Below are 54,550 nucleotides of genomic sequence, written 5' to 3'. Positions count from 1 at the left end.
TTGATTTGTTGGTCGAGTTGCAGCAGCGGCTTCTGCGCGTTGAGCACGTCGAGCTGCGTGGCAAGGCCGGCTTGCCGGCGTTGCTGCGTCAAGCGCGCACTCTTGTCTGCCGCCGCGCGTGATGCTTTCGCACTGGCGATCTCCGAATCCAATGCGCGTGCGGTTTGCACAGCATCGACAATGTCACGCATGGCGGTCAACACCGCTTGGTCGTAGCCCGCCACGGCGAGATCGAAATCGGCATCGCTACCGCGCAACTGATTGCGCAAACGGCCGCCGTCGAGAATCGGCAAGCTGATTGCCGGACCGCCGTAAACCAACAAAGCGTCTGAACCGAACAGATCCTTCAAGTTGCCGGCAGCGACGCCGAGCATCGCCGAAAGATTCAAGCTCGGATAAAAATCGGCTTTGCTCGCGTCGATGCCACGGCTCGCGGCCTCAACACGCCAACGGGCGGCGACCACATCCGGACGTCGCGACACCAATTCGCTCGGCAAGGTCGACGGAATGGCAATCGCCGGCGTGTTCAAGTTCGGCCGTTCAATGGACAAACCATAATCCGGGCCTTGACCGGCCAACATCGCCAAGGTGGTCTTCAACGCCACGATTTGTTGCTCGGCAGCCTTTTGTTGTTGGTGTGCGGCTTCTTCGGCGGAAATGATTTGCGACAACACGATCTGGTTGTCGATGCCGGCTTTCACACGTTGCGCGGCCAACACCCGCAGACCGGCGTTGCGCTTCGCATCCTGCGCGGCAACATCACGCATTTCGTAGGCTTGATCCAAACCCACATAGGTTTGCGTGATGTTTTGAATCAGACTCGCGCGTGCGGCTTGCACATCCACTTCCTGTGCACGCGCCTGGCCGATAGCGGCGTCGTACTTCGCATGCTTGCCTCCCCAGATGTCCGGTGCCCAGCTGAAGTTCAACGACAAAATCGTTGAATGCATCAACTTGCCGCCAATAGGGGCGGGTGCCAGGGTTTCGGGCAATTGGATGTGGGACTCTTGTGCCGAAGCGCCAAGGGTCGGGTAAATGCCGGCTTCAGCCAAACCCGCTTGTGCAAAGGCTTTGCGCACGCGCGCATTGGCCGCGGCGACAGACGGCGCGTCGGCCAAACCGTCTTTGATCAAGCGATCGAGTTGGGGATCGCCCAAACCGTTCCACCACGAAGCACCCGGCCAAGCCACGTTAGAAAGCTTGGTGTTTCCCAGTGCGCGCTCACTATGCAGGCGGTCGGCACTGCGCATCGTGCCTTCCGGCGCGATGCCGTGGGTACTTGCGCAGGCGGCCAAACTCAAGGCTGCCAGCGCCGGCAGCAACTTGCGCGTTGTTTGCGAAATCATTGAATGTCCTTGTTCAAATTGTTTCTGACATGGGAAAGCAGACGCACCAACTCTTCGCGTTCTGACAGATTCAAACCTTCCATCGCCTGCATGCGGATTTGTTCGCCGATGCGTTCGGTGAGTGCCCGTGCGTTCTGGCCTTCCTCGGTCAGCTCGACCTTGAGTGCGCGACGGTCTTCCGGATCGGCAAGACGTCGCACCAAACCGCGCGTTTCCAATTGATCCAGCAAACGGGTCATCGCGCCCGGGTGGATTTCCACAGCACGCGCGAGCTCACCGGCACTGCTCGCGCCTTGGGAAAGGCGCTTCAGCGTGATGTATTGACTGAAGGTGAAATCCAGCCCCTCGGCGCTCAAAGCACGCGACATGGCCGCCCACATAGCGTCACGCGTCTGCTTGAACAGCACGCCGATAGAAGAGGTTCGAAGGTTGTCTTGGCATTCCATGGGCGCAAATTCTCGCTGCCTGCGCAATAGTTGTCAAGGCAACTATTGTGACGGCAATTTTACACCTGAAGCTTCCATTCAGGTTCAGACGCGATTGAGAATAAGTTCCCGGACGAATTGGGTGCCGAAGAAAGCGAGCAAGAGCAGGATCATCGCCGCCAGCGTCCATCTGACCGCCCGCGCGCCGCGCCAACCGTAGCGCCAGCGGCCGATCAGCAGAATGCCGAACACCAGCCACGACAACACCGACAGCACGGTTTTGTGGACGATGTGCTGGGCGAACAGGTCATGCACAAACACCACGCCAGTGACCAAGGTGGCGGTCAAGAGCACGTAGCCGACCAAAATGGCTTGGAAAAGCAGTCGCTCGAGATCGGTCAACGGCGGCAAGACGCGCGTCCAGGTTTGCACGCGATGACGCCGCAACGCGCGCTCTTGGAACCACAGCAATAGGGCGATGAGTGTGGCAACCGCCAAGGTGACATAGGCCGAAATCGCACACCAGGCATGCAATTGCAGTTGCCAATCCATTTGCGTGGGGTGACCGTGGCCTTGTGCCGCATAACGCAAAGCGAGCAAGCCGGCGAGCGGATACATCAAGATGCCGGCGGCCGCCAATTTGCCGCGCAGCGACAGTGCCGTGGTCAACGCAGCAATTCCCAAGGCCGTCAACGACAGGGTCGAATAAAACCGCAGGTCGACACCGCGGATGCTGCGCCAAGCTTCCGCATGGATTTCCCCGTGGAAGACCATGGCCAAAATCACGATGGGCAACCACCAACGATTGCCGTCACCTGCCGGTCTCGCCAACGATCGGCCGAGGACGCCGGTGGCAATGCAATAGAGCAGCAATGAAAGATAGGCCATGATCATCGGCAAAGTGTCGCATGAACGGGGCGTCAGACGGCGACACCGTTATACTGGCGCATTGCGTTTTTGACGCGTCCCACCCGCGTAGTCCCCATGTTTGAATCCCTTTCCGAACGCCTGTCCGGCACCATCAACCGCATTCGCGGTCGCGGCCGGTTGACCGAATCCAACATCACCGAAGCGCTGCGTGAAGTGCGGATCGCCTTGCTTGAGGCCGACGTCGCCTTGCCGGTTGTGCAAGCCCTGATCCAGCGCGTCAAAGTGCGGGCGGTCGGGCAGGAAGTGATGAAGTCGCTGACGCCGGGCCAAGCTTTGATCAAGGTTGTGCGCGACGAGCTTACCAATGTCATGGGCGCACAAGCCTCGGACTTGAATTTGAATGTGCCGGCGCCTGCGGTGATCTTGATGGCCGGTTTGCAGGGTGCCGGTAAAACCACCACCGTCGGCAAACTTGCCAAGCATCTGAAAGAAAAGCGCAAGAAGAAGGTGATGGTGGTGAGTGCCGACGTGTATCGTCCGGCCGCCATCGAGCAGTTGAAAACACTGGCCGGTCAAACCGGTGCTTTGTTCTTCCCGTCCGAATCCACACAAAAGCCGGTGGACATCGTCCGTGCGGCCATTGACGACGCGAAGAAATCTTTCGCCGATGTGTTGATTGTCGATACCGCCGGTCGCTTGGCCATCGATGCCGAGATGATGGCGGAAATCAAGGCACTTCATGCCGCAGTGACGCCGGTCGAAACCTTGTTCGTGGTCGATTCGATGACCGGTCAAGACGCGGCGGTCACCGCCAAGGCCTTCAGTGATGCCTTGCCGTTGACGGGTGTCGTGCTGACCAAAACCGACGGTGACGCGCGCGGTGGTGCCGCGTTGTCGGTGCGCTACATCACCGGCAAGCCGATCAAGTTCATGGGTATCGGTGAAAAGCCCGATGGCCTCGACGTCTTCCATCCCGATCGCGTGGCAAGCCGGATTCTCGACATGGGCGACGTGTTGTCGCTGGTCGAGCAGGTCGAAGCCAACGTCGACCGCGAAAAGGCGGAAAAACTCGCTGAAAAAGTCTCGAAGGGCAAGAAGTTCGATTTGAACGACATGCGTGATCAGCTCGAACAAATGCAAAACATGGGCGGTCTGGCCGGCTTGATGGACAAGTTGCCGGGCATGGGGCAGATCCCCGATTCGGTAAAGAGCCAAGTCACCGGGAAGGAAGTGCCGCGCATGATTGCGATCATCAATTCGATGACCAAGAAAGAGCGTCGCAACCCGGATCTATTGAACGGTTCGCGCCGTGCACGCATCGCCAAAGGTTCGGGTATGCAACCGGCCGATATCAACCGTCTCATGAAGCAATACCAGCAGATGGAAAAAATGATGGGCAAGCTCGGTCGCGGCGGCGGCAAAGGTATGATGCGCGGCTTGAAAGGCATGATGGGTGGTGGCATGGGCGGCATGCCGTTCCGTTGAGCACAGCCATGAGCGCGCACTACGTTTCTACGCATGACACGCGTGCGCTCGCGATCAACAACTACGGACACTTCACCAGTTTCCAAGTGCGCGGCAAGCGCGTGCGCGGCCTCGATCTGCACATGGATCGGCTGCGTGCGGCACAGGCCGAGATTTTCGGCACTGCGCTCGACGAGATTCGCGTGCGCGATGCGATTCATGCCGCGATGGATGCGGAAGGTCTGGTCGATGCCTCTGTGCGCGTCACTTGCTACGACGAGCATTTCGATTTGGCCCGACCGCTTGACGCGCGCGGACAGGATGTCTTGGTGACTGTCTCGCCTGCGCGCGCGTCCGTCAGCACGCCGGTGCGACTGAAGTCTGTACCGTTTTTGCGGCAGAACGCCGAACTGAAACATTGCGGCATGTTTTCGCAATACATGGCGCGTCGGGCCGCGCAAATGCAGGGCTATGACGACGCGATTTTTGTCGACACGATGATGAATGTCAGCGAAGGGCCGACCTGGAGCTTCGTGTGTTTCGACGGCGATACGTTGTTCTGGCCGGTGACGCTCGCACTCGATAGCGTGACCGCACAGCTCATCAGCACCTCCGAAGTGATGGAGGGCAAGAAACAAGAATTCGGCACGCTGGCGTTGCCGACCTTGGGTGCGTATTTGTCCGCGTTCGCGATCAACTCGAGCGGGATCCGACCGATCGCCAGCATCGACAGCTATCCCTTCGACGAAGGCCTGGAAGCGCTGGAATTGCTGCAATTGGCCGTTGAAAGCCAGCCCCTGCAGCCGATTTGAAAGTCGGGCTAGCCGCCGGCTTCCCACAAGTCATTGAATGTATTACAATTGCCGGCTTACCCTGCCATCCCGGCAGCTGGGCAACTCAGAGAAAAGCACCATGGTCAAGATCCGTCTTACCCGCGGCGGCGCTAAGAAGCGTCCGTTCTACCACATCATCGTTACCGACAGCCGCAGCGCCCGCGACGGCCGCAACATTGAGCGCGTCGGTTACTTCAACCCGGTCGCACAAGGCCAGGAAAAGCGCGTTGAAATGAACCTCGAGCGCGTCAAGTATTGGGTCGCCAACGGCGCACAGTTCACCGACAAGGTCGGCAACCTGTACAAAGAAGCGCTGAAGACCCAGGCGCCGGCCGCTTGATTGCGCGGCTGCGCAGGGCGTAGCCATGGCCGTTGATTCGCAAAACCCGGAGCGCCGTATCTTGCTTGGCAAGATTCACGGCGCTTTTGGCGTTAGAGGGGAGTTGCGCGTGGAATCTTTCACCGACCCCGAAACCGCACTGCTGAAATATTCGCCGCTCACGCTGGTCGATGCGATGGGGCGCGAACGCGTGCTCGGAACGTTGCGCGGCAAACCGGCCGGCAAAGGCCTGACCGTTTCCATGGAGGGCGTTGACTCGAAAGAGGCCGCCGATGCCTTGCGTGGCGCAATGATTTACACGCCGCGTTCGTCGTTGCCGCCGCCGGCACCAGGCGAGTACTACTGGGTCGATCTCGAAGGCCTCGACGTCTACAACCTCGACGGCGTCCATTTCGGTCGCGTCGCGTATCTCACCAGCACCGGCGCCAACGACGTAATGGTGGTTGAAGGCGATCGCGAGCGTTGGTTGCCCTTCAAAACACCCGATTACGTGACCTCGGTGGATTTCGACGCACGCCGCATCACGGTGGATTGGGATCCGGACTTTTGAGGCCTGGCCATGCGTGTTGATGTGGTCAGTTTGTTTCCCGAATTTGTCGCGCAGTGCGCGGCCTTCGGCGTCACCGGTCGCGCTGTTGAAAAAGGGCTGTTGTCCATTTCCAGCTGGAATCCAAGGGATTTCGCGCAAGGCAACTATCGCAAGGTCGATGACCGGACCTTCGGCGGCGGTCCCGGCATGGTGATGTTGATCGAGCCTTTGCAAGCGGCGTTCGACGCCTTGAAAGCGGACGACCCGACGCCGCCTCACGTGATTTATCTTTCGCCGCAAGGTGCGCCGCTGACGCAGGCGAAAGTGCGTGAGCTTTCCGCGCGTCCGCGATTGGTATTGCTCTGCGGGCGTTATGAAGGCGTGGACGAACGCTTCCTCCACGCGCACGTGGATGAAGAAATTTCGCTCGGCGATTACGTCTTGTCGGGCGGCGAGCTGGGGGCGGCCATCGTCATTGATACGGTCGCGCGCCTGCAGCCCGGTGCATTGAATGATGCCGAGTCGGCCGAGCAAGACAGTTTTGAAAACGGTTTGTTGGATTGCCCGCATTTTTCAAAACCGGTTCAACATGCCTTGGGCGAGGTGCCCGCCGTCTTGTTGTCGGGCAATCACGCCGAAATTGCCCGCTGGCGGCGTGAGCAATCTCTGGAAAGAACGGCCCGGCGGCGCCCCGATTTGCTGAAATCGGCGCAATTGTCGGCCAAAGACCGGAAATTCCTAAGCGAATCAGGCCTCTGGACCGAATAAAAGCCGGGGCGGCTGGTCTTTTCCCAATAAAACGTTGTACAATGTCCAGCTTCGCGTTCGGCAGGTTCGCCGCGCGACATCCAAGAACAACGACAGAATACGGTGTCACCATGAGCAAGCCCTCCCTGCACAACCTCATCAACGAATTCGAAAGCGCGCAACAAACGCGCAAGCTTCCGGAATTCGGTCCCGGCGACACCGTTGTCGTCAACGTGAAAGTCAAAGAAGGTAACCGCGAACGCGTCCAGGCCTATGAAGGCGTGGTCATCGGTATCAAGAACGGCGGCCTCAATGCTGCGTTCACGGTCCGCAAGATTTCGCACGGCTACGGCGTGGAACGCGTGTTCCAAACCCACAGCCCGATCATCGACTCGGTCGTCGTGAAGCGTCGTGGTGACGTCCGCGCCGCCAAGCTGTACTACCTCCGTGGTCTCGAAGGCCGCGCAGCGCGTATCCGCGAAGATCTGGCCGCTGTTGCCAAGCACAAAGCAGAAGCCAAAGCCGCCAAGGCTGCGGAAGATGCAGCTGCCGCCGCGGAATAATTTCCCGCGCAGCGTTGCAATGGACGGCCACCTTCGGGTGGCCGTTTGCGTTGGTATTCCCCTCTCCACAAAGTGGAGAGGGTGCCCTAAAGGGGCGGGTGAGGCTCTTGCTTTCCCCTCTCCACAAAGTGGAGAGGGTGGCGCGAAGCGCCGGGTGAGGCGCTCTTAAAAAAATTATGACCGATCAACAACCCCCCACCATCCGCCTAGACATCTGGCTCTGGGCCGCACGCTTCTTCAAAACACGTGCGCTCGCCAAGCAGGCGATTGAAACCGGCAAAGTGTCGGTAGACGGCGAGCGCCCGAAACCCTCGCGCGTCGTTCGCGCCGGTGCGAACTTGAAAATCGAACGTGGCGTCGAAGTCTTCGATATCACGGTGAAGGCGGTGAGTGACATCCGCGGCCCGGCGCCGGTGGCGCAGCTGCTCTATGAAGAAGCGGAAGGCTCTATCGAAGCACGACGCATTGCGCGGCAAACTGCGGCGGCGGCGCGCGCGGGTTATTTGCCGCCTGAGACGAAGCCGGATAAGCGGGCGAGAAGGTTGATTCGGGCTCTGGGGGATTTGGATGCGCTTTGAGGTGAAGCTTTAAAGGCGCCTAGAAAAGCGCCTCATCCGGCGCTGCGCGCCACCTTCTCCACTGCGTGGAGAAGGGAAAGCTTCCCCTCTCCATCTTTGATGGAGAGGGTGCCCCGAAGTGGCGGGTGAGGCGCTCTTGCTTTCCCCTCTCCACGCAGTGGAGAGGGTGGCGCGAAGCGCCGGGTGAGGCGCTCTTACCGACGCCCACCCAAAACCGAACTACCAATCCGGAAAATATCGCCAATATCCACCTTGCCGTCGCCGCCGCCGAGGATCGATCCCAGCAAGCCGCCACCGGCATTGGATTGCTCTTGGCTCAGCACTTCCGAGACACCTTGCGGGCTCGATTCCACGCTCGGCGAAAACACTTTGCGCGAGAGATAGGCCATCACGATCGGCGCGAGAATTTGCAACAGCATCTGTGTGCGATCGCCGCCGAGGCCGGTGGTTTGCCCCAACTGCTGTGCGGCGGTTTGTTGTTGGCCACCAAAAATATGACCGAGAATGCCGGCACCGTTGATCGCGGAACCGGAGGGCTGTTGTTGGCCGAGCCCGCCCAGCACCGAGCCCAGCAAATCACCGACACCGCCATTACCCAACGATTGCTGGTGGTTGCCCAATGCGCCGAAGAGCGCTTCCGCACCACCACTTTGCGCGTTGTGGCCCAGCGCGCCAATCAACATGGGCAAAGCGGCCGCGATGGCTTGGCTGGCTTGGCTGTCGTTGACGCCCAATTGTCCGGCGACTTGTTGGGTCGGTGCGCCCTGCATTTGTTGGAGGATTTCTTCGATCATGCTCATCGGTATCAGGTCCTGTTTTTCAACGGCGGTTAGTGTGGAAAATTACGCTAACAGCCCATAGGTCAGCTCGGTGTGAGTGACGCGGATCAAAGCTCGACGTCTTCGCCGCCCGGCGCATTGCCCGGATGTTCCGCCGCAGAGGTATCGGCCTTCGGGGCTTCGGCCAGACGTTTCAGTGCAGCCGCCACACCTGCGCCGTAAGCCGGATCGGCCTTGCTGCAATTGTCCACATGCCGTTGCTTGATGAAGTCCGGTGCGTCACCCATGGCGCGCGCCGTATTGTCGAACAGGCGTTGCTGTTGATCCGCTGACATCAGGCGGAACAATGCACCGGGTTGGCTGAAATAGTCGTCATCATCTTCGCGATAGTTCCAGAAATCGGCGTCGCCGCGGATCTTCAAAGGTGGTTCGCGGAATTCAGGCTGTTCCTGCCATTGCCCGAAACTATTCGGTTCGTAGTGCGGCAAGCTGCCGTAGTTGCCATCAGTGCGTCCTTGGCCATCGCGATGATTGCTGTGCACGGGGCATCGCGCCTGATTCACAGGGATTTGATGGAAATTCACGCCCAAGCGATAGCGCTGCGCATCGGCGTAGTTGAACAGGCGGGCTTGCAGCATCCGGTCGGGCGATGCGCCGATACCCGGCACCAAATTGCTTGGCGCGAAGGCACTTTGCTCCACATCCGCGTGGAAGTTTTCCGGATTTTTGTTGAGCTCGAATTCGCCGACTTCGATCAGCGGGTAGTCCGACTTCGGCCACACTTTGGTGAGGTCGAACGGGTGGATGCGATAGGTTTCAGCGTCCGCCTCCGGCATGATTTGCACGTACATCTTCCACTTCGGAAACTCGCCGCGTTCGATCGCGTCATACAAATCACGCTGGTGGCTTTCGCGGTCTTTGCCGACCAATTCCGCCGCTTGTGCATCGGTCAGATGTTCCAGACCTTGCTGGCTGATGAAGTGCATCTTCACCCAAAAGCGTTCGTTATCGGCGTTCCAAAAGCTGTAGGTGTGCGATGAAAAGCCGTGCATGTGACGGTAACTGCGCGGAATACCGCGATCGCTCATCACGATGGTGACTTGATGCAAGGCCTCGGGAAGCAGCGTCCACCAATCCCAATTGTTCGTAGCGCTGCGCAGATTGGTGCGCGGATCGCGTTTGACGACTTTGTTCAGATCGGGGAATTTGCGCGGATCGCGAATGAAGAACACGGGCGTGTTGTTGCCGACCATGTCCCAATTGCCTTCCTCGGTGTAGAACTTCAGCGCGAAGCCACGGATGTCGCGTTCGGCATCGGCCGCGCCGCGTTCACCGGCAACCGTGGTGAAACGCGCAAACATGTCTGTGCGTTTGCCGACCTTGGAAAAAATCGCTGCACGCGTATAGCGGCTGATGTCATTGGTGACAGTGAAAGTGCCGAACGCTCCGGAACCCTTGGCGTGCATGCGCCGTTCCGGAATCACTTCACGCACGAAGTTGGCCAGCTTTTCATTCAACCAAAGGTCTTGCGCCAACAAGGGACCGCGCGGGCCGGCGGTCAAACTGTTTTGGTTTTCTGCGACGGGTGCGCCTGCGTTGGTGGTGAGACGCGTGACCGGGCATTCGCCGTGTTTGGTTTCCGGCGTGCGCGAAAGATCCTTTTGGCGTTGTGCGGAATCGCGGGGGGAGGGGGCGGACGTGTAGGTGGCCGGATCTTTCTTGCTCATGACGCTCTCCTGTGTGTTTGCTTCACTTTGCAACGCGTGCGCTAAAAAGAGAAATCGATTGTTGATTGCAGACTGATAGAGGAAATCAATCGCGTTGCGCACGGCAACTCAGGCGATTTGCCGAGCTTAGGCCTTCAATCGTTCAGAACGTGTGCGGTCAATGCAGGGACTTCAAGCGATACAAGGCTTCCAGCGCTTGTTTCGGGGTCAGTTCGTCCGGATCGATGGCGGCCAGGGCATCCAGCGCAGCACTGGCCGGCGTGAACAAGCCGAATTGTTGCGGTGTGTCCAAACGTTCAGGCGTGAGCGGCGCCTGCGGTGCGGCCCCATGCGTCTGTGCATGGGCTTCGAGTTCCGCCAAGTGCGCACGCGCGTCGCGAATCACATTACGCGGCATGCCGGCCAGACTCGCCACTTGCAAACCGTAACTGCGATCGGCCGGCCCCGGTTTGACTCGGTGCATGAAGACCAGCGCATCGCCGTGCTCGACGGCATCCAGATGGACGTTTTCGACGGCACTGCCGGGCGTCGCCAACGCGGTCAATTCGAAATAGTGCGTCGCAAACAACGTATGGCTGCGATTGTGCTCGGCTAAATGTCGCGCGCAGGCATGCGCAAGCGCCAAGCCGTCATAGGTGCTGGTGCCGCGTCCGATTTCGTCCATCAAAACCAGTGAATGTTCGGTGGCGTGATGCAGGATGTAGCTGGTCTCGGTCATTTCGACCATGAAGGTGGATTGACCCTTGGCCAAATCATCGCCGGCACCGATGCGGGTGAGGATGCGATCGATGGGTCCGATACGAGCACTGCCGGCCGGTACGAAACTGCCAATGTGGGCGAGCAACACAATCAACGCGGTTTGCCGCATGTAGGTGCTCTTGCCGCCCATGTTCGGGCCGGTGATTACCAACATGCGTCGTGTGTCGTCGAGATCCACATCGTTGGGCGTGAACGGGGCATCGCGTACCGCTTCAACCACCGGATGGCGGCCGGCTTCGATGGTGAGCACGTTGTCAGTCGTGAGTGTGGGTTTGCGCCAATCCAAGACGTCGGCGCGCTCGGCGAATCCGCACAGCACATCGAGCGTGGCAAGCGCGGTGGCACACCGTTTCAGCGGTTCCAGTACGTCATTCAAGTCTTCAACCAGTTGTGCGTACAAGGCGGTTTCGCGACTCAGCGAGCGATCACGCGCTGAAAGCACCTTGTCTTCAAAGGTCTTCAATTCTTCGGTGATGTAGCGTTCGGCATTGGCCAGCGTTTGGCGCCGCGTGTAGTGCGTCGGTGCGCGTTCGACTTGGCCTTTGCTGATTTCGATGTAGTAACCGTGCACGCGGTTGTAGCCGACTTTCAAATTGGCAATACCGCTGGCTTCGCGTTCGCGCTGTTCGAGTTCGATGAGGAACTGATCGGCATGCGTGGAAAGTCGGCGCAGTTCATCCAACTCAGCGTCAAAACCTTCGGCGATCACGCCGCCGTCGCGGGCGAGCATGGGCGGATGTTCAACCACCGCGCGTTGCAACAGAGATTGGGTGTCGGCGTGTCCGCCGAGTTCCTGCGCAAGGGATTCGATCAAGGGCGAGGCAATGTTTGCCAATGCGTTTTGCAGCACGGGCGCGAGCGCCAGTCCGTCACGAAGAGTCGACAAGTCACGCGGGCGCGCACTACGCAACGCCACGCGCGACAAAATGCGTTCCATGTCACCCAAGCCGCGCAAGACATCACGCAAGTCTTCAACCTGGTTGGCCAGCATGAGCGCTTCGACCGCTTGCAGACGCAAATTCAACGCGTTCTGATCACGCAAAGGCCGTTGCAACCAACGGCGCAACAAACGTCCGCCCATCGGTGAGCGGGTGGAATCGAGCACACCGAGCAAGGTGTGGCGGGTGTCGCCATCCACACGGCTGTCCAATTCCAAATGGCGCCGCGTGGCAGCATTCAAGGTGATGGTTTCGCTGGTCGGTTCCGTTGAGATGTGCGTGAGATGCGGCAGCTGTTGTTTTTGTGTTTCTTCGACGTAACCGAGCAAGGCACCTGCCGCAGCAATCGCCAGAGTTTGGTTCTCGATGCCGAAGGCGGACAAATCTTGCAACTTGAAAAACTGCAGCAACTTGCGCCGGCCGGATTCACTGTCGAACAGCCAGGGCGCGCGTTTACGCACGCCTTTCATTTGCTGGACGAACACCGGCAGGGTGTCGTCGTCGGCGATCAAAGTCTCGGCAGGTGACAAGCGCGCGATTTCTGCTTCCAACGCATCGTCGTCCGCGACTTCGTTGGCCAACATGCGTCCGGCCGACACATCCGCCCACGCCAGTCCGAAACCGTTTTTGCCTTTGGCAATGGCCAGAAGAATGTTGTCGCGGCGATCATCGAGCAGCGCTTCATCGGTAAGCGTGCCCGGCGTGACAACCCGGACGACTTTGCGCTCCACGATGCCTTTCGACGTGGCCGGGTCGCCGATCTGTTCGCAAATCGCTACCGATTCGCCCAAGGCAACCAACCGTGCCAAATAACCTTCATAGGCATGTGCGGGCACGCCGCACATCGGAATCGGTTCGCCGGCGCTGCTGCCGCGCTTGGTCAAAGTGATGTCGAGCAATCGCGCCGCTTTGCGCGCGTCATCAAAAAACAATTCGTAGAAATCGCCCATGCGGAAAAACAGCAACACGTCGGGGTAATCCGCCTTGGCGGCGAAAAACTGCTTCATCAACGGGGTGTGTTCTTGCGCGGCGTTTTTGTCTTTCTGGCTCAAGGTGTATGACTCACAAATCGGTCTGCAAATAGTCGGTGGCACCATGCAGTACGTTCAAAACCACAATTCTGTTTGCGTCCACTTCAACGCGATAAAGCACAACGTAGTTTCCGTGCAGTCGGCGTCTGACTTCATGATCGGCATATCGTTGAACGATCGGAAAAGCGAAAGGCAACTCGACAAGCGTCAGGCAGGCTGTCCGCAATTCGCGGACGAACTCAGCGGCTCGTTCGGGATTGTCTTGGGCGATGTAATCACCGATTTCCTGAATCTCGATGATGGCGCGACGGGACAGAACAACTTTCATTCCTGCACCCGGTTGCCACCACCTCCATAACGGCGTTCTAGCTCGGCGAATACATCTTCGGCGGCATAAACGTGTCCTTGGTCTGCAGCTTCGAGGCCGCGCATCACGGCGGCGTCCAGCGCGGCGAGTTTCAGTTCACGTTCCTGGATCAGCCGTACGCCCTCGCGGAGAACTTCACTTTTCGACCCATATCGACCCGTCGCGACAAGTTCGGCCACAAATTGTTCAAGCGGTTTTCCTAGTTCTGCGCTGATCATGGGTTTGACTCTCGTTGCGATTTCTCAAGTGTAGGAAACTTGATAATTATTATCAATGCGAGACGCGCCAGCGCGGCTTAGACTCATTGCATGAAGATTGAAACTTCCGCCCTCGACGATGCATCGCTCGAAACCCTGGCCAGCCAAATCGGCACGAAGATGATCGCGCAGCACCAGCGCTTGGCCACCGCGGAAAGCTGCACCGGCGGCTGGATCGCCAAGGTAGTGACCTCGGTGGCAGGCTCGTCGACCTGGTTTGATTGCGGCATGGTGGCCTATAGCTACGAAGCGAAACAGGCCCTGTTGCGCGTGCGTCCGCAGACCTTGGAAGAGTTTGGTGCGGTCAGCCGCGAATGTGTCATCGAAATGGTCTCGGGCGCCGTGGTGAATTCCGGCGCCAGCATCGCCGTGGCGGTGACCGGCGTTGCTGGACCCGGCGGTGGCAGCGCAGACAAGCCGGTCGGCACGGTCTGGATCGGCTGGAAACGGCGCGGGGGCTATGCGCGCGCCGAGCAGTTCCATTTCGACGGTGACCGCGAGTCGGTGCGCCGTCAGACCGTGGCAGCCGCGCTGGCCGGGGTCGGTGTGGAGCTGGATCAAGCGGCCGCCGGTTAAGCCCAAAAGGCGATTCGCCTGAAATCACTTGCGCGGGATGCACGTTAGTAGTATTACTACTCACATGAAGCTCACCGACACCCAGAACGCCATTCTCGAATTCATTGCCGAACGCATTGAATTGGAAGGCATGCCGCCTGCGCAGACCGAAATTGCCCGCGCCTTTGGTTTCAAAGGCGTCCGCGCCGCGCAATACCATCTGGAAGCTTTGGAAGCCGCCGGCGCCATCGAGCGGATGCCCGGCAAGGCCCGCGGCCTGCGGATTCTGCAGCCGCCGCCCTCTGTGCAGGCCGCGCTTGAGCTGCCTTTGGCGGCAAACGACGACTTCGTCCGCTTGCCCGTGCTTGGCCAAGTCGCAGCGGGCTTGCCGATCGGCGCAGACATCGACGCCCATAGCGACAGTTTTGTCGTGGTCGACCGGGTTTTCTTTTCACCCAAGCCCGACTACTTGTTGAAAGTGAAGGGCGACTCGATGCGCGACGAAGGCATTTTCGATGGCGACCTCATCGGCGTGCATCGCACGACCGATGCGCGCAACGGGCAAATTGTGGTGGCGCGCATCGACGAAGAAATCACCGTGAAACTGTTCAAGAACAGCGGTGATCGCATCCGTCTGTTGCCGCGCAATCCCGATTACGCACCCATCGAAGTGCTGCCGGGTCAGGAGTTTGCCATCGAGGGCCTGTATTGCGGTTTGGTGCGCCCCAATCGATGAAAAAGCCGTTTTCCGACGTGCCGCAGGGCGCTTGTCTGATCGCGCCGCTCTCGGGGTGCCCTGAAACTTTTTCATACAGTGCCGGCCACGTCGCAATGTGTGCGACACGCGCCGCAGACACTGTATCCAACACGAATCAACCATTCGAATCAGCGAGGAAATGAACATGGATGACAACAAGCAACGCGCCCTGGCGGCGGCCCTTGGGCAAATCGAGAAGCAGTTCGGCAAAGGCTCCGTCATGCGTATGGGTGACCGTACCGCTGAAGCCGTGGAAACCATCGGCACCGGCTCCCTGATGCTGGACATCGCGCTCGGTATTGGCGGCTTGCCGAAGGGGCGGGTGGTTGAAATCTATGGTCCGGAATCCTCCGGCAAAACCACGCTCACGTTGCAAGCCATTGCCGAATGCCAAAAGGCCGGCGGCACCGCCGCCTTCATCGATGCCGAACACGCCCTTGATCCGGTGTATGCACAAAAACTCGGCGTCAATCTGGACGATTTGCTGCTCTCGCAGCCCGATACCGGTGAACAAGCGCTTGAAATCGCCGACATGCTGGTGCGCTCCAATGCCGTGGACATCGTGGTGGTCGACTCGGTGGCCGCGCTCACGCCGCGTGCCGAAATCGAAGGCGAAATGGGTGATCAGTTGCCTGGCTTGCAAGCCCGCTTGATGAGCCAGGCCTTGCGCAAGCTCACCGGCAACATCAAGCGCAGCAATTGCTTGGTGATCTTCATCAACCAGCTGCGTATGAAGATCGGCATCATGATGCCGGGTCAAAGCCCGGAAGTGACCACCGGCGGTAATGCCCTGAAGTTCTATGCATCGGTCCGTCTGGATATCCGCCGCATCGGTGCCATCAAGAAGGGCGATGAAATCATCGGTAACCAAACCCGAATCAAAGTCGTCAAGAACAAGATGGCACCGCCGTTCAAGCAGGTCGTCACCGAAATTCTTTACGGTGAAGGCATTTCGCGCGAAGGCGAGCTGATTGACATGGGGGTGGATGCCAAGCTGGTCGACAAAGCCGGTGCTTGGTACAGCTATGGCAGCGAGCGCATCGGCCAAGGCAAGGAAAACGCCCGCCAGTACTTGAAAGACAACCCGGCCATTGCGCAGCAGATCGAAGCCGCGCTGCGCGAGAAGTTTGTGCCGGAAGAAGCGCCGCGTGACGAACAGGATGACGCGGAAGGCTGAGCAAGATCCCGGCTTGCCGGCGTCGGGCAACTCCTCGCGCCCGCGCCGGCAAAGACCGGAGTTGACGCCGACCCAGCGTGCCTTGGGGCTGCTGGTTCGGCGTGAACACTCCAAGAAAGAACTGGCGCGCAAGCTGGAAGCCAAGGGCGTCGCCAAAGAAGACGCACGCGCTGCCGTGGCCAAGCTGACCGATGCCGGTTGGCAGGACGATGGCCGATTTGCCGAGCAGTGGGTGCGCAGCAAAGTCGCATGCGGCTATGGGCCCTTGCGTATTCAGGCCGAATTGCGGATGCATGCGCTGACCGACGAGGCAATCACCCACGCGTTTACCACCGTGGAAGACAGCTGGTCTGCACTGGCGCATGAGCAGGTCCGGCGTCGCTTTCCACAGGCCTACAAGGCAGATCGGAACGCCCAAAGAAAAGCCGCCGAGCACTTATTGCGCCGTGGCTTCAGCATGGCGCACGTACAAGCGGCGCTCAAATGCGATTTTGATGACGAGTACTAGGCAAAAAGTCGGGGCGTCAACGCATTCAGCCTGATAATCTAGTCGTTTTCCCGTTTGCAGCTGTCTGCGCCTAGCTTCCCATGAAAACCACTGCTGATATTCGCCGCGAATTTCTCGAGTTCTTTGCTGAGCGCGGACACACCATTGTGCCTTCCGCCAGCCTGGTGCCGGGCAACGATCCGACCTTGCTCTTTACGAATTCCGGCATGGTGCAGTTCAAGGATGTTTTCCTTGGCGCAGAGAAGCGCAGCTACGTGCGCGTGGCAGATGTGCAGCGCTGCCTGCGTGCGGGCGGCAAACACAACGATCTCGATCAGGTCGGCTATACCGCACGCCATCACACCTTCTTCGAAATGCTCGGCAATTGGTCCTTCGGCGATTACTTCAAGAAAGAAGCGATCGAGTGGGCCTGGGAATTGCTGACACGCGTGTGGCAATTACCGAAAGAGCGACTGCTCGCCACCGTCTATCACACCGACGACGAGTCCTATGCCATTTGGCGTGACGTCGTGGGTCTGCCGGAAGACCGCATTATTCGCATCGGCGACAACAAAGGCGCGCCGTTCGCGTCCGATAACTTCTGGCAGATGGCAGATACCGGACCCTGTGGTCCGTGTACCGAGATTTTCTACGACCATGGCGAAAACTACGCCGGCGGCCCGCCCGGTTCGCCGGACGAAGACGGTGACCGCTACATTGAAATCTGGAACAACGTGTTCATGCAGTTCGACCGTGCCGCCGACGGTACGCTCACGCCGCTGCCCGCGCCCTGCGTGGATACCGGCATGGGGCTGGAGCGCATCGCCGCAGTGTTGCAGCACGCGCATAGCAATTACGAGATTGATCTGTTCAAGACTTTGATCGGACGCATCGCCGAACTCACGAATACGACCGACCTTGATAACAAATCGCTTCGGGTGATTGCCGACCATATCCGTGCATCCAGCTTCTTGATTGCCGACGGCGTCCTGCCGAGCAATGAAGGTCGCGGTTACGTGCTGCGCCGGATCATTCGTCGTGCGCTCCGCCACGGATGGATGTTGGGCGTGCGCGAAGTGTTTTTCCACAAGTTGGTGGACACGCTCGATGCGCTGATGGGCGAGGCCTATCCGGTATTGCGCACGCAAAAGGATTTCATTGCGCGCGCACTGCTGGCAGAGGAAGAGCGTTTCGCGCAGACCTTGGATGCCGGCATGCGCATCTTCAGCGACTTGGCCGAACGCCATCCGGAAACCATCCCGGGCGTCGATGCGTTCCGTTTGTACGATACCTACGGTTTCCCGTTGGATCTCACCCAGGACATGGCGCGCGAGCGCGGTCTGCAGGTGGATATCGACGGATTCAACGTCGCGATGACCCAGCAGAAAGACACCGCGCGTGCCGCAGGTAAATTCGGCGGCGGTCTGACCATGCCCGCCGAATTGGTGGCGCAGCTGTCGCCCACGCGCTTCACGGGTTACGACACGTTGGCAGGCGAGGGTGCGCAAGTCGTCGCCATCCTGATCGACAACAAACCCGTGCAATCCCTCAGCGCCGGCCAAACCGCCGTGGTGCTGTTGGATGCGACTCCTTTTTATGGCGAGTCGGGTGGTCAAGTCGGCGATGCCGGCATCATCGAAGGCGACGGTCTGCGTTTCGACGTCACCGATACCAAGAAGATCGCAGGTCAATTCCACGCCCACGTGGGTTCACTGTCGCAGGGCAGCTTGAAGGTCGGCGATCGCGTGTCCGCATTCGTGGATGAAAACCGCCGTCGCGCCACCATCCTTAATCACAGCGCCACCCATTTGCTGCACGCTGCCTTGCGTGAAGTGTTGGGCAACCATGTGCAGCAAAAAGGCTCATTGGTTGCGCCGGACCGTTTGCGCTTCGACTTCTCGCACTTTGAGCCGATGACCCGCGCACAGATTCGGGAAATCGAACGTCGCGTCAATCACGAAGTGCGCGCGAACCACGAAGGTGAAGTGCACAACATGGGCATGCAGGAAGCCTTGGATTTCGGGGCGATGGCATTGTTCGGTGAGAAATACGGCGAAAACGTGCGCGTGCTGAAATTCGGCCCGGGCTCCATTGAACTCTGCGGCGGCACGCACGTGGGTCGCACCGGTGATATCGGTTTGTTCAAGATCGTCTCGGAAGGCGGCGTCTCGGCGGGCGTTCGACGCATTGAAGCCGTGACCGGCCAAGACGCGCTCGACCTCGTCGACGACTTCGAACAACGCTTGGAAGAGGTAGCGCAGCAGCTCGGCGGCACGCCACGAGAGGCGGGCGACAAACTCAAATCGCTGGTCGCTCAGCAAAAGCAATTGCAGAAAGAACTCGACGCCTTGAAGTCGAAGGCGGCCGGCAATGCGACCGCAGACCTCGGCAGCAATGCCGTCGATGTCGGTGGCATCAAGGTGGTGGCGGCGCGCGTGGAAGGCCTCGACGCCAAATCCCTGCGCGATGCCATGGATCGCCTGAAATCGCAGCTGCAAAACGCTGTCATCTTGCTGGCCGGCGCGGACGGTCAAGGCAAGTTGGCGCTCGTTGCGGGTGTCTCGGGCGACGCCGGGAAGTCGGTGAATGCCGGGAAATTGCTCGGCCATGTCGCCGGACAATTGGGCGGTCGCGGCGGTGGTCGCGCCGACATGGCGCAAGGTGGCGCAGACGATCTACCCAACGCGGCAGAAGTGCTTGCGGCCGTTCCCGCCTGGGTCGCCAGCCAAACCGGCGTGTGAATCAACACGCCATTGGCTTGGAACCGCAACAGAAACTTCGTTAGTATGGGCGTGCAACCGGGAGGGACCCCGCCAATGGACATGGAGAAGTATCAATGTTGATCTTGACGCGCCGGGTTGGCGAAACGCTGATGATTGGCGAGTCTGTCACCGTCACAGTGTTGGCTGTGAAGGGCAATCAGGTACGCGTGGGGATCACCGCGCCGAAAGACGTTGCTGTGCATCGGGAAGAAATCTTCCAAAAGATCCGCCACGACGATGAGCCGGGCACTGATTCCACGCCGTCCAGCGAGTCCTGAACGCAAAAATTTTTGATTCTTGGCGGCCAAACGGCTATCCTTGCCGACTGGTAGCACACGCTGCACCAATCCCGGAAACGTGCCCGAGAGGCCGAAGGGGCTCCCCTGCTAAGGGAGTATGGGGTCAAAAGCTCCATCGAGGGTTCGAATCCCTCCGTTTCCGCCAGTTTCAACGTTGTGGGTAGTCCAACGTTTCCCGCAGTTCTCTGAATCCACCGGCCCTCAGGGCAGCGGTCGCACAATCGCTTCGATCTTCGCGCTATACGGTGTCTGCGCATCCGCCATCAGCGTGCTGAAGGGCGTGACCGACACGCCATAGAGCGGCAAAAAGCGTCCATCAGCCCAACGCACACCGGGCGTATCGTGAATCACATAGGTTTCGTCGCCGACGTGACCCAGCACCATCATGACGTGCCCCGGGATATAGATCAGGTCGCCGGGCAGGGCTGCAGCGACGGCGGCAGTACGATCTTCGGTGGCGGTGAAGCGACGCGTTTGAAACGTCGGCACATCACGCTGGTCACCGGTATTGCGTGGCATCACCACACCTAACGCCGCATACACCTCGGAAACGAATCCGCTGCAGTCGCGCGTGCCGTCGGCATGGCCCCAGCCATAGGATTCGCCCAGATATTGAAAAGCCGTGCGAATCAGATTCGCGCGGGAATAACCAAGCGGACGTGGTTGAACCGCGGCATTGCGCGCCAGTGCTATTTCGCGATCGACCAATCGCAAAGCCGCCATCGGCATCCAGGCGCGATAGTTGTACGCATTGACGAACGCCCACTCGCCGTCGGCACTGGTATGCAAAATCAACACCGCCCATCCGGGAAACACGGCGGACTCCTGCAACCGATCAATATTGATTGGAATGTCGTCGGTCTTGCGGTACGCACGCAGAGAAGTGGGCACGGCACGCAAGTCGGCGCGTTCTACCACGGTGGCCCAGCGCGGGCTGACAGCGGTCGGCAGAGCGCTGAGGTTTGTGTTGGCGGCCATGCGCGCCACAGTCGCCTCACCGAGCGGATTGCCAGCTTGGTCGATCAACGCCGGTTTGGCGCTGTTAGAAAGCGAGGTGATCCACTTCGACACCTCCGCGCCGCGCAGCGTCGCCGGAAAATCGATCAAGGCGTATAAGTTTGATGAGCGCGCACCTGTTTCGGCATTCAAGGCAGCAATCTCCGCCGCATCGTGCGTGACGGTTTCCGCGTGGTCGATACGCTGGATCCAATACGTGGGCAGCAACATCGCCGATGTCACACCCGGCACCTGCAGCCCTGCACTGCCGTTTCGAATCGCTGCCGGCGCCTTGATATCCGACAAGGTGTAGGGCGCGGCGGCGGTCGGCATTTGCGACGTCGGTGCCGGTGTTTGCACGCTCGCGCAACCGGCGATGGTCAAGCACAGCGCTGCCAATGCTAAACGCACGCGGATCATTTCGGCGGTGCCCCTGCGTCAAGCCTGGCTTTGCGCCAAGCGGTAACGGATTCAGGCCATTCGCCTTCATCCAAATAGGCTTGGATGACTTTGCGTGACGCGATCACGCCATCTTCCACGCCGAGTTCCGCGGCAATCTCGCTCACTCTGTTCTGCCAAGCGCGAATGCGCGCCTTGTCGCGGTCGCGGTCGTCCATCAGTAGCGGCATCTGCGCCTCATCCTCGAGCGGTTGATGCATCGCGGCCAACATTGGCGCGGCCAGATTTTTGGGCGCTCGCGGATGACGCAAAAGAATGTGGGTCACATCCGATTCGCTGCGCGCATTGCTTTCCGCAAGCTCAACCGCGGCCTCTACCGGCAACACCCAATTCTTGGGTAGATCACGCGCGCGAGCACGCACCTCGCGCCAGCGCATCAGTCGTAACAAACGGGTTTGGCCGTCGCGGTCCAACCGTTGCCCTGCGCGTGCGCCCAAATGCGCCCAGCGTTCCGGTTCGTCCACGGATTGGGCGAGGAAATAGGCTTCGCTTTCCTGTTCCATCCACGCCGTGCGATCGAGCGTATGCAGTTTTTCCGCCAAGACACGATGTGCTTCATGCAAATAACGGACATCTTCCACAGCGTATTTGAGTTGCGCGGCACTGAGCGGGCGTCGCATCCAATCGGACCGGGTCTCGCCTTTGTCGATCTCAATATCAAACAGCGTCTGCATCAACCGCGCATACCCCATGCCATGGCCAAGACCTGCCAACGCCGCCGCGAGTTGCGTATCGAACACGGGGTAGGGTGCGACACCGCAGCCATGCAAGAAGGCGACGAAGTCTTCGCCCGGCGAGTGCATGATCTTCAAAATGGCGTGATTGGACAGCAACGGCGCCAAGGCCGCACTGACGCCGGGCACTTTGCAATCCACCAATAAGATGTCGTCACCGGTCGCGATCTGCACCAAGGCCAACTTGGGCCAAAACGTGCGTTCACGAACGAATTCCGTATCAATCCCCACCGCGCCGTCGATTTTCGCAATGTGCGATTGCAGCGCCTCAGGAGAATCCACCCAAATCGGGGCGGTCGTTTCGCTTTCATCTGTCATTGCGTGACAATAACCCATGTGCGGAATTCGACATTGAAAAATCTGCTCGTCCGGCCGGCTTGCGTGTTGATCGCGCTGTGCCTTGCCGCGTGCACGCAAAACGACACCGACACGAATGCGACCAATGCCGAGCGCGAAGGCATGGTCAGCGTGGGGGCGTCAGAGCTGACCGAATTTCCGCTCGATTGGACAGCCCCGGTTGCTGCCGGCGAATTGACGGCCGAGGTGCAAATCCGGCTGACGCGAAAAGCGCTGCGTGACGACCGGATTCTGACAGGCGAAGACAGTGCGGCCGCGCACTTCCATGCCGCAGCGAAGGCGGGCGCATCCGGCGAAGGATTTGAAGCATTGCGACAACAGGTGGTGCATGCCGTGGTCGTGGCCGGTGATCAACACTTGCATGCGCTGACCGGCAACGCACCGGAGGCCAACCGATTGGCGCATTTGGCCGCGGCCATTTTGCGGTCGATCGCGCCGAACCACGCCGAGACCCAACTGTATTTGAGCCGCGTGGATGCCTCCGATCGCATGGAGTCGTTGCTTGCTTTGGCCAACAAAGAGTTGCAGGCGGATCGTTTGGGCGAGCAGGGCATCGGTGCGCAAGTGGATTACCGCGAGGTGCTGCGCAGTCGGCCCGGTGATGTGCGAGCGCTGCAGGGATTGCAGGGTGTGCAGCGCGCGCTGGCGGTTCGCGCATGGCGATCTGCCGCTGCACGAGACTATGCGAATGTCGTGCGCTGGATGCGTTTTTCCGACGCGGCCGCAGATAACAAGCCCTACATCGCCGCGCAATGGCAGGCTTTGGAAAACCAACGCAAGCAGCAAGTTATCGATCTCTACAAAGATGCGCGCATCGACTTGCAAGATCCGCGGGCGCGCGGCGCGATCAGTGGTGCAGAGGCCAATCTGATCGAAATGCAACGCATCGCCGTGAAAGGCGACGGTTCGGTGGCCGACCTCGCGCAACGGATCGACCGCGCGCGCGCCTATGGAAGCTTTGAAATGGGGCAATTGTTTCGTGAAGCGCTCCGGGTCGGGGGCTATGCGCCGCAGATGCGCGTCTTGCCGATCGGCGTGATGATGATGGGCGCCGACCGTGCCGATCCCGACGCGCGGCCATCGGAGCTCCCCGCGCATCGCGTGCATTTTGTGCGCGGTGTCGCTTTGGCGGTGAATGAGGTGACGGTGGGTGAGTTCGCCGCTTTCGTGCGCGCGACCGGCTATCGCTCCCGCGCAGAGCGACGCGGCCATTCGTTGATTTACAACGAGCGCACCGGCAACTTCGCACGGAGTAGCGGTGTCACCTGGCGCGACGACTACGCCGGCAAACCGGCGCCGCTGGACAACCCGGTGGTGCACGTCGACGTGCGCGACGCCGAAGCCTACGCGGCATGGCTAACGGAGCAGACGCGGCGCATCTATCGACTGCCGCATGAGTCGGAGTTCGAATATGCCCTGCGCGCCACCAATCCCGGCCGCTATCCTTGGGGCGACCATGCGCCGAAGTCGGTGCTGGGCAATTTCACCGGTGATCGGGATGTTTCCCCTTCAGGTCGTCGTTGGGCCAATGCCTTCCCCAATTACACGGACGGTGAATGGGGTCCGGCCAAGGTCGGGCGGTATCCTGCAAATGCATTCGGTCTTCACGACATGGCAGGCAATGTGAGCGAGTGGACCACCGACTGTTGGCATCAAGGCTACCGCCGAGCACCTGCTGACGGTTCCGCGTGGTCCAACCCCGGCTGTAGAAGCCGCGTCGTTCGAGGGGGCGCCTGGGCCAGTTCGCCCGCGCAGCATCGGTCGGCGTGGAGAATGGCACAGGCACATGACATCACCAATGCGCGCACCGGTTTTCGCGTTGCGCGGGAAATTTGAACCAAGGAGCTTCATCTATGCAAATTGACCCTGGCAGCCAATATCCGCGTCGTCGCGGCTTCGGTATCAGCCCGCGTTTGATCATCGTCGCGCTGATGCTGATGTACGGCGGGTACTACTACTTTTCCAATCGCCAAGTGCAGCCGGAAACCGGTGAAAAAATCCTGATTGATAAGAGTTTGACGCCACAACAAGAGTCGCAAATGGGTTTGCAGGCTTTCCAGGAAGTCTTGCAACAAGAACAACAGCTGCCGGCCAATGCTGAAATCAGCCAACAGGTCACCGAAATTGCGCGTCGCTTGATTACGGTAATTCCGCAGGTCTCCGACGCACTCGCCGCGGAGAACAATGCAAAGTCCGCGCACGTCGAAAAGAATTTCGATTGGAATGTGGCGGTGTTGAAGAGTGACCAAGTCAATGCGTTCTGCCTGCCGGGTGGGAAGATGGCCGTCTATACCGGCTTGATTCCGGTGGCGCAAAATGCCGACGCGATGGCGGTGGTGATGGGGCACGAAATTTCGCACGCCTTGTTGCGTCACGGTGCGCAGCGCATGGCCAAGCAACGCCTCGAACAAATCGGTGCCATGGCCGGCGCAGTGAGTGGTATGGATCCGGGCATGCAACAAGCGGTGTTCTCTGCCTACGGTGTGACCTCGCAATTGCCGTTCGCGCGTCATCAAGAATCCCAGGCGGATGAATTCGGTTTGATGCTTGCCGCGGCCGCCTGTTTCAACCCGCAGGAATCGATCGCCCTGTGGCAACGCATGGATGCCGTGAGCGGCGGACAGGGTCAGCCGGAATTCGCCTCGACTCACCCGAGTGCCGGTACGCGCATGAAAGAGCTGCAGGCGCTGATGCCGAAGGCAATGGAATACCGGGCGCGTTTCTGCAAGAATCCGGGGGGTACGCAGCAAGCTGCAACCCTCAGGTAAACCAATGCGCAAGCACGTTTGGGCAATCCTTTTGGCAGGCGCTTCGGCGCCTGCTTTCGCAGGTGACTACACCGCCACTTCAGGTCTTGGCATGACGCCGGAACAACGCGCGGTCAGTTTCGATCTCGCCGAGTTGTCGTTCAAGGTGGACCCGGCCAAACAAACGCTTGCAGGCGACGCGCGTTTGACCTTTACGCCCACGCGCGCCATCACTCAATTCGCGGTGGAGCTTGATCCGCGTTACAAGCTGAGCAGCCTGAGTGTGGATGGCAAGCAGCTGGCCAAGTCGGATTACCGCTGGAGCGAGGGGCGATTGCATTTTCCGGTCGCAGCGGCCGCGCAGAAAGCCTTCACTGTTGAACTCGTCTATGCCGGCAGTCCGCAAGTGGCCAAACGCGCCCCTTGGGACGGCGGCATCGTTTGGACGAAAACCCCTTCGGGGCAGCCGTGGATCGCCACCGCCGTCGAAGGCGAGGGCTGTGATTTGCTGTGGCCGTGCATCGATCATCCGATTGGAAAACCCAAGCAGGTGATCCAACACATCAGCGTGCCCACCGGCCTGGTCGCAGCGTCGAACGGCGTGTTTCTCGGGGAATCCAGCAAAGACGGTTGGACCACCTTCGACTGGAAAGCCACCGAGCCGACGATCTACGCCATCGCGCTCAACATCGCGCCCTACGACACCTTGAAGTCCAGCTACAAGAGCCGCTTCGGCAACACCTTGCCGGTGGTGTTTTATTTCTTGAAGGGCAATGAGCGCAAAGCGGAAGGCTTGTTCCAAGAGTTGCCATTGTTTCTGGATTTCTTTGAAGAAGTGGTCGGCCCATACCCTTGGCCGAACGACAAAGTCGGGGTGGTCGAGACACCGCACCTGGGCATGGAACATCAAACCATCAATGCCTACGGCAACGGCTACAAGAAAGACATCCACGGTTACGACTGGCTGATGAACCACGAGTTCGCGCACGAGTGGTTCGGCAATCAGCTCACCAATGCCGACTGGGATGACATGTGGTTGCACGAGGGCTTCGCCATGTACATGCAACCGCTGTATCTGCAATGGCTGCGTGGCGACGTGAACTGCGATGCCGAAATGCTGCGTCAGCGTGGTCTCATTCGCAATGAGCATCCGATGGTGAGCGGCAAATCACGGCCGCATGGCGAACCTGCCGCGGAAGCTGTCGATCCGGGCACCGACATCTACTACAAGGGCGCGTGGGTGCTGCATACCCTGCGCGGCCAAATCGGTGACGCGGCGTTCCGTCGCAGCATGCGTGAGCTTGTGTACGGTCGCAACGATCCCAAGCCCGGCAATTTCAAACCGCGTTATGCCACCACCGACGACTACGTGGCGATCGTGAACCGTATCACCGGCAAGCAATGGGGATGGTTCTTCGACGGCTACGTGCGCCAAGCCAAGATTCCGGCGTTGGTTGCCACGCAAGAAGGCCAGCGCGTCAACGTGACGTGGCAGGCCGCCAACGGCAAAGCCTTCCCGTTGCCGATCGAAGTACGCGTGGGCGATCGCGTGCTGCGTCTGCCCATGACCGGCGGCAAAGGCAGCTTCAACCTCAAGCCTTTCGAGTCTTACACACTTGACCCGCATGGCAAGGTCTTGAAGGACCAACCGGAAATCGCCGTGTGGAAAAAAGATGAAGCCGAACGCGCGGCCGCGGCCGCGAAGCGCGGAAACTAAACCCCATGTCCGGCACCTTGAAGTTCATCCTGTTGCTGACGGTGTCGAACGTCTTCATGAATTTTGCCTGGTATGGGCATCTCAAATTCAAAGGCAGCCCGCTGTGGCTGGCCATCCTCGCCAGCTGGGGCTTGGCCTTGTTCGAATACACCTTCATGGTGCCCGGTAACCGCATCGGCGCCATGCACCTTAGCCTGACGCAAATGAAGATCGCCCAGGAATGCATCACCCTGGCCGTCTTCGTCGTCTTCGCCTATTTGATGTTCGGCGAAACTTTGCGCTGGAATCACCTCGCAGCCTTCGCCTGCCTGCTCGCTGCCGTTGCCTTCACCTTCGCCTTCAAATAAATCCCCTCTTCACCGCTCTTCCCCTCTCCACAAAGTGGAGAGGATGGCGCATAGCGCCGGGTGAGGCGCTCTTGCCGTTGCTTTTAGCGGTTGCCACCAATAAAGCGCCTCATCCGCCCCTTTCAGGGGCACCTTCTCCACTTTGTGGAGAAGGGAGGAGCAGGTGGCGATGAATTTCCTCCAGCACTTCGCTCTGCCGCAAAAACACATCGTCATTCCAAAACCGCAATACGCGCCATCCTTGCTGGCACAAATAACGCCTGCGCGCGTAATCACCGGCGACCGTGTGTTGACCGCCGTCCAACTCGATAACGAGCTGCGTTTCGAAACAGACGAAGTCTGCGATGTAAGGACCGATCGGATGTTGACGTCTGAACTTGAAGCCAGCCATGCGGCGGTCACGTAGATGGAACCAAATCAGTCTTTCGGCATCGGTCATGCTTTTGCGAAGACGCACCGCACGGTGGTGGGTGATGGCCTTTTGGAGATTCGTAGCGTTTTCCATGCCGCTAGGATTCATCGCGCAAGGGCATTCAACTATCGGCAGACGCCTGTGCGCGCGTAAGAATCCTCCCCTTTGCAGCCTTTCCCCTCTCCACAAAGTGGAGAGGGTGGCGCGGAGCGCCGGGTGAGGCGCTGTTGCCTTTGCTTTTCTCGGCTGCTGCTTAGAAGAGCGCCTCATCCGCCCCTTTCAGGGGCACCTTCTCCACTTTGTGGAGAAGAGGGGAGCTCGGGCGGTAAAATGTTGGGATGATTCTGAATATCGCGGCTTATCACTTCGTTGACATCCAAGACGTGCCTGAAACGGCTGCGTGGATTTGTTCGCTGTGTGAGGCGCATGACTTGATGGGCACGGTGTTGGTTGCGCCGGAAGGCGTGAACATGTTTCTCGCCGGCGTGGAAAAGGACGTTGACGATTATTTGGCCGCGGTGGACGCCGATGCGCGTTTCAAGGGTTTGGTGGCCAAGCGCAGTTGGAGTGAGACCGTGCCGTTCCAGCGTCTGAAGGTGAAGCAGAAGCGCGAGATCATCTCGTTTGCGGGCCGACCCGCCGGGACGGGTGAAGCGCGAAGTGCTGCCGTGTTGCCCGAAACACTCGCGCGTTGGTTTGCGCAGGGGCATGACGATGATGGGCGGGAAGTGGTGATGCTTGATACGCGCAATCAGCAGGAGATCGCATTCGGTACGTTTACAGATGCCGTCACTTTGCCCATCGACAAGTTCAATGATTTTCCGGCCGCGGTCGAATCCGTGCGTGAACGGTTGGAAGGACGGCGCATCGTGAGCTTTTGCACGGGTGGGGTGCGCTGCGAGAAGGCCGCACCGTTTCTCGAATCAGCTGGATTTGAGAATGTCACGCAGCTTGAAGGTGGCATCCTGCGTTACTTCGAAGACGTGGGTGGCACGCGTTATACCGGCGGGTGCTTCGTGTTCGATGAGCGTGTGGCGCTGGACCCGGCGTTGAAGCCGATGGAAGGGGTTAAGTTCGCCTCTAGTAAGGACGGTCCGGCATGAGTTGGGTGGCGATTGCCGTTCTGGTCTTGATGCTGTGGCTGGCGATGAAGACGATCAGTTTTGCGATCAAGCTGGCCTTGTGGATCGGGATGGCGGCGGTGGCTTATTGGTTGTTTGCGCAGGCTTTTGGGTTGCCGTTGCCTTAAGTAGAGCGCCTCATCCGCCCCTTTCAGGGGCACCTTCTCCACTTTGTGGAGAAGGGAAAAAGAGGTCAGTATTTTTTGCCGCCGCCGAACTTGCCGCCGCCGAATTTCTTCGGGCCGCGCGGGGGGTAGCCGCCTTCGCGTTGGCCGAAGCCGCCTTCGGGCTTGCCTTTGCGGGGGCGGAAGGACGGGGCGTTGATGTCGTCGTCGGTGGCGAGGCGGAGTTGGATCGGGCGGCCGCCGACGCGCACTTTCTTCATGTACGTGAGCAATTCGTCCGGCATGCCTTTGGGCAAGTCGACCAAGGAATAGTCGTTGCGGATGTCCACGCGGCCGATGTGGCGTGCGTCGATTTCCGCTTCGTTGGCAATCGCGCCGACAATGTTGCCGGGCTTCACCATGTGGGCGTGGCCGACATCGATGCGGAAGGTTTCCATCGGGACGTCGTCGATCGGGCCTTCGTTACGCGGTGCGCGCGGTTTGCGTTCCGGGCGATCACCGTCGCTGCCGAAGCGTTCCTTGCGGCTGGCGCGTTCCGGATGGTCGGACGAGAAGCCTTTCGCCGAGGCCGCTTCTTCGCGGGCATCCAACAACAAAGGCTTCTTGCCTTGCACCAAGTGCGCGAGCGCGGCCGCAATTTCCGACATCGGAATATTGCGTTCGCGTTCGAACTGCTCGAGCATTTCCTTCAATTTTTGTGCGCCTTCCGATTCCAACGCGGAAGTCACTTTCTCGAAGAATTTTTCGACGCGGCGTTCGTTCACCGCGGCAACGGTCGGCAAAGCCATCGGTTCGATGGTTTGGCGGGTGGCGCGTTCGATTGCACGCAACATGCCTTTCTCACGCGGCGTCACGAACAAGATCGCATCGCCCTTGCGGCCGGCACGACCGGTACGACCGATCCGGTGCACATAGCTTTCGGTGTCGTAGGGGATGTCGTAGTTCAACACGTGGCTGATGCGTTCCACGTCGAGACCGCGTGCCGCCACGTCGGTGGCCACCAACACATCAATGTTGCCGTCTTTCAGGCGTTGAATAGTGCGCTCGCGCGCCTTTTGATCCATGTCGCCATTGATCGCCGCCGCGGCAATACCGCGCGCCGACAACTTTTCCGCCAACTCTTCGGTACCGATCTTGGTCCGCGAGAAGATGATCATGCCGTCGAAAGGTTCGGCTTCAAGAATGCGGGTCAGCGCATCCAACTTGTGCACGCCACTCACCGCCCAATAGCGCTGGTTGATATTGGCTGAAGTGGTGGTGGTCGACTTGATGGTCACTTCCACCGGCTCACGCAAATAGGTTTGCGCGATGCGACGGATCTGCGCCGGCATGGTCGCCGAGAACAGCGCCACTTGGCGGCCGTCCGGCGTCTTCTTCAGCACTTCTTCGACGTCGTCAATGAAGCCCATGCGCAACATTTCATCGGCTTCGTCGAGCACCAGCGCTTTCAAGGCCGACAGATCCAACGAACCCTTGTTGAGATGGTCGATGACGCGACCCGGGGTACCCACCACCACATGGGCACCGCGCTTGAGCGCATTGAGCTGCGGGGTATAGCTTTGGCCGCCGTAAATCGGCACCACATTGAAACCAGGCAAATGCTTGGCGTACTTGTGGAAGGCTTCACTGACTTGAATGGCGAGCTCGCGCGTCGGCGCCAGCACCAAGACCTGGGTCTTGTTGATTTTCGGATCGATGTTGGACAAGGTCGGCAACGCGAAGGCGGCAGTCTTGCCGGTGCCCGTTTGCGCTTGGCCAAGCACGTCGCGCCCTGCCATCAACGGCGGAATCGTTGCCGCCTGAATCGGCGACGGGGTTTCATAGCCCACGTCGCTCAATGCTTTGAGCAGGCCTTCGGAAAGACCCAGATCGGTGAAGGAGGGGGGTGCGGTTTCTGTACTCATGGGTGGTGCCTCGTGCGAAGGGAAGGACACTTCGCGGGCACATAGTGTACGCCTCAAAGTGAATGGACGCTTGAACGGGCGTTCAAAGTGATGTGGCTTTCACGCCGATCCCCCTAAAAAGGGCAGGAATCCCAAGGAGAAGCCACCATGTCCGTACGCCTGTTGAAGACGAGTCTGCTTGCGCTTGGCGCGATGTCATTGTCGGCGTGTGTCAGCCTGGGTGGCAACTACCCTTCGAACGGGGGAGGGTATGGCCAGAACTATCCGGGTCAGGGCTACCCCGATAACCGCTATCCCGACAACGGCTATCCGACCAATGCGCCGTTGCAAACCGAGAACGGTACGGTCGAATCCAATGACCCTAACAACGGCCGCTTCCGACTGCGCACCACGCGCGGTGCCTATCTCGAGCTGGTCTACGACCGCTACAGCCGCCTGATTTACCAAGGCCAGCAAGCCGATCCGTCGGGGTTGGAACGCGGCGATGGCATCCGCGTGCAGTTCCGCGCCATCGGTGATGGTCGCTATTACGCACAGGACATCGAAGTACTGCGCAATGTGCGTGGCGACACTGGCTCGAGCCTGCCGGGCACTTACAACGGCGCGCGCTCGCCGACGGTGGCCAATGGCATCACGGGCGCCGTCGCCCGCAACAATGTGCAGGCCAAAGTGTTGGAATACACCCGCGGCGGCTACACCGGTACGCGCGAATACGTGCGCTACGACCCATACACCATCGTGGAATATCAGGGCAGTCGCGTCGCCCCCTCAGGCCAGCGCTACACCGCCGACCAATTGGAAGCCGGCGACATGATCCGCATCGATGGTCGCCCGATGGGCAACGAGGTCTTGGCCGAACGCATCATCGTGACGCAGTCGGCCCAAGCGCGTCGTTAATGATGCGGGCTGCCGTTCACGACATAGGTGCGGAACGGCACTTCCGATGCGGCCCAATTCACATGGGCTTGGGTCAGGATCTCGCGCAGCATGTGCAAGTCATCCTGATCAGAGCGCGCCGCCTGATCCTGCGTTTTGAAGACCACGGCAAAGCCCGATCCCGGCAACCATGACAAATCGTTGATGGCGTCTTCAAAGGCGTCCCAGTTGAAACCGAAGTTTTCAAAATCCGGATAACGCATCCCTTGGGCAAACGCCTGCAGCAAGGTCTGTTTGTCCAGCGAGCCGCGCACCAACACCTCAATCGGGGTGATTTCCAGCTCTGCACAGGCCTTCAACAGGTCGGGCACCTGGTGGCGGTCAATCAGGCTGATGGCATGACCATGCAGCAGATCGGGCGGTGCAAAGGGCAGGGCGTCGTCTGAAGCGGTCATGGCGTGATTTGCTGGAAGCTGCGGTAATGGTCGGCACTGTAATACCAAACCTCGGGCGGATCACCCCCGGTCACGATGCGGCGCGCCCCGCGCGTTTTCGCACCCGGCGTCGGCACGGTGTACTCGTGGTAGTAGCCGCGCGGCTTCTGTGGCAGCAAACGCTCGCGATTCTCAAACACCACGCCATCGCGTCGGTAGGGCAGCTGCTCACCGTTGCGAATCTTGCGCAGCGTCTCAATCGCTTCCGGCGGCAGACCCTGGGTATCAGTGTTGGTGCCGCGCGTTTCCGTCGGCGTGGTTTGCGGGAAAGATGGCGGTGTCGGCGCCGGGCGCAAAAACAGCCAAGCCGCCACCAGCGCCGCGAGCACCAGCATCACCCAAACATTGTTCGAAGATCGCCTCATTTGGTTTTCACGTCAGTGCGCAGGACGGGGTAGAGGTTGTAATTGCGGTCGTAGGCGGCATGACGGCGATAGAAGAAATCCAAACGTGCCGACGGCGATTTGGCGAAGGCGGGATCGCTGGCCAGTTTCGCTTCAAAGGCTTTTTTCAGCCCCGGGTCGCGCGCGAGCATCTTCTCAGCTTCTTCTTCGGCCACATAGGCTTCCATGTATTCCTTGCTTTCGAAGGCGTTGTTGAACACGCCCCATCCGACCAAGGCGTCCGGCGCCATCGGTTCAAACAAGTTGATCACCACGCGCGCCAACGGCTGATTGACGGGAACGAACAAGCTGCCGGCCGGAATGTTCATACGTTCGTTCTTCCAGTCACCCGTCAAGCTCAAACGCTGCCGACCCTCAAACGAATTCTTCGCAAACGTCGCGCTCTCGGCACGGAACGACTCAACCGGCGCCGAGGCTTCCGCGGCCTTGCGCACCGAGTAGGTCACGCCATGCGCGTCCAACACAGGTCGCACATACGGCGCCCAAGCCGCCAACACCACATAGCCCGACTTCGGCGCTTGCACAAAACCCTCTGGCGACACCTTGTCACGCAAAGGCACGGTCCACACCTGCGGTTTGGTCTCGTCGTAGCGGGTCATCAAGTCGCCGGAAATGGGTGAGCGTGTGCGCGTGAAGGCATAGCCGAGGAAGTCGATCGGTCGCGCGATGTCACTGGTCTTGTATGTGACCGGTACGCGGGTACCGCCCATGTCCGCTGCGCGAGCATCCGCCGCCGCCATTCGCGCCTGCCACTTGGCACCATCGCGTGCGGCCGCCTTCACCAGACCGATGATCGACGTGCGCGTGGATGCCACACGTTCCGGATACGTACGCCAGGAGTGCGTCTCGACCAAGATACCGATGCGATTGCGCAGCACGAAATAGCCATTGGAAAAACGCGGCGGACTCACGCTATCAGTAAAGCCCGAATCCGGATCCTCCGAATCATCAAAGCTCGGATAGAAATCCACCGGCTTGTTGCCCGCGGCCGACAATTCCGCAATCACCGAGTCGCGCACGGCACGCCCCAGCACCTGTTGATCCGCATCACCGGAATTCACCGGCTCCGCCGTTATCGAAATGTCGTGCTGGAACTTCGCCCCGTCAGTGACATGCAAATCCATCTCGGCAGCCGGATCCCATGTGCGCACCAGACCCAACATCGCCCGCATCTCCGGCGCATCGGCTTTCAAATAATCGCGGTTCAAATTGAGCCGTTGCGCGGTGGTGCGAAAGCCCATTTCTTCAGGGCCGCGCTGATTCGGCCGGTTCCACGCACGAAAGTTCTCATGGCCATCGACGTTGAACACCGGCACAAACACCACTACCACGTTTTTCAACACGTCGGCGCCAAGCTCGCCGTCCAGCATCTGCCGGAACACTTGGAAGCCCGCATCTTTGCCGTCGATTTCACCGGCATGAATGCCGCCCTGAATCAACAACACCGTTTGCTTGTGCGCACGGGCCGCATCAGGCGTGAGATACCCCGCCGGCGAAATCACCATGCGCATCTGCGGCCGCCCTTCCGGCGTGGTGCCGAAACTGGCGCAGTCGACCTTGCCGGGGTAGTGCGTTTCGAAGGCCTCGCACAGGGCGATGGTTTCGTCATAGCGGCCGGTCACCTTGAATCCGCTTTTCTCCGCCGTCGTGCGCAGGTCGGTGGAACTCGCGGCCCACAACGGTGTCACAGCACAAGTGAGGCCAAGCGCGAGGACGAATTTCTTCATGTTTCGAGGTTCCAAATCGGGCAATCCGGAGTGTAACGGGTGTTTTCTACACACAACGCTCACATTCTCTAGATGTGACGTTGTTGAGAATAGCCCCATCAATTCGGGTCACTGTGGCCGACGCAGACATCCCCAGAGGAAATCATGACTTCGAACATCCAACATGACACCGCACGCCGCCGCTTCGAGACCGAGGTCGACGGGGTGACCGGTTATCTTGAATACAGCCTGCAAGGCGACGCGCTCTCAATCGACCACACCATCGTGCCCAGCGAAATCGGTGGCCGTGGCATCGCCGGCGACTTGGTCAAAGCGGCCTTGGAACACGCACGTGCGCAAAACCTCAAAGTGATACCGGCCTGTTCTTACTCTGATGCCTATATGCGCCGGCATCCCGAATACGAAGCGCTGCGGAAAGCCAACTGATGCCAGTAAAGCGTTTCAAGCAATACCTGCTCGGCGGGTCGCTGGCGGCCACGCTCTTGCTGAGCTTGGGGGGCTGCAAGAAAGACGGCGCCACACCCATGCAGGACCCGGCAAAGCCCGCTGCGACGACCGCCGCCGCAGCCGATGTCGCCTTGGTCGACATCATTGAACAAAAACCCACCTATCTGATCGGCATCACCTTCCCGAAAGATGTGGCGATCCCGGTACCGTTGAAGGCTGAGATCAAAGCCTTCGCCGATGCCTCGCGTGACCGCCTGATCACGGCCGCGAAAGACATCAAACCGGGCGCCCCCGGCTCGCCCTACGACCTCAGCTTGGAATTCCGCGAACTGCCCGGACAAAGCACCAGCGTGCGCACCTTCTCGGCCGACGGCAGCATGTACACCGGCGGTGAGCATGGCAACGCACTGATTCGACGGTTTGTTTGGGATATTGCCGGGAATCGATTGGTGACCTCCGATGATCTGGTGACATCGCCAGCTGGGTGGGCTGCTGTCTCGACTTTTGTAAAAGACGCGTTACTGAAGCAAGCACAAGCGCGATTCGAAGAGGACAAACTGTCTGATGCGGAGAGTGCTGTCTTGTTAGCCCAATTGACACCATTGGTTGAGGCGGGCACACAGCCCTCAGCCGAGAACTATCAGGACTTTGAGCCATTGTTGGACGAACAAGGAAAAGTCATCGGCGTCACATTCATTTTCCCACCCTATCAAGTCGCTGGATATGCCGACGGAGTGCAGCGGGTGGACGTGCCGGCAAGTGTGTTTGCCGACTACCTTTCGCCGGAATCAAGACGACTTTTCAATCCATAGACCCGGTGGATGTGTCGCGTCGGTCATAATTGTGCCTTGTGCCGAACCTTGACGTGGGTCGGTCGACTGGCGACTGGGGTTTGAATGACGCGACCAATGGATCTCAACGATGTGCGCATAGCAGTAGTGGGCTTGGGGTACGTGGGTTTGCCGCTTGCGTTGGCTTTCTCTCGCAAATTCAAAACGATCGGCTATGACATTCAAGAGGCGCGCGTCGAGGCGCTCCGCAGTGGCGACGACGCCACGCTCGAGGTAGCTGCCACTGAACTTTCTGAAGCAACACAACTCAGCTTCAGCAGTGTTTTAGACGACATTGCGCAATGCAACGTATATGTCGTAACGGTGCCGACCCCGATTGATGATGACAAGCGACCGGACCTCTCGCCACTTGTTCGTGCATCAGAAGCCATCGGTCGTCTCTTAAAGCCAGGGGACACCGTCATCTACGAGAGTACCGTTTACCCGGGGTGCACCGAAGAGGTGTGCGTGCCGGTATTGGAACGATGCTCAGGTCTCGAATACGACGGCAATGCCGGCAGTGGCGACTCACGCCAGAGCTTCTCCGTGGGGTATTCGCCTGAGCGGATCAATCCTGGCGACAAGTTTCATCGAATTGACTCAATTACAAAAGTCACATCGGGCTCTAACCCTGATGTTGCGGATTTCGTTGATGCGCTTTACGCAGAAGTGGTCACCGCAGGAACGTTTAAAGCATCGTCGATCAAAGTCGCAGAGGCTTCGAAAGTCATCGAAAATACCCAACGCGATGCCAACATCGCATTGGTGAATGAATTTGCAAAAATATTCAACCGGCTGGGTATTGATACAGAAGAAGTCCTTGACGCGGCAGCGACCAAGTGGAATTTCCTGCCATTCAAGCCAGGATTGGTCGGCGGGCATTGTATTGGCGTCGATCCGTATTACTTGATCCAAAAAGCGCAAAGCGTTGGTTATTACCCGGACCTGCTAATTGCGGCGCGTCGAAACAACGAGAGCATGGGTCAATATGTTGCTGATGAAACCATCAAATTGATGGTTCGCGAAGGTATCAATCCCGTTGGTGCGCGCATCTTGATACTTGGTTTGGCATTCAAAGAAAACTGTCCGGATCTGCGCAATACACGTGTCTTGGACATCATTCGGTCCCTTCAAGATTGCAATGCGAATGTGGATGTCCATGACCCTTGGGTTGAACCTGCCGAGGCGGCAAGGGAGCATGGAATCGATCTGGTAAGTTCGCCAGCGCTCAATAGCTACGATGCTGTCGTCATTGCTGTCGGCCACCAAGAGTTCAAATCAATGGGCGCGAAGGGCGTCCGCGCTTTCGGTAAACCGGAACGATCGGTGATCTATGACGTCAAACATGTCTTGTCGCGAAGCGAGTCAGACGGTCGCCTTTGAGGAATAGGCAGAAAAGTGCCACCGAACTTTTAGTTCGGACGTCAGCCTGAATTTTTCAAGCGCTTGTACTTTGTCCTCGACTTCGTCATGATGCCGCCTTCGAGGGAGACAACCGGGCAATTTCATGAAGCTTTTCAATGGCGCCGTGGCTGCGGCACTTGTGTGTGCGTGTGCGACACCGTCTGTGGTGCGGGCGGACCAAATCAAGGACATGGCGGAGAAGGCCGGTTTCACCCGCTGCAAAGTCGAAATCGACGATATCGAAAAGCGCTACCTCGCCGATGCGCGTGATAGCAGCGCTGACGCCAGCGACGTGAGCAAAGGCGATAGCAAACCCTTCGTCGTCGCGGTGGCGGTCTTGGATGAAAAGGGCGAGCGCACCCAGTTGCATGTCACCTTCGTGCCGCGCGGTACCTCTGGCTGTGACTATGTGCTACTCGAAACCCGCCATGTGCCGCAGCATTGCAACACCGCATTGCAAGCGCGTGAGGGTGGCTACAACTACGTCGGGCCTTGGGGCGAGGGCATGTCGGCAATGCAGGACACCGACGGGCACGACGGCTTTTTGTTCACCCCGTCGGCCGATGTCGAGTCTTGTGTGGTGACGCGCCGGGAATTGCAGTTCGGCAAGTAAGGTCTACGCCCAGCCCAACCGTTCCACCAGTTTGTAAAGCAAATACGCCACGCTGGCTGCGGCCGGGATCGTCAAAATCCACGCCCAAATGATGCGTTCAATGACGGTGATCTTGAGCGCACGCGGATTCTTGCCAAAGCCCACGCCCATGATCGCGGTCGAGATGCTGTGGGTGGTGGAGACCGGCATGCCGAAGTGGGCGGCGGTCACCAGAATGGTGGCCGAGGCGGTTTCCGCAGCGAAGCCGTCGATGGGCTGCAGTTTCACCATCTTGTGGCCGAGGGTCTTGATGATGCGCCAACCGCCCGCAGCGGTACCGGCGGCCATCACCAGGGCACAGGTGGCAATAATCCAGCTGTCGATATGGGCGTTGTCGCTGCTGCTCGGATGCAGGAAGGCGAGCCACGGCGGCAGGGTGTCGAGCGTGCCGGCGGCTTGGGCGCCGAACAGGGCCAGAGCAATGATGCCCATGGTCTTTTGCGCGTCATTGCTGCCGTGGGCAAAGCCCATGTAAGCGGCCGAGGCCAGCTGCGCTTTGCCGAAGAACGCATTGACCCAGCGCGGACGGCTCAGACGGCCGATCGGTCCCGGGACTTTTTTCAGGCCCGCGATGATGGCGTAGAGGAAGGCCAAAATCAGCACGCCGAGCAAGAAGCCCGCCAGTGGTGAGGACACCATCGGCAGCACCACTTTCCACAGAATGCCCTTGTTGTGGGTCCAGCCTTCTGCGCTGGTTTGGGTCCAAATCAGGGCATGCCAATTGAGATTCGAGGCAGAGAGCGCCGCGCCGCAGAGCCCGCCGATCAGGGCGTGCGAGGACGACGAGGGCAGGCCGAGCCACCAGGTGATCAGATTCCAGGTGATGCCACCCATCAGTGCACAGAGAATGACTTGCGACGTCACTTGCACCACGTCGGCGTCGATCAGGCCCGACGAGATCGTTTTGGCCACCGCGGTGCCGAAGAAGGCACCCACGAGATTCATCGAGGCGGCCAGCATCACTGCTTTGCCCGGGCTCAGCACTTTGGTGGCGACGACGGTGGCGATCGAGTTGGCGGTGTCGTGAAACCCGTTGATGAACTCGAAGACCAGTGCGGCGAAGATCACCAGCAGCAAGAGGGTCAGCATCGGCTTGGCCTCAGGAGTTTTTAAGGACGATTTGATAAGCGACGACGCCGGCTTCGCGGCAGCGGTCGATGGCTTTTTCCAAGATCTCGAAGAATTCCTTGAGCAGGAACATGTCGGCGGCATCGAGCTTGCCGGAATAGAGCTCGCGGTGCATTTCAAGCAGCAGGCGATCCGCTTCGGCTTCGAGCACGCGCAGCCGCTCGTTCAATTTGCTCATTTTTTCAAGGCGCATTGAACGCAATTCGCGCACCATCTCGACCACCACGCCGGCGGCTTGTTCAAGCATCACGCCGCGCGGTGCGAAATCGATATCGGCCAGATGGTGGCGGGCGAGGTCGTAACGGTCGGCGAACCGCTCGACCTGCTTCGGAATCTTGTACAGCGCCGAACCGAGGGATTCGATGTCTTCGCGCTCGATCGGGGTGATGAAGCTGTCGACCAAGGCGTGGTTGATTTTGTCGGAAGCAATGCGCTCGCGTTGGCGGGCAAGTTTGAAGGCATCGAGCGACGGCACGGCCGTCGGGTCTTTCAACAGGGCGACCAGCGCTTTGGTGCTTGCATGCGCGGCATCGGCCGCTTCGTCCAACAGGTCAAAAAACTGTTTGCCGGAACCGAAGATCGTCTGAAGTGAAAACATGGGCACGCCCGTGGCACTGAAGTTTGACGATTATATGTCACTCCAATTGGGGGATCGGAGTGGCTTTTTCATCATGGGTGCCTCTGACCCCCTGATTACCGCTATTCTCGGTCTTGAAGACAGGGGGAGCACGATGAAAGCAGTCTATGGGGCAGCACTCGCGGTCTTGGCTTTGGCCGGGCCGGTGCGCGCCGGCGAAGAGGAAAACGCCATCGTGGCCGCGGCCAAAGAAGATGGTTTCACCGCCTGTCCGGGCGACGTCGACAAGGTGGCACGTTTGGTCACCAGAGACCGTGAATATTCGTTCCATTCCATTCAACGCTCGGGAGAATGGGCGAACTCGTCTTGGTTCTTGTGGGTGGTGATCGACAAGCCCACGGGGGTCGAGCACGTGGGGCTTAATTTTGTTGCACAGAAAAACGGCCGATGCGCGCTATCGCAAACCGTGAATCGCGTGATTCCGAAGACCTGTGCCGAAGTGGCTGCCGGCAATCCGAAGTTTGCCGACCGCGGCATGATTTTGCAGGGCACACGCCTATATGAAGACGCATCGGTGCAGGTGTTGCTAACACCGGTCGAGGGGAAGACTCCGGCGTGCATGGTGACCTCAAGGGTGGAATCGTATGACTGACGCAGGAACGCAATGGATCCGACGCGGTGTGCGTACCTGCGTTACATTGGGCTTGTTTTCGCTGGCCATGCCGGGTATGGCGGGTGATTTGAGCGAGCTGATCGACAAGCGCGGTTTCACCCAGTGCAAGACTTTGACCAATGCGTTCGCCACCATGGTGCAAAACGGCGCGCAGCATGCGGATGGGGTGAATGTGTCCGCCAAGGATCCGAACGGATCGCCTCTGGGTGGATACATGGTGGTACGCCGACCGGGGAAACCGAACGTGCATGTGAATTTCGAGGTCAATGCGTTGCCGGGCGGCATCTGTACGATGCGGTACACCGAGTCTTATGTGGCGCCGCAGACCTGCGCAGTGGTGCAAGCCGCGAAGCCCGAACTGACACCCGTGGATGAATTCCCCGGTTCCACCCAAGTGGCAGACGGCAAGAGCCGCGACACCTGGTTCTTCACACCGGTACTGGAAGGCCGCGCCTGCCTAGTCTCAATGACCTGGTAATCCCTTCTCCATCCCCGATGGAGAAGGTGCCCCGCAGGGGCGGATGAGGCGCTCCTTACTGCGCACGCCCCCGTTTCATAGGCGCCGCCTTAACCCCATCAGTTTTTCGCTTATTCGCAGCGCGCAACTTCTCCAAATCACCCAAAACCTCTCCACCAGTAGCCCGCGGCACAGGCTTTTCAACAGGCTCAACCGTCAAATGCGCCCCAGGCGTCGCTTTCGGCGGAGCCCCTTTAATGCTGTAAGGCCCCGTCCACTTCGTCTGATTGAAACGCTTGTTTTCATGCGTCGTGATGACATATTGACGTTGCTTCAAATAGCTTTCCGCCTCACTCGGGCTGGCGTAGAACACCCAACACGAGCCGCTGCGATCGGCGCCCATGTCCGCGGCGATCAAACGTTCCATCGCATCGCTCGGCCCGCTGGGTGCTTGCAGTAACGCGGACATTTGATAGGTGCCGGCGGGGATTTCCACCTCGCACCAGCCGTAGGTGATTTTGTCGGACGCTGCCGCGGGAAGTGCGGTCGCCGCCAATGCCGCGGCGAAACTTGCAATCAGCAATTTCATAGGTGCGTCCTCAATAAGTCGACAATTTGCACTGCGCCAATGCGTAGCCTTGAGTTTGATTGCTGAAGACCCGCAGCGTCCAGTCGGTGCCTTGGAATGCACCGGTCTTGCTACGCACCAGCGTTGCAATGTCATCGCACAGTCGTTTCGCCTCTTCGGTGTAAACCGGTGCGCGCACATCGACTTCCTGGCTGATGTCGGTGATCTGGCAATCGCTGATCCACTTTGCATCACGCGCGACCAAACAGATTTGGCCGGCGGCTTTCACGATTTCCGGCGCGCGACCGTCCCGTTTCGGTATTGCCGGCGCGGCCGGTGTCGCATTGGCGTCGGCCTTCGGTGGATCGATGTTCGTTTTGTGGCCTTTGCTTGGGTTCCAGAAATACAACACCAGCAATGCGACGACGAGCGCAGCGGCCAGCTTTGCCCAGATCGGCGCCAGTTTGAACGAGTTCGCCACGCGCTCGCGCGGCGTCGGCGGCGGTGGCGTGTCATCGATGGGGGCTTGGCCGCAGCGTGGACAGACGGTGTCGTCCGGCGTCATGGTGGCCGTGCAATTCCAGCATTCGGCGGTCTGTTGCATGGCTTCCCCTGATAGCCCCTTTCCGGGAAGGATACACGCGGAATCAGGGGCCAGGTGCCGCCGCGCACACCGCAACCCGCTTTGAACGCTGGTCAATCAACACTTTGAAGTGTTGCAGTGCGTGCGCACCGACCAGAAGCTCGGGGTAGGTTTCAGACACACGAACTTCTTGATTTTCCAGTTGGACCCTGCCGAGCACGAAGGGGCCTTTCAAGGACGCGCGTGCGGTGTCGATTTTGGTGTTGGCAAGCGTGCCTGCTTCAGCACGCACCGGGTCTTTTCCGCCGACGCGCTCGAACAATGTTTGCGGAAGGACAAACGCGACATTCGCGCCGGTGTCGAGATTGCCTTCAACCGTGACTTGGCCAATTCGAACCGGCACCCGGAACGGCTTGGTGTAGGGCAAGCTGCCCGGCGAATCAGGCCTTAACGACAGCGAGCGGCTGAAGGACAAACGCTTGTTCGGGTAATCGATGATCAGCAAACCGTCGGCGAAAAATTCCCGCGCGATGATGCCCGAGAGCGCGGCCTCGGGTTTCATCTTGCTGCTGTAGTCGCGCGTGATGACTTGAAGGTTCGTGCGCATGAGTCGGCCGATGCGAAGCGACGTCAGATGTGTCGTGTCGACGGCACGCGTGTTCAATCCATCGGAGTTGAGTGCTTGTGCATCGAGCTTCAGCCCGAGGCGTTTGACGAGTGACGTATCCGCGCGGCCGAAATCACTTGCACCAGTATCAACGGCAAATCGAAATGGCCCTTGACCGTTGACTTGCGCGTCGATGTAGATTCGCCCGTCAACGACGTCGAAAGGTACTTGAACGTCGAAACGCGCCGGCGCAGCTGGCAATGGATCGCAGGCCGCGGTGGCCGCGTTGGCGAACGGGCTGGCAAGGCAGACGATGCAGGTAAACAGTACGCGTCGGCAGGAGTTCATGAGCGAAGCTCGAATGGGTTCGGCAGCCATTCTTTCACTGCGCGTCGCTGACGCGGGCATCGGGGCGACGAACTGCGCCTGGGTCCGATGAAGTGGGTCTAATCCGGCCTGAAAACAACAAAGCCCCTGATTGCTCAGGGGCTTGCTGTACATCTGGCGGAGAGGGGGGGATTCGAACCCCCGGTAGGCTCACACCTACGCCTGATTTCGAATCAGGTACATTCAACCGCTCTGCCACCTCTCCAGAATGGCCGTCTATCTTAGTCGGCCACGGCGTTTTCGGCAAGAGTGGGGGCTGTCCGGGGAGGGGTTTGGGTACACTGGGACCTTCGATTGCAGGAAGCCCCCATGTCTGAAATCCAAGTGCCCGTGTCTTTCGGCGAATTGCTCGACAAGATCGCCATCCTTCAAATCAAATCCGAGCGCATGAGCGACGCCGCCAAGCTGGCCAACGTGCGCAATGAATTGACGGCCCTGGACGCCACCTGGGCGGCCCATCCGGCGTCCCAGCAGGACATTGCCGCCTTGCGCGCCGATCTGAAGGCGGTCAACGAGCGACTGTGGGTCATCGAGGACGACATCCGTCTGAAGGAAAAGGCGCAGGCCTTTGATGACGAATTCATCCAATTGGCCCGCAGCGTCTATTTCGAAAACGACACCCGCGCCAAGATCAAGAAAGACATCAACCTCGCCTTGGGTTCGGCGTATGTCGAAGAGAAGTCGTATGAGGACTATCGGGCGCCGTCGGCCACATAACGTTCGAAGGCGGCAATGCCGTCTTCCACCGTGATCAGCTGCATGACATCCTCATGCTCGATCTTGGTCCCCCATTTGAGCTCGGCCGCCGGTTTGCCCAAATATTTGCGCGCGGCATCGTCGTAGCGGTCGACGCAATAGCGGATGTCCGAATACGGCCCGCTGCGTTTCGGGTTGCTGGCGGCATGCAAGCCCAGCACCTTGGTGCCCATGGCGTTGGCAATGTGCATCGGGCCGGAGTCGGGCGTCATTAACAAGTCGGCACGGGCGAGCAGTGCCGGCAGTTGTTTCAAGGTGTCTTTGCCGATCAGATCCAATGCGTCGCCTTGCATGGCCGCCAAAATGGCGTCGCCCATCTGGCGTTCGAGATCGGAGCGGCCGCCACACAGAATCACACGCCAACCGCGTGCCCTCGCGTGGTCGGCAACCGCGGCATAGCGCTCGGCAAACCAATTGCGTTTGACATGACTCGAACACGGCGAGATGGCCAGCACTTTACGGCCGTCTTCCGGCCATTGTTTGGCGGCCCATTCAAACGCGGCGGGCGGCACCGGCAACTTCCACTGCACCGGCAGCGGTCGCAGGCCGAGCGGTTCGACAAAGCTGCCGATCGCATCCAGCACATGGATGCCCGGGCGGTCTTCAATACGTGTATTGATAAAGAGTCCGTGCAAATCTTTCGAACGTGATTTGTCGTAGCCGACGCGAACCTTTGCCGGCACGAAAGCCGAGAGCAGATTCGCCCGCGCTGCAACTTGCATTTGCAGCAGTACATCGAACTTGCGGCCTGCACCCAAGCGTTCGCGAAATTGCCTTCCGATCTCGCGCATACCCTTGAAGCCCGACTGCTTGTCGTACACCACGAAGTCGACACCGGGCAGCCCTTCGAGCAACTTTTGTTCGCCACGCCCGATCAGCCAGGTGATGCGTGTTTGCGGCCACGCGGTTTGCAGTGTGTTGAGTAGCGGCAACACATGCGTGACGTCGCCCAAGGCGGACAGTCGAAGCAAACAAATCTCTTTCGGGGGTGCCACAGGCATGACGTATCCGGCTTGTTAAACTGGGGGGATGATGGGTGAAGCACAGCCATTGCAGTCCTTGGACTTCGCCGATGCGCGAGGGGCGGGACGCATTGTCTTCAATCCTAGTCTTGCACGACATCCTAAACCGGCGTGGTTTGATGCGTCGCATTGGGGTGAGGCGGCGAAGCCGGTCACTTCGGGCGGACGCGGCGCGGCATGGTTTGTGGAAGGGCCCTTCGGTCGCGCGGTGCTGCGGCAGTATTTGCGTGGCGGTCAGATGGCACGCATTTCGCGTGATGCGTATTTTTGGTCCGGTGAAGCCGGTGTTCGCAGTCATAACGAGCTCGCGCTGTTGGCCTTGATGCGTTCCCTGCAATTGCCGGTGCCTGAGCCGGTGGCGTCGATTCACTGGCGCAAGGGCATGGTGTATCGTGCGGCGATTCTGGTCGGCACCATCCCGCACACGCGCACGTTTGCCTCGGTGCTTGAGCACGGGCCTCGCGCCGAGCGCTTGTGGTCGCGCATCGGGATTTTGATCGCGCGCTTCCATCAAGCGCGCATCCATCACGCCGATTTGAACGCGCACAATGTGTTGGTGGATGGCGAAGGCTTATGCCACCTCATCGACTTCGACAAAAGCGAACGCCGGTTGAAAGGCGACAACGATTGGCAGGCGGAAAACATGGCGCGATTTGCACGCTCGGTACAAAAGGTGTGTGGTGAAGATGTTGCGTTGGCGGCTGCCGTCAATGACGCCGTGCAAGGCGCCTATCGCGAGGCCAGCCGATGAGTGAATGGCAACTGCGTTTGCATGGGGTCGGCAATGCATCTGCCGGGCCGGCGCTGGGTTCGGCAATGTGCACCATTGAGAAGGATGGCGCACCGTGGCTCACCATCGATTGCGGGCCGGAAGGCTTGACCCATTTTGTGGAGACGCACGGCGAGATGCCGCTCGCGGTGTTCATCACCCACACGCATTTGGATCATGTCGGCGGTTTCGAGCGGTTTTTCGTCGATAGTTATTTCAATCCGGCGCGTCGCGGGCAAGTGCGCGTGTATTGCCCGGTAACCGTCGTGCCCTTGCTGCACAAGCGTGTGGCCGACTATCCGAACGTTTTGGCCGAAGGCGGGGCGAATTTCTGGGATGCGTTCCAGTTGATTCCGGTGGGTGATGCCTTCTGGCATGAAGGCGTGCGCCTGCAAGTGTTTCCTGTGCGCCATCATTGGCCCGACAGCGCGTATGGCTTGCGCTTGCCCGGCAGTTTGGTCTGGACCGGCGACACGCGTCCGATTCCGGAAATGCTCAAAGCCTTCGCCGACCAAGGCGAATTGATCGCGCATGACTGCGCGTTGCACGGCAATCCGTCGCACACAGGCGTGGAAGACTTCGAAGCCGCTTATGACCCGGAGACGCAAAAGCGTTGCGTCCTGTATCACTATGCGTCGGTGGAAGAGGCGGACGCCTTGGCGGCACGCGGGCATCGCGTGGCGCGACAGGGCGAGGTGATTGCGCTGTCGGCGCCTGGCGGGTAGTTGCGGCTTTATTGCGCGGGCATACCGCTCATATGCAACACACCCCAGCCATGGCCATCGAGATCTAGGAAGCTGTGCGAGTACATGAAGCCGAGGTCTTCCGGCTTGTCGTAGGTGGTGCCGCCATGGGCGAGGGCGGTGGCGACCATCTCATCGACGCGTTCGCGGCTGTCGCAGCTGAGTGATAGCAGCACTTCAACCGATTGGCTCGTATCGCATACATCCTTCGGCGTGAAATCCTTGAACCGCGCGTGCACGAGCAGCATCACGTAGATGGTGTCACTGATGACGATGCAGGCGGCGCTGTCGTCACTGAACTGCGGATTGCGCTTGAAGCCCAGCGCTTCGTAGAACGCGACCGATTTCGGTAGGTCGGCGACGGGCAGATTGATGAAGATTTGGGTGCTCATGGCGCGTCCTTCAGGGGCGTGTGCATGGAATGCATCAGGCTACGCGCAAAAAGGTGATGGCCCCGCCAACGATCCTCGGCACCCACGTCACCTGATACCGTTGCTGCCTTCCGGCCCTGGCGGGGTTTTCAGGTTAGTGTCGCGAGGGGCCGACGGGGCCACCATAGACTGTTGCAGGAAGCGGAAAACCCGTCGCCGAACAGGGCGTGAAGGTTAGCATGATTCGTCGAAGGGCTCAATTTCGCGAAGTCTGCGCGCGGTGGGGATTGAACGCCGCCGTCTTTGGTTCTTCATGAATCCAGTCATTTCTCAGTTTCAGACCGCAAGTCTCTGATCTCAAACCGTCTCATCCTCTGAGATATTCCCGTGCCCAAATGAGTGCTGGAAAGTCCTTGCATTCGCCTTTCGAGGTAAATAGATTTTTACTCATGACCACCGATCTCACCCCCCGCCAACGTGAAGTCTTGGCTTGGATCCAAGCCCATATCGACACCGAAGGCGTGCCGCCCAGCCTGCAGCAGATTGCCGATGCCTTCGGTTTCGCCCAGGCCTGCGCCGCGCACAAACACGTGAAGCGTTTGCAGGCGCAAGGCTATCTGGAAGTGCGTGCCAACGAAGCGCGGGGCATTCGCCTGTCCAAAACCCGGCGCACACCGTCGCGTCTGAAGGTGCGCGAAGACCGCTTGCATTTGCCGGTGCTCGGGCGCGTGGCCGCGGGCGCACCCATCGGTGCGGATGCCGATGTGCACCGGCATGTGTTGCTTGATCGTGCGTTGTTCTCGCAAGCACCGGATTACCTGCTGCGGGTGCAGGGCGATTCGATGCGCGATGACGGTATCTTCGAAGGCGATTTGGTGGCGGTGCGCCGCGCCAGTGATGCACGCAATGGCCAAGTGGTGGTGGCGCGGATTGATGGCGAGATCACCATCAAGCGGCTCGAGCGCAGTGTCGACCATATCCGTTTGTTACCGCGCAATCCGGATTACCCGCCGATTGAGATTCCGCCGGGCAGCGATTTCGCCATCGAAGGCCTGTATTGCGGTTTGGTGCGGCCGGAGTAAGCCATGGCACAGTTGGCTTCCATTCCCGAACTGTTGGCCGACCGCCGCGTTTGGCATGCCGGGCAGCAGCAACTGCCCGGACCCGAAGGCGAAGGCACGGGCTTTGCCGCGCTTGACGCTGTTTTGCCGCAAGGCGGCTGGCCACGCAACGCCCTGAGCGAGTTGTTATTACCCGGCGACGGCGTGGGTGAATTGTCGTTGCTGGCGCCGTTGGTGGCACGGGTGACGCGCGCAGGGGGCGAGGTGGCCTTGGTGGCGCCGCCCTATGTGCCGTATGCACCGGCATGGCAGGCCATGGGCGTCGATTTGAAGCATCTGCATCTCATTGAGGCCGATGCCAAGCATGCCTTGTGGGCGTTCGAGCAGACCTTGCGCAGCGGCTGCTGCCAAGTGGTGGTGGGTTGGCCGCAGGCCGCCGACATGGCGTCTTTGCGTCGTCTGCAGGTGGCGGCTGACAGCGGTGCCTGCATGGGCTTTGCCTTGCGCGATCGCAAGCATCTGCAAAATCCCTCACCGGCGGCACTGCGTTTGGAATGCGTGGCACCCCATGTCTGGGCGGTGCGCAAATGCAAAGGCGCAGCCGCGCCCCAGGCTGTGGTGCAGTGTTGAGTTGAACCATGTTGTGGGCCTGCATCCATCTTCCCCGGCTGGCACTCGACGCGGTGTTGCGGCAAGTACCAGACCCGACCTTGCCCGTGGCATTGGTGGAGGGGCATGCGCAATCGCGGCTCATCCATTCGGTGAATGCCGTGGCGGAAGCGGGGGGCATTGCCGCCGGCATGCGTCTGGCCACTGCGCAGGCGATTTTGCCCGACTTGAAATGCGTGCCCTACGACGCCGCCAGCGAATCCAAGTGGCAGCAGTTTTTGGCGGCATGGGCGTATCGGCATAGTTCACAGGTCAGCACGCTGTGGCCGAATGCCATCGTGCTGGAAGTGAAAGCGAGTTTCCAATTGTTCGGGCCGTGGCCGGTGATCGAATCGCGGCTGCGCAGCGAGTTGTCGGAATTGGGTTTCGAGCACCGCATTGCGATGGCGCCGGTGGCGCGCGCGGCGCATGTGTTCGCACAATTGCAAGACGGTTTCGCAGTGCCCGATGAAGACGTGATGCTGCGTGCGTTGAATCAAGTACCGGTGGAATGTGCGGGTTTGCCTGATAAAACCGCCGAGCGTTTGAAACAGACGGGTATCCGTAAGTTGGGCCAGGTCATGGCGTTGCCGGCCGATGGCTTGCGTCGACGGGTGGGCTCGGAAGTGCCGGAGTTGTTGGCGAAGATGCGCGGGCAAGCGTTCGAGTCTCTGCCTTTGTATGCGCCGCCTGATCATTTCGATGCGCGGGTCGAGCTCGACTATGAAGTGAGTGCGCAGCAGGCATTGTTGTTTCCGATGCGTCGGCTTATTCAAGATCTCGCGGTGCATCTGTCCATTCGCGATGGTGGTGTGCAGCACTTCCTGTTGCGGCTGGAGCACGAAGGGCAGGGGCGGCATACCGATATGCAAGTCGGTTTGATCACCGCCGAGCGCGAAGCGTCGATGTTGTTCGATATCGCCAAGAGTCGTTTGGAGCGGGTGCGTATTCCCGCGCCCGTGGTGGGGCTGCGTCTTATCGCCCGTGAATTGCCGGCATTCACGCCGAGCGTGCGGGATTTGTTTGATCTGAAAAACAGTTGCACCATGCCGTGGCCGCAATTGCGTGAGCGTTTGCGTGCCAGGCTGGGAGACACGGCGGTGCATCGTTTGGCAGCGGCGGATGATCCGCGGCCGGAGCGGGCGTGGATGCGGGTGCAAGGCGTACAAGACGCCGCCTGCATGAAAAAAGCGCCGCCGCGGCCACCCCGACCTTTGTGGTTGTTACAGCGGCCGATCCCGCTGCGTGAATCGAATCCGCGCATTCTTTCCGGTCCCGAACGGCTTGAAAGTGGTTGGTGGGACGGGGAAGACGCGCGCCGGGATTACTACGTGCTGGAAACGCGTATGGGTCAGCGGGCCTGGGCGTTTACGGTGCCGGGTGAACAAGCCCACTGGATGCTGCATGGCTGGTTTGCTTGAGCCCGAGGCGCAGCCGCAAACCTTGCCCGAGTATGCGGAACTGCATTGCCTCTCCGACTTCAGCTTTTTACGCGGGGTGTCGTCGGCGCAGGCTTTGTTTGAACGCGCGCAGCAGTGTGGTTACCAAGCCTTGGCCATCACCGACGAATGCAGCCTGTCCGGCATCGTGCGCGCTTGGGAGGCATCGCAGGCCACCGGCGTGCGCTTGATTACCGGTGCGCAGTTCGCGTTGCAGTGCGGCCTGCGTTTCGTTCTTTTGGTGCGTGATGCACAGGGCTATGCGCGGTTGTGTGCCTTGATCACGCAAGGGCGACGTGCCGGCACAAAGGGCAGTTACCTTTTGCATCGTGCCGATGTGGAAAAGCTGTTCGAGGGCCAGCCCGACAGCGGCGTATTTGCACTGTGGTTGCCGTCTTTGCAGGCGTTGCCGACCGAAGGCACCTGGCTGCGCAAGGTGTTCGGCCCGGATGCGTATATCGCGATCGAACTGCATCGCGACCGCGACGATCATGCGCGTCTGGTGCAACTGCTGGGGGTGTCGGTGCGTTTGGGGCTCACCGCCGTTGCCTGCGGTGATGTGCACATGGCACTGCGCAGCGATCGCGCCTTGCAGGATGTGGTCACCGCTATTCGTGTCGGCCAATCTTTGGACGAATGCGGGGCGCATCTGTTCCGCAATGGCGAACGCCATCTGCGCAGCCGGCGGGCACTCGGCAACATTTATCCGCCGAAGTTGCTGCAGGCCACGGTCGATCTGGCGGCGCGCTGCGTGTTCGATCTGAAACGCGACATTCGTTATGCCTATCCGCGCGAATTGGTTCCTGAGGGGGAAACGGCGACGTCGCATTTGCGTCGTTTGACCGAAGCCGGGATGCGGAGACGCTGGCCCGAGGGTGTGCCGACGGCCGTGCGTGACACGATCGAGGCCGAGCTCGCCTTGATTGCCGAGTTGGCCTATGAGCCGTTCTTCCTCACGGTTGCCGACATCGTGCGCTTTGCCGAAAGTCGCGGCATCCTCTGCCAAGGGCGTGGCTCCTCGGCCAACTCGGCGGTGTGTTACGCGCTTGGCATTACTGCGGTGAATCCGGTCGAGACGCGTTTGTTGATGGCGCGGTTTTTGTCCAAGGCGCGCGACGAGCCGCCCGACATCGACGTGGACTTCGAGCACGAGCGCCGCGAGGAAGTGCTGCAGTACATCTACAACAAATACGGGCGTGACCGTGCGGCTTTGGCGGCCACAGTGATTTGTTATCGCGGCCGCAGTGCGGTGCGCGATGTGGCACGCGCCTTCGGTTTGCCGGAAGAACAGTGCAGCCGTTTGTCGGGCTGCCATGGTTGGGGACGCACCGATACGCCGATGGACGATCGACTGCGCGAGGCGGGCTTCGATCCCGGCAGTCCTTTGATTCAACGCATCGTGCGCATGACCGCGGCGTTGAAAGGCCACCCGCGCCATCTGTCGCAGCATGTGGGCGGTTTCGTGATCTCGGAGGCTTCGCTCTCCACGGTGGTTCCGGTGGAGAACGCTGCGATGGCCGATCGCACCATCATCCAGTGGGACAAGGACGACTTGAACACCATGGGTTTGCTGAAGGTGGATTGCCTCGCGCTCGGCATGCTCACCTGCATTCGCAAGGCCTTCGATTTGTGCGCGCGGCATCGCGGGCGTTCGCTGTCGCTGGCGACGATTCCGCGCGAAGATCCGCAGACCTATGCCATGGCGCAGCGGGCCGACACCATCGGTGTGTTCCAGATCGAATCACGCGCGCAAATGAGTATGTTGCCGCGCTTGAAACCGGCCACCTTCTACGACTTGGTGGTGCAGGTCGCAATCGTGCGACCGGGGCCGATTCAAGGCGGCATGGTGCATCCCTATTTGCGCCGGCGCATGGGGCGTGAAGTGCCGACCTATCCATCGAAGGGGGTGGAGGCGATCTTGAAGCAGACGCTCGGCGTGCCGCTGTTCCAAGAGCAAGTGATGGAGCTGGTGATGCATGCCGGGTATTCCCCCTGCGAGGCCGACAATCTGCGCCGTTCGATGGCGGCATGGCGGCGCGGCGGTGACATGGAACCGCATCGTTTGCGCATCCGTGATTTGATGCGTGCGCAGGGTTACGACGATGTTTTTATCGAACAGATTTTCGAGCAGATCAAGGGCTTCGGTTCCTATGGGTTTCCGCAAAGCCATGCGGCCTCTTTCGCGAAATTGGTCTATGCCAGTTGTTGGTTGAAACGCCATGAGCCGGCGGCGTTCGCCTGTGCCTTGTTGAACGCGCAGCCGATGGGGTTTTATTCACCGAGCCAGATTATTCAAGATGCGCGTCGCGGCAGTCCCGAGCGTGCGCCGGTGCAGGTGTTGCCGGTGGATGTGCAATTCAGCGAAGTCGATTACAGCTTGGTCGACGACGCTGACGGACAGGGAGAGGATTCAGCACAGCCGGCGATCCGTGTGGGTTTGCGCGCGATCATCGGTTTGTCGATGGCGCAGGCGGAAGCGATTGTCGCGGCGCGTGCGCAGGGACCGTTTCGCCATGTGGAGGATCTGTGTCGTCGCAGTGGTCTGGATGCGCGCGGGCGCGAGTTGTTGGCGGAAGCGGGCGCCCTGCGCAGTCTGGTGCGCCATCGCAATGAGGCGCGTTGGGCGATGTGGGGCATCGAGAAGGCCACGCCCTTGCTCGATCACAGTCCGGCGGAAACCGAGGTGCGTCTTGTGGCCCCCGATGGCGTTGACGAGACTCTGGCCGACTACCGCAGCATGGGATTGACCTTGGCGAAGCATCCGATGGCTTTGCTGCGGCGTGTGCTCGACAAGCAGCGCGTGCTGTCTTCGCAGGCGGTGCAGCAACGTGCGCATGGCGGTTATGTGCGGGTGGCGGGCTTGGTCACCATGCGACAGCGACCGGTCACGGCCAACGGCACCACCTTCGTCACCTTGGAAGACGAGTTCGGTTTGGTCAACATCGTGGTGTGGCCGGCACATGCCGCCCGCCAACGCCGGGAGTTGCTCGCTTCAAACTTGATGGTGGTCTATGGCCGCTGGGAAAAAGTCGATGGCGTCTGCCATGTGATTGCCGGGCAGCTACACGACCAAAGCGAGTTGTTAGGACGATTGCGGGTGGCGTCGCGCGATTTCCACTGAGCTCACAAACGGCTGCAATGCCAACGCACCGGGCGACCATCCTGATAGGGCATCACGCCATGGAAGGGGCGCGGGTCGTCGTCGAACACCAGCGGCAGGAAATAGCGATCGCCTTCCCACATCGGCAGGGTGTCCAGCTTGTCTTTCGGAATCCATTCCAAGGGGCCTTCCGGATTCTCGCTGTGCGGTGTGCCTTCAAACGCCGTAATCAAAAAGATGAAGCCCAACCAGTCTTCGCCGTTCTTTCCAAAGCCCGGCCAACTGACCGTGCCGCGCAATTGCAATGCCGTGCATTCGATGCCGGCTTCTTCGCGGATTTCACGGATCATGCCGGCCATCACATCTTCATCGGCTTCGAGCTTGCCGCCGAGGCCGTTGTACTTGCCCAGATGCTCGTCATCTTGGCGCGCGTTCCGGTGCACCATCAGCACCGATTCGCCGTCAGGAGAAAGAATGTAGCCAAGCGTTCCGATAATCGGCGTATACGGCATCAGGCAACTTCCTGTGCGGCTTTGGTTTTCGGGGCGAATTGCGCGCCGAGGAAGGCCAGGGGAATCGGCAACAGCACCGCGGGAATCGCCATCCACAGCGGATGCTTCACCATCATCAACATGCCGATCACGCCCGCCAGCACCAAGCCGGCCGGAAACAACGCCACCATTGCGCGATTCTTCTGCGAAATCAGTGCCGCCACAAAGCCGCCGACGAATGCGCCTGCGCACCAGGCCACCAGCACCGACAACAGTGCGCCCACTGGCGCGGCTTTCATGAACTCCGCCATCGCTGCCGGGGTATTCGCCACCACACCCGGAGGCGGCGGATAGAACGTGTGCCCGATCGCTTCCACCACGAAGATGGTGGCAAAGGCGGTGATCACACCTGCAAGGGCACCCATCAAGCTTCGAAACATGTTTTGCACTCCGGCGCGACGCGCCTTCACTGAATACCTGCACATAATGGCAGCTCAGGCACCGGAGATAAATCATGAGTGGCACGCGCCGCGAACTTGTCATGCGATTCCTCGCACAACCCACCGACGTCAATTACGGCGGGAAGGTGCACGGCGGCGTGGTGATGAAATGGATTGATCAGTCGGGCTACGCAGCGGCCGTCGGCTGGAGCGGTATGTATTCGGTGACGGTCGCGGTGGGCGGGATTCGCTTCGTCGCACCAATCAAAACCAGCGACCTGGTCACCATTACTGCAAAACTCATCTATACCGGTTCCACCAGCATGCACTTCGCCATTGATGTCATGGCGGCCGACCCGATGGGCGGCGAAGAACGCCTGTGCACCCATTGCGTCATCGTCTTCGTCTCCGTGGACGCCGAAGGCAAACCGACGCCCACACCGCAGTGGCAACCGCAAACTGAAGAAGACCGCCAACTCTCCGAATACGCCCTCAAAGTGATGGAACTCAGCAAGGGCATCGAACAAACCGTAGAACGCTACCGCAACGCCTAGAAAAGGGGGTCAGAGTCACTTATTCCCCCCAAAAGGGGGTCAGAGTGACTTACCGGTCTCGCCGCCACCGCGTGAACATCGACGACGATGCCACATTGACCTGTTGATTTTTTCGGTCGGCTAGCCGGCCGGATTCCAGCGAAACGCTGCGTCTTCGCTTCAACCATCTTCTTGAAATCGTCATTGCCGAGTGCGCGCTGTTGCTGGAGATACTGCCGTATTTCGCCAATGACGGATGGCGGAACGCGCTCGGACACCAGCCGTGCGTAGGATTCGGTGCGCGTTTGCTTGGTTTGGCCAAGTGAAATATAGGTGGGATGCGGTGTTAACAGCGAATCACACGCACCCAAGGCATTTCGCCCATAGCTAGACCAAGGAAACTCAGCAGGGTGCGCAACCACGCGCGCGCGCACCGGGTTCAATTCGATATATCGGTAGCAGGCCAGCAAGTAAGCGTCATCCGCAACCAGACAGGATTTGAATCTTCCTTCCCACAGCGTTCCGGAGCGCCCGTGGCGGACGTTGAAATAATGGACATAACTTCGCCCGAGGGATTGCATCATTTTGGAGAGTTCGCCGGAGGCATGCGCAGTCACCAGCATGTGCACATGGTTCTGCATCAGGACATAGGCATGTATGGCGCAGTGCGTTTCTCTGGAATATTTCCTGAGCAGTTGAAGATAACGTTGCCGATCGTCGTCATCCAAGAAGCAGGGGAGACGGTTGTTGCCGCGCTGTACAAGATGTTGCGGAACGCCGGGAAGGTCGAGTCGAGTGGGTCTTGGCATGCCCATAGGCTTCCAAGTGACGATGTCGAATGCGATAGGAAAACT

The 54,550-nt window shown here is 59.6% G+C and carries 59 protein-coding genes, 2 tRNA genes and 1 other RNA gene (1 of these 62 only partly in view); 35 read left to right on the top strand and 27 right to left on the bottom strand.

Annotated elements, in window-relative coordinates:
- The 3 genes from H8L67_RS07470 to H8L67_RS07460 all read right to left on the bottom strand — a co-directional run.
- On the bottom strand, positions 1-1,346 hold the 5' portion of the coding sequence (locus tag H8L67_RS07470) for an efflux transporter outer membrane subunit (protein ID WP_220379223.1). 133 nt of this gene lie to the left of the window's left edge; the window shows 1,346 of its 1,479 coding nt (coding positions 1-1,346); the start codon lies at positions 1,344-1,346; the stop codon falls past the left edge of the window.
- Entirely contained in the window at positions 1,343-1,792 is a 450-nt protein-coding gene (locus tag H8L67_RS07465) for a MarR family winged helix-turn-helix transcriptional regulator (RefSeq protein ID WP_220379222.1), read from the bottom strand. The genes H8L67_RS07470 and H8L67_RS07465 overlap by 4 nt, the downstream gene beginning before the upstream one ends.
- Before the next feature lie 84 nt (positions 1,793-1,876).
- Positions 1,877-2,665, bottom strand: coding sequence for a cytochrome C assembly family protein (locus H8L67_RS07460; protein WP_220379221.1), 789 nt, complete (start codon positions 2,663-2,665; stop codon positions 1,877-1,879).
- Between the two features lie 90 nt (positions 2,666-2,755).
- Here H8L67_RS07460 and ffh point away from each other — a divergent pair, with 90 nt between their 5' ends.
- The 7 genes from ffh (at position 2,756) to H8L67_RS07425 (ending at position 7,695) form a co-directional block, all read left to right on the top strand.
- Positions 2,756-4,126, top strand: coding sequence for a signal recognition particle protein (ffh, locus tag H8L67_RS07455; RefSeq protein WP_220379220.1), 1,371 nt, complete (start codon positions 2,756-2,758; stop codon positions 4,124-4,126).
- Between the two features lie 8 nt (positions 4,127-4,134).
- Positions 4,135-4,917 carry an aminotransferase class IV gene (locus H8L67_RS07450; RefSeq protein WP_220379219.1) on the top strand — a complete coding sequence of 261 codons (783 nt, stop codon included), beginning with the start codon at positions 4,135-4,137 and terminating at the stop codon, positions 4,915-4,917.
- A gap of 100 nt (positions 4,918-5,017) precedes the next feature.
- On the top strand, positions 5,018-5,278 hold the full coding sequence (rpsP, locus tag H8L67_RS07445) for a 30S ribosomal protein S16 (RefSeq protein WP_220379218.1): 261 nt from the start codon (positions 5,018-5,020) through the stop codon (positions 5,276-5,278).
- 25 nt (positions 5,279-5,303) lie between these two features.
- Positions 5,304-5,828 carry a ribosome maturation factor RimM gene (gene rimM, locus H8L67_RS07440; protein WP_220379217.1) on the top strand — a complete coding sequence of 175 codons (525 nt, stop codon included), beginning with the start codon at positions 5,304-5,306 and terminating at the stop codon, positions 5,826-5,828.
- Positions 5,829-5,837: 9 nt separating this feature from the next.
- The gene (trmD, locus tag H8L67_RS07435; RefSeq protein ID WP_220379216.1) at positions 5,838-6,575 is read left to right on the top strand and encodes a tRNA (guanosine(37)-N1)-methyltransferase TrmD; all 738 of its coding nucleotides are present in this window, start codon (positions 5,838-5,840) and stop codon (positions 6,573-6,575) included.
- A gap of 110 nt (positions 6,576-6,685) precedes the next feature.
- A complete protein-coding gene (gene rplS / locus H8L67_RS07430) occupies positions 6,686-7,117 on the top strand; it encodes a 50S ribosomal protein L19 (protein WP_220379215.1) in 432 nt (143 codons plus the stop codon).
- Positions 7,118-7,293: 176 nt separating this feature from the next.
- The gene (locus H8L67_RS07425; protein ID WP_220379214.1) at positions 7,294-7,695 is read left to right on the top strand and encodes an RNA-binding S4 domain-containing protein; all 402 of its coding nucleotides are present in this window, start codon (positions 7,294-7,296) and stop codon (positions 7,693-7,695) included.
- A 194-nt stretch (positions 7,696-7,889) separates the two neighbouring features.
- On the opposite strand, the gene H8L67_RS07420 is transcribed toward H8L67_RS07425, so the two are convergent.
- The 5 genes from H8L67_RS07420 to H8L67_RS07400 form a co-directional block, all read right to left on the bottom strand.
- On the bottom strand, positions 7,890-8,495 hold the full coding sequence (locus H8L67_RS07420; protein ID WP_220379213.1) for a DUF937 domain-containing protein: 606 nt from the start codon (positions 8,493-8,495) through the stop codon (positions 7,890-7,892).
- An 86-nt stretch (positions 8,496-8,581) separates the two neighbouring features.
- On the bottom strand, positions 8,582-10,201 hold the full coding sequence (locus tag H8L67_RS07415) for a catalase (protein WP_220379212.1): 1,620 nt from the start codon (positions 10,199-10,201) through the stop codon (positions 8,582-8,584).
- Positions 10,202-10,358: 157 nt separating this feature from the next.
- Positions 10,359-12,905: a DNA mismatch repair protein MutS gene (mutS, locus tag H8L67_RS07410; protein WP_220379211.1), complete on the bottom strand. Its 2,547-nt coding sequence runs from the start codon at positions 12,903-12,905 to the stop codon at positions 10,359-10,361.
- Positions 12,906-12,960: 55 nt separating this feature from the next.
- Positions 12,961-13,257 (bottom strand): type II toxin-antitoxin system RelE/ParE family toxin, encoded by a 297-nt coding sequence (locus H8L67_RS07405; RefSeq protein ID WP_220379210.1) that lies wholly within the window; start codon positions 13,255-13,257, stop codon positions 12,961-12,963.
- Positions 13,254-13,514 (bottom strand): type II toxin-antitoxin system ParD family antitoxin, encoded by a 261-nt coding sequence (locus H8L67_RS07400; protein ID WP_220379209.1) that lies wholly within the window; start codon positions 13,512-13,514, stop codon positions 13,254-13,256. The genes H8L67_RS07405 and H8L67_RS07400 overlap by 4 nt, the downstream gene beginning before the upstream one ends.
- 90 nt (positions 13,515-13,604) lie before the next feature.
- Here H8L67_RS07400 and H8L67_RS07395 point away from each other — a divergent pair, with 90 nt between their 5' ends.
- From H8L67_RS07395 to H8L67_RS07365, 7 genes are all read left to right on the top strand, one after another.
- Entirely contained in the window at positions 13,605-14,129 is a 525-nt protein-coding gene (locus tag H8L67_RS07395) for a CinA family protein (RefSeq protein ID WP_220379208.1), read from the top strand.
- Positions 14,130-14,193: 64 nt separating this feature from the next.
- On the top strand, positions 14,194-14,844 hold the full coding sequence (lexA, locus tag H8L67_RS07390; protein ID WP_220379207.1) for a transcriptional repressor LexA: 651 nt from the start codon (positions 14,194-14,196) through the stop codon (positions 14,842-14,844).
- A 166-nt stretch (positions 14,845-15,010) separates the two neighbouring features.
- Positions 15,011-16,042, top strand: a complete 1,032-nt coding sequence (recA, locus tag H8L67_RS07385) for a recombinase RecA (RefSeq protein ID WP_220379206.1) — start codon at positions 15,011-15,013, stop codon at positions 16,040-16,042.
- Positions 16,026-16,550 (top strand): regulatory protein RecX, encoded by a 525-nt coding sequence (locus tag H8L67_RS07380; RefSeq protein ID WP_220379205.1) that lies wholly within the window; start codon positions 16,026-16,028, stop codon positions 16,548-16,550. The genes recA and H8L67_RS07380 overlap by 17 nt, the downstream gene beginning before the upstream one ends.
- Before the next feature lie 80 nt (positions 16,551-16,630).
- Positions 16,631-19,270, top strand: a complete 2,640-nt coding sequence (alaS, locus tag H8L67_RS07375; RefSeq protein WP_220379204.1) for an alanine--tRNA ligase — start codon at positions 16,631-16,633, stop codon at positions 19,268-19,270.
- 95 nt (positions 19,271-19,365) lie between these two features.
- Positions 19,366-19,569, top strand: a complete 204-nt coding sequence (csrA, locus tag H8L67_RS07370; protein WP_220379203.1) for a carbon storage regulator CsrA — start codon at positions 19,366-19,368, stop codon at positions 19,567-19,569.
- Between the two features lie 73 nt (positions 19,570-19,642).
- A tRNA-Ser gene (locus H8L67_RS07365) sits at positions 19,643-19,735 on the top strand.
- A gap of 56 nt (positions 19,736-19,791) precedes the next feature.
- Here H8L67_RS07365 and H8L67_RS07360 read toward each other — a convergent pair.
- Complete coding sequence (locus H8L67_RS07360; protein WP_220379202.1) at positions 19,792-20,997, bottom strand: C40 family peptidase; 1,206 nt, start codon at positions 20,995-20,997, stop codon at positions 19,792-19,794.
- 5 nt (positions 20,998-21,002) lie between these two features.
- Positions 21,003-22,097: a ribonuclease D gene (rnd, locus tag H8L67_RS07355; RefSeq protein WP_220379201.1), complete on the bottom strand. Its 1,095-nt coding sequence runs from the start codon at positions 22,095-22,097 to the stop codon at positions 21,003-21,005.
- Positions 22,098-22,130: 33 nt separating this feature from the next.
- Here rnd and H8L67_RS07350 point away from each other — a divergent pair, with 33 nt between their 5' ends.
- From H8L67_RS07350 to H8L67_RS07335, 4 genes are read left to right on the top strand one after another with little or no spacing between them, the layout of a single operon-like run.
- Complete coding sequence (locus H8L67_RS07350) at positions 22,131-23,972, top strand: formylglycine-generating enzyme family protein (RefSeq protein WP_220379200.1); 1,842 nt, start codon at positions 22,131-22,133, stop codon at positions 23,970-23,972.
- 17 nt (positions 23,973-23,989) lie between these two features.
- Complete coding sequence (locus H8L67_RS07345; RefSeq protein WP_220379199.1) at positions 23,990-24,904, top strand: M48 family metallopeptidase; 915 nt, start codon at positions 23,990-23,992, stop codon at positions 24,902-24,904.
- 4 nt (positions 24,905-24,908) lie between these two features.
- Positions 24,909-26,600, top strand: a complete 1,692-nt coding sequence (locus H8L67_RS07340; RefSeq protein ID WP_220379198.1) for a M1 family metallopeptidase — start codon at positions 24,909-24,911, stop codon at positions 26,598-26,600.
- Between the two features lie 5 nt (positions 26,601-26,605).
- Entirely contained in the window at positions 26,606-26,947 is a 342-nt protein-coding gene (locus H8L67_RS07335) for a DMT family protein (protein ID WP_220379197.1), read from the top strand.
- Positions 26,948-27,056: 109 nt separating this feature from the next.
- Here H8L67_RS07335 and H8L67_RS07330 read toward each other — a convergent pair whose 3' ends face one another.
- Positions 27,057-27,452: an endonuclease domain-containing protein gene (locus H8L67_RS07330; protein ID WP_220379196.1), complete on the bottom strand. Its 396-nt coding sequence runs from the start codon at positions 27,450-27,452 to the stop codon at positions 27,057-27,059.
- Positions 27,453-27,697: 245 nt separating this feature from the next.
- On the opposite strand from H8L67_RS07330, the gene H8L67_RS07325 reads away from it, so the two are divergent.
- Both H8L67_RS07325 and H8L67_RS07320 read left to right on the top strand, forming a co-directional pair.
- On the top strand, positions 27,698-28,462 hold the full coding sequence (locus H8L67_RS07325) for a sulfurtransferase (RefSeq protein WP_220379195.1): 765 nt from the start codon (positions 27,698-27,700) through the stop codon (positions 28,460-28,462).
- Positions 28,459-28,608: a hypothetical protein gene (locus H8L67_RS07320; RefSeq protein WP_220379194.1), complete on the top strand. Its 150-nt coding sequence runs from the start codon at positions 28,459-28,461 to the stop codon at positions 28,606-28,608. Before H8L67_RS07325 ends, H8L67_RS07320 begins: the two co-directional genes overlap by 4 nt.
- A gap of 65 nt (positions 28,609-28,673) precedes the next feature.
- On the opposite strand, the gene H8L67_RS07315 is transcribed toward H8L67_RS07320, so the two are convergent.
- Positions 28,674-30,509, bottom strand: coding sequence for a DEAD/DEAH box helicase (locus H8L67_RS07315; protein WP_220379193.1), 1,836 nt, complete (start codon positions 30,507-30,509; stop codon positions 28,674-28,676).
- Between the two features lie 147 nt (positions 30,510-30,656).
- Between H8L67_RS07315 and H8L67_RS07310 the strand changes: the two genes are divergently transcribed.
- Positions 30,657-31,406, top strand: a complete 750-nt coding sequence (locus H8L67_RS07310) for a hypothetical protein (protein ID WP_220379192.1) — start codon at positions 30,657-30,659, stop codon at positions 31,404-31,406.
- Here H8L67_RS07310 and H8L67_RS07305 read toward each other — a convergent pair.
- The 3 genes from H8L67_RS07305 to H8L67_RS07295 are packed head-to-tail and all read right to left on the bottom strand — an operon-like array spanning position 31,403 to position 34,010.
- Positions 31,403-31,840, bottom strand: coding sequence for a barstar family protein (locus H8L67_RS07305; RefSeq protein ID WP_220379191.1), 438 nt, complete (start codon positions 31,838-31,840; stop codon positions 31,403-31,405). The genes H8L67_RS07310 and H8L67_RS07305 overlap by 4 nt on opposite strands.
- Entirely contained in the window at positions 31,837-32,244 is a 408-nt protein-coding gene (locus H8L67_RS07300; RefSeq protein WP_220379190.1) for a guanyl-specific ribonuclease, read from the bottom strand. The genes H8L67_RS07305 and H8L67_RS07300 overlap by 4 nt, the downstream gene beginning before the upstream one ends.
- On the bottom strand, positions 32,241-34,010 hold the full coding sequence (locus tag H8L67_RS07295; protein ID WP_220379189.1) for a M14 family zinc carboxypeptidase: 1,770 nt from the start codon (positions 34,008-34,010) through the stop codon (positions 32,241-32,243). Before H8L67_RS07295 ends, H8L67_RS07300 begins: the two co-directional genes overlap by 4 nt.
- Before the next feature lie 111 nt (positions 34,011-34,121).
- Here H8L67_RS07295 and H8L67_RS07290 point away from each other — a divergent pair, with 111 nt between their 5' ends.
- The 4 genes from H8L67_RS07290 (at position 34,122) to H8L67_RS07275 (ending at position 37,304) form a co-directional block, all read left to right on the top strand.
- On the top strand, positions 34,122-34,436 hold the full coding sequence (locus tag H8L67_RS07290; protein ID WP_343222354.1) for a GNAT family N-acetyltransferase: 315 nt from the start codon (positions 34,122-34,124) through the stop codon (positions 34,434-34,436).
- Positions 34,436-35,269 (top strand): RsiV family protein, encoded by an 834-nt coding sequence (locus H8L67_RS07285; protein ID WP_220379187.1) that lies wholly within the window; start codon positions 34,436-34,438, stop codon positions 35,267-35,269. Before H8L67_RS07290 ends, H8L67_RS07285 begins: the two co-directional genes overlap by 1 nt.
- A gap of 96 nt (positions 35,270-35,365) precedes the next feature.
- A complete protein-coding gene (locus H8L67_RS07280) occupies positions 35,366-36,670 on the top strand; it encodes a nucleotide sugar dehydrogenase (RefSeq protein ID WP_220379186.1) in 1,305 nt (434 codons plus the stop codon).
- A 124-nt stretch (positions 36,671-36,794) separates the two neighbouring features.
- Positions 36,795-37,304 (top strand): hypothetical protein, encoded by a 510-nt coding sequence (locus H8L67_RS07275; RefSeq protein ID WP_220379185.1) that lies wholly within the window; start codon positions 36,795-36,797, stop codon positions 37,302-37,304.
- A gap of 3 nt (positions 37,305-37,307) precedes the next feature.
- On the opposite strand, the gene H8L67_RS07270 is transcribed toward H8L67_RS07275, so the two are convergent.
- A complete protein-coding gene (locus H8L67_RS07270) occupies positions 37,308-38,432 on the bottom strand; it encodes an inorganic phosphate transporter (protein ID WP_220379184.1) in 1,125 nt (374 codons plus the stop codon).
- A 10-nt stretch (positions 38,433-38,442) separates the two neighbouring features.
- Positions 38,443-39,069, bottom strand: a complete 627-nt coding sequence (locus H8L67_RS07265; protein ID WP_220379183.1) for a DUF47 domain-containing protein — start codon at positions 39,067-39,069, stop codon at positions 38,443-38,445.
- A 133-nt stretch (positions 39,070-39,202) separates the two neighbouring features.
- On the opposite strand from H8L67_RS07265, the gene H8L67_RS07260 reads away from it, so the two are divergent.
- On the top strand, positions 39,203-39,700 hold the full coding sequence (locus H8L67_RS07260) for a hypothetical protein (RefSeq protein WP_220379182.1): 498 nt from the start codon (positions 39,203-39,205) through the stop codon (positions 39,698-39,700).
- Positions 39,693-40,199 (top strand): hypothetical protein, encoded by a 507-nt coding sequence (locus tag H8L67_RS07255; protein WP_220379181.1) that lies wholly within the window; start codon positions 39,693-39,695, stop codon positions 40,197-40,199. The genes H8L67_RS07260 and H8L67_RS07255 overlap by 8 nt, the downstream gene beginning before the upstream one ends.
- A gap of 55 nt (positions 40,200-40,254) precedes the next feature.
- Here the strand turns inward: H8L67_RS07255 and H8L67_RS07250 are convergent, their stop codons facing one another.
- From H8L67_RS07250 to H8L67_RS07235, 4 genes are all read right to left on the bottom strand, one after another.
- Positions 40,255-40,767, bottom strand: a complete 513-nt coding sequence (locus H8L67_RS07250; RefSeq protein WP_220379180.1) for a hypothetical protein — start codon at positions 40,765-40,767, stop codon at positions 40,255-40,257.
- A 10-nt stretch (positions 40,768-40,777) separates the two neighbouring features.
- Positions 40,778-41,350: a hypothetical protein gene (locus H8L67_RS07245; RefSeq protein ID WP_220379179.1), complete on the bottom strand. Its 573-nt coding sequence runs from the start codon at positions 41,348-41,350 to the stop codon at positions 40,778-40,780.
- A 43-nt stretch (positions 41,351-41,393) separates the two neighbouring features.
- The gene (locus H8L67_RS07240) at positions 41,394-42,284 is read right to left on the bottom strand and encodes a pepsin/retropepsin-like aspartic protease family protein (protein WP_220379178.1); all 891 of its coding nucleotides are present in this window, start codon (positions 42,282-42,284) and stop codon (positions 41,394-41,396) included.
- Between the two features lie 154 nt (positions 42,285-42,438).
- Positions 42,439-42,528, bottom strand: a tRNA-Ser gene (locus H8L67_RS07235).
- Between the two features lie 104 nt (positions 42,529-42,632).
- Here H8L67_RS07235 and H8L67_RS07230 point away from each other — a divergent pair.
- Entirely contained in the window at positions 42,633-43,040 is a 408-nt protein-coding gene (locus H8L67_RS07230) for a DUF6165 family protein (protein ID WP_220379177.1), read from the top strand.
- Here the strand turns inward: H8L67_RS07230 and H8L67_RS07225 are convergent.
- Positions 43,016-44,080 (bottom strand): glycosyltransferase family 9 protein, encoded by a 1,065-nt coding sequence (locus tag H8L67_RS07225; RefSeq protein ID WP_220379176.1) that lies wholly within the window; start codon positions 44,078-44,080, stop codon positions 43,016-43,018. The two genes, H8L67_RS07230 and H8L67_RS07225, sit on opposite strands and share 25 nt — an antisense overlap.
- Before the next feature lie 28 nt (positions 44,081-44,108).
- Between H8L67_RS07225 and H8L67_RS07220 the strand changes: the two genes are divergently transcribed.
- Both H8L67_RS07220 and H8L67_RS07215 read left to right on the top strand, forming a co-directional pair.
- Positions 44,109-44,852 (top strand): 3-deoxy-D-manno-octulosonic acid kinase, encoded by a 744-nt coding sequence (locus H8L67_RS07220; protein ID WP_220379175.1) that lies wholly within the window; start codon positions 44,109-44,111, stop codon positions 44,850-44,852.
- The gene (locus H8L67_RS07215) at positions 44,849-45,595 is read left to right on the top strand and encodes an MBL fold metallo-hydrolase (RefSeq protein WP_220379174.1); all 747 of its coding nucleotides are present in this window, start codon (positions 44,849-44,851) and stop codon (positions 45,593-45,595) included. Before H8L67_RS07220 ends, H8L67_RS07215 begins: the two co-directional genes overlap by 4 nt.
- A gap of 8 nt (positions 45,596-45,603) precedes the next feature.
- Here the strand turns inward: H8L67_RS07215 and H8L67_RS07210 are convergent, their stop codons facing one another.
- Together H8L67_RS07210 and ffs are read right to left on the bottom strand one after the other, a co-directional pair.
- On the bottom strand, positions 45,604-46,005 hold the full coding sequence (locus H8L67_RS07210; RefSeq protein WP_220379173.1) for a VOC family protein: 402 nt from the start codon (positions 46,003-46,005) through the stop codon (positions 45,604-45,606).
- A 59-nt stretch (positions 46,006-46,064) separates the two neighbouring features.
- Positions 46,065-46,161: signal recognition particle sRNA small type (gene ffs / locus H8L67_RS07205), an RNA gene on the bottom strand.
- A 272-nt stretch (positions 46,162-46,433) separates the two neighbouring features.
- Here ffs and lexA (H8L67_RS07200) point away from each other — a divergent pair.
- The 4 genes from lexA (H8L67_RS07200) to H8L67_RS07185 are packed head-to-tail and all read left to right on the top strand — an operon-like array spanning position 46,434 to position 52,253.
- Positions 46,434-47,066, top strand: coding sequence for a transcriptional repressor LexA (gene lexA / locus H8L67_RS07200; protein WP_220379172.1), 633 nt, complete (start codon positions 46,434-46,436; stop codon positions 47,064-47,066).
- Between the two features lie 3 nt (positions 47,067-47,069).
- The gene (imuA, locus tag H8L67_RS07195) at positions 47,070-47,675 is read left to right on the top strand and encodes a translesion DNA synthesis-associated protein ImuA (RefSeq protein ID WP_220379171.1); all 606 of its coding nucleotides are present in this window, start codon (positions 47,070-47,072) and stop codon (positions 47,673-47,675) included.
- A gap of 8 nt (positions 47,676-47,683) precedes the next feature.
- Positions 47,684-49,114 (top strand): Y-family DNA polymerase, encoded by a 1,431-nt coding sequence (locus tag H8L67_RS07190; protein ID WP_220379170.1) that lies wholly within the window; start codon positions 47,684-47,686, stop codon positions 49,112-49,114.
- On the top strand, positions 49,098-52,253 hold the full coding sequence (locus H8L67_RS07185) for an error-prone DNA polymerase (RefSeq protein WP_220379169.1): 3,156 nt from the start codon (positions 49,098-49,100) through the stop codon (positions 52,251-52,253). The genes H8L67_RS07190 and H8L67_RS07185 overlap by 17 nt, the downstream gene beginning before the upstream one ends.
- 2 nt (positions 52,254-52,255) lie before the next feature.
- Here the strand turns inward: H8L67_RS07185 and H8L67_RS07180 are convergent, their stop codons facing one another.
- Both H8L67_RS07180 and H8L67_RS07175 read right to left on the bottom strand, forming a co-directional pair.
- A complete protein-coding gene (locus tag H8L67_RS07180) occupies positions 52,256-52,744 on the bottom strand; it encodes an NUDIX hydrolase (RefSeq protein WP_220379168.1) in 489 nt (162 codons plus the stop codon).
- The gene (locus H8L67_RS07175; protein ID WP_220379167.1) at positions 52,744-53,163 is read right to left on the bottom strand and encodes a hypothetical protein; all 420 of its coding nucleotides are present in this window, start codon (positions 53,161-53,163) and stop codon (positions 52,744-52,746) included. The genes H8L67_RS07180 and H8L67_RS07175 overlap by 1 nt, the downstream gene beginning before the upstream one ends.
- Before the next feature lie 74 nt (positions 53,164-53,237).
- Between H8L67_RS07175 and H8L67_RS07170 the strand changes: the two genes are divergently transcribed.
- A complete protein-coding gene (locus H8L67_RS07170) occupies positions 53,238-53,717 on the top strand; it encodes an acyl-CoA thioesterase (RefSeq protein ID WP_220379166.1) in 480 nt (159 codons plus the stop codon).
- Here H8L67_RS07170 and H8L67_RS07165 read toward each other — a convergent pair.
- Positions 53,714-54,505, bottom strand: coding sequence for a transposase (locus H8L67_RS07165; RefSeq protein WP_255555913.1), 792 nt, complete (start codon positions 54,503-54,505; stop codon positions 53,714-53,716). The two genes, H8L67_RS07170 and H8L67_RS07165, sit on opposite strands and share 4 nt — an antisense overlap.
- Positions 54,506-54,550: the final 45 nt, after the last annotated feature.

The sequence above is a fragment of the Lysobacter soyae genome, assembly GCF_019551435.1.
Taxonomy (GTDB): Bacteria; Pseudomonadota; Gammaproteobacteria; order Xanthomonadales; family Xanthomonadaceae; genus Solilutibacter; species Solilutibacter soyae.
Note: the sequence above shows the minus strand (reverse complement) of the source record. Positions and strands in the feature narration are given on the sequence as shown.

Bases quoted from the DNA above. Each gene is read 5' to 3' on its own strand.
- H8L67_RS07285 (WP_220379187.1), top strand. From the start codon at position 34,436: ATGCCAGTAAAGCGTTTCAAGCAATACCTGCTCGGCGGGTCGCTGGCG.
- rnd (WP_220379201.1), bottom strand. From the start codon at position 22,097: ATGACAGATGAAAGCGAAACGACCGCCCCGATTTGGGTGGATTCTCCT.
- alaS (WP_220379204.1), top strand. From the start codon at position 16,631: ATGAAAACCACTGCTGATATTCGCCGCGAATTTCTCGAGTTCTTTGCT.
- H8L67_RS07325 (WP_220379195.1), top strand. From the start codon at position 27,698: ATGATTCTGAATATCGCGGCTTATCACTTCGTTGACATCCAAGACGTG.
- mutS (WP_220379211.1), bottom strand. From the start codon at position 12,905: ATGAAGCAGTTTTTCGCCGCCAAGGCGGATTACCCCGACGTGTTGCTG.
- H8L67_RS07295 (WP_220379189.1), bottom strand. From the start codon at position 34,010: ATGAAGAAATTCGTCCTCGCGCTTGGCCTCACTTGTGCTGTGACACCG.
- H8L67_RS07280 (WP_220379186.1), top strand. From the start codon at position 35,366: ATGGATCTCAACGATGTGCGCATAGCAGTAGTGGGCTTGGGGTACGTG.
- ffh (WP_220379220.1), top strand. From the start codon at position 2,756: ATGTTTGAATCCCTTTCCGAACGCCTGTCCGGCACCATCAACCGCATT.
- H8L67_RS07305 (WP_220379191.1), bottom strand. From the start codon at position 31,840: ATGACCGCTTCAGACGACGCCCTGCCCTTTGCACCGCCCGATCTGCTG.
- H8L67_RS07345 (WP_220379199.1), top strand. From the start codon at position 23,990: ATGCAAATTGACCCTGGCAGCCAATATCCGCGTCGTCGCGGCTTCGGT.
- H8L67_RS07395 (WP_220379208.1), top strand. From the start codon at position 13,605: ATGAAGATTGAAACTTCCGCCCTCGACGATGCATCGCTCGAAACCCTG.
- H8L67_RS07185 (WP_220379169.1), top strand. From the start codon at position 49,098: ATGGCTGGTTTGCTTGAGCCCGAGGCGCAGCCGCAAACCTTGCCCGAG.
- H8L67_RS07330 (WP_220379196.1), bottom strand. From the start codon at position 27,452: ATGGAAAACGCTACGAATCTCCAAAAGGCCATCACCCACCACCGTGCG.
- H8L67_RS07275 (WP_220379185.1), top strand. From the start codon at position 36,795: ATGAAGCTTTTCAATGGCGCCGTGGCTGCGGCACTTGTGTGTGCGTGT.
- H8L67_RS07400 (WP_220379209.1), bottom strand. From the start codon at position 13,514: ATGATCAGCGCAGAACTAGGAAAACCGCTTGAACAATTTGTGGCCGAA.
- H8L67_RS07240 (WP_220379178.1), bottom strand. From the start codon at position 42,284: ATGAACTCCTGCCGACGCGTACTGTTTACCTGCATCGTCTGCCTTGCC.
- lexA (WP_220379207.1), top strand. From the start codon at position 14,194: ATGAAGCTCACCGACACCCAGAACGCCATTCTCGAATTCATTGCCGAA.
- H8L67_RS07300 (WP_220379190.1), bottom strand. From the start codon at position 32,244: ATGAGGCGATCTTCGAACAATGTTTGGGTGATGCTGGTGCTCGCGGCG.
- H8L67_RS07170 (WP_220379166.1), top strand. From the start codon at position 53,238: ATGAGTGGCACGCGCCGCGAACTTGTCATGCGATTCCTCGCACAACCC.
- recA (WP_220379206.1), top strand. From the start codon at position 15,011: ATGGATGACAACAAGCAACGCGCCCTGGCGGCGGCCCTTGGGCAAATC.
- imuA (WP_220379171.1), top strand. From the start codon at position 47,070: ATGGCACAGTTGGCTTCCATTCCCGAACTGTTGGCCGACCGCCGCGTT.
- H8L67_RS07460 (WP_220379221.1), bottom strand. From the start codon at position 2,665: ATGATCATGGCCTATCTTTCATTGCTGCTCTATTGCATTGCCACCGGC.
- rplS (WP_220379215.1), top strand. From the start codon at position 6,686: ATGAGCAAGCCCTCCCTGCACAACCTCATCAACGAATTCGAAAGCGCG.
- H8L67_RS07425 (WP_220379214.1), top strand. From the start codon at position 7,294: ATGACCGATCAACAACCCCCCACCATCCGCCTAGACATCTGGCTCTGG.
- H8L67_RS07320 (WP_220379194.1), top strand. From the start codon at position 28,459: ATGAGTTGGGTGGCGATTGCCGTTCTGGTCTTGATGCTGTGGCTGGCG.
- H8L67_RS07260 (WP_220379182.1), top strand. From the start codon at position 39,203: ATGAAAGCAGTCTATGGGGCAGCACTCGCGGTCTTGGCTTTGGCCGGG.
- H8L67_RS07230 (WP_220379177.1), top strand. From the start codon at position 42,633: ATGTCTGAAATCCAAGTGCCCGTGTCTTTCGGCGAATTGCTCGACAAG.
- H8L67_RS07165 (WP_255555913.1), bottom strand. From the start codon at position 54,505: ATGCCAAGACCCACTCGACTCGACCTTCCCGGCGTTCCGCAACATCTT.
- H8L67_RS07380 (WP_220379205.1), top strand. From the start codon at position 16,026: ATGACGCGGAAGGCTGAGCAAGATCCCGGCTTGCCGGCGTCGGGCAAC.
- H8L67_RS07210 (WP_220379173.1), bottom strand. From the start codon at position 46,005: ATGAGCACCCAAATCTTCATCAATCTGCCCGTCGCCGACCTACCGAAA.
- H8L67_RS07335 (WP_220379197.1), top strand. From the start codon at position 26,606: ATGTCCGGCACCTTGAAGTTCATCCTGTTGCTGACGGTGTCGAACGTC.
- H8L67_RS07255 (WP_220379181.1), top strand. From the start codon at position 39,693: ATGACTGACGCAGGAACGCAATGGATCCGACGCGGTGTGCGTACCTGC.
- H8L67_RS07340 (WP_220379198.1), top strand. From the start codon at position 24,909: ATGCGCAAGCACGTTTGGGCAATCCTTTTGGCAGGCGCTTCGGCGCCT.
- H8L67_RS07250 (WP_220379180.1), bottom strand. From the start codon at position 40,767: ATGAAATTGCTGATTGCAAGTTTCGCCGCGGCATTGGCGGCGACCGCA.
- H8L67_RS07315 (WP_220379193.1), bottom strand. From the start codon at position 30,509: ATGAGTACAGAAACCGCACCCCCCTCCTTCACCGATCTGGGTCTTTCC.
- H8L67_RS07405 (WP_220379210.1), bottom strand. From the start codon at position 13,257: ATGAAAGTTGTTCTGTCCCGTCGCGCCATCATCGAGATTCAGGAAATC.
- H8L67_RS07450 (WP_220379219.1), top strand. From the start codon at position 4,135: ATGAGCGCGCACTACGTTTCTACGCATGACACGCGTGCGCTCGCGATC.
- H8L67_RS07465 (WP_220379222.1), bottom strand. From the start codon at position 1,792: ATGGAATGCCAAGACAACCTTCGAACCTCTTCTATCGGCGTGCTGTTC.
- csrA (WP_220379203.1), top strand. From the start codon at position 19,366: ATGTTGATCTTGACGCGCCGGGTTGGCGAAACGCTGATGATTGGCGAG.
- H8L67_RS07190 (WP_220379170.1), top strand. From the start codon at position 47,684: ATGTTGTGGGCCTGCATCCATCTTCCCCGGCTGGCACTCGACGCGGTG.
- H8L67_RS07220 (WP_220379175.1), top strand. From the start codon at position 44,109: ATGATGGGTGAAGCACAGCCATTGCAGTCCTTGGACTTCGCCGATGCG.
- H8L67_RS07310 (WP_220379192.1), top strand. From the start codon at position 30,657: ATGTCCGTACGCCTGTTGAAGACGAGTCTGCTTGCGCTTGGCGCGATG.
- H8L67_RS07265 (WP_220379183.1), bottom strand. From the start codon at position 39,069: ATGTTTTCACTTCAGACGATCTTCGGTTCCGGCAAACAGTTTTTTGAC.
- H8L67_RS07225 (WP_220379176.1), bottom strand. From the start codon at position 44,080: ATGCCTGTGGCACCCCCGAAAGAGATTTGTTTGCTTCGACTGTCCGCC.
- lexA (WP_220379172.1), top strand. From the start codon at position 46,434: ATGACCACCGATCTCACCCCCCGCCAACGTGAAGTCTTGGCTTGGATC.
- H8L67_RS07180 (WP_220379168.1), bottom strand. From the start codon at position 52,744: ATGCCGTATACGCCGATTATCGGAACGCTTGGCTACATTCTTTCTCCT.
- H8L67_RS07245 (WP_220379179.1), bottom strand. From the start codon at position 41,350: ATGCAACAGACCGCCGAATGCTGGAATTGCACGGCCACCATGACGCCG.
- H8L67_RS07270 (WP_220379184.1), bottom strand. From the start codon at position 38,432: ATGCTGACCCTCTTGCTGCTGGTGATCTTCGCCGCACTGGTCTTCGAG.
- H8L67_RS07420 (WP_220379213.1), bottom strand. From the start codon at position 8,495: ATGAGCATGATCGAAGAAATCCTCCAACAAATGCAGGGCGCACCGACC.
- rimM (WP_220379217.1), top strand. From the start codon at position 5,304: ATGGCCGTTGATTCGCAAAACCCGGAGCGCCGTATCTTGCTTGGCAAG.
- H8L67_RS07175 (WP_220379167.1), bottom strand. From the start codon at position 53,163: ATGTTTCGAAGCTTGATGGGTGCCCTTGCAGGTGTGATCACCGCCTTT.
- H8L67_RS07215 (WP_220379174.1), top strand. From the start codon at position 44,849: ATGAGTGAATGGCAACTGCGTTTGCATGGGGTCGGCAATGCATCTGCC.
- rpsP (WP_220379218.1), top strand. From the start codon at position 5,018: ATGGTCAAGATCCGTCTTACCCGCGGCGGCGCTAAGAAGCGTCCGTTC.
- trmD (WP_220379216.1), top strand. From the start codon at position 5,838: ATGCGTGTTGATGTGGTCAGTTTGTTTCCCGAATTTGTCGCGCAGTGC.
- H8L67_RS07415 (WP_220379212.1), bottom strand. From the start codon at position 10,201: ATGAGCAAGAAAGATCCGGCCACCTACACGTCCGCCCCCTCCCCCCGC.